Here is a 57,671-nt window from a genome sequence, read left to right as displayed (position 1 = left end):
ATACAGCTGTTTGCTGAGCAAAGCAATATCCCGCAGGGGAATGGCCGACCGCTCCACATGCTCTTTGGTAGCGCTTTTCATGAACTTCAATCCCCAGGAGATCAGCTCCCCGCTTAAACGCGGCTGCACATAAAATGGACTTTTAGCATTCAGCATCCATTTTAATCCCTGTTTTATAATACCAGGTGTGGCCAACGGTACAAAATGGCTGGGGCATACATACCCTGCATTGCCGTAGGAGCAGCCCTGCTGCATATCCGTAGTATCCAATACAGTGACCTTATATCCAGCATCCTGCAAATAGAATGCGCTGCTAAGGCCAATAATTCCGCCGCCAATGATGATAACTTCCTTAGACATATTGTTCTGCTATATTACCTGTAATCCGTATGCATACGGATCATCTTCCGGGTCAATTGTAATGGTGTTGTAGCCGTAGATCCTGGCCCAGCCTTCAATACTGGGGCGGATAGCCGGTACGCCTCCGATATTGGTTTCCTCTTCTATACGGCCAATGAATTTAGAGCCGATAATACTTTCATGAATAAACTCATCGCCTTTTTTAAGCTTGCCTTTAGCGTACCACTGCGCCATACGGGCAGAGGTGCCGGTGCCGCAGGGTGAGCGGTCTATGGCTTTATCGCCATAGAACACGGCATTACGGGCGGTGGAAGTTGGGTCTAACACCGCGCCGGTCCATAATACATGGGAGCAGCCGTTGATATGCGGATTGTCCGGGTGTACGAACGTATATTTTTCGTTAATGCGTTTCCGCATTTCGCGCGCCCAGGTAATGAGCTGTGCGGAGGAATAGTTTTCCAGTCCGGAGAAATTCTCCTGCGCATCTACAATGGCGTAGTAGTTGCCGCCGTAGGATACATCTACCTTCAGCAGGCCCAGGTCAGGGCATTCCACTTCCAGGTCCGTTGCCGCCAGGTAAGACGGCACATTGGTGAGCTTTACGCTTTTTACCTTATTGCCTTCCTGTTTATAAGTAACGGTCACCAACCCTGCCGGCGCTTCCATACGCACTACGCCGGGCGTTTTGGGCGTAATGAGCCCTTCCTCAATAGCAATGGTAATAGTGCCAATGGTACCGTGGCCACACATGGGCAGGCAACCGCTGGTTTCTATGAACAGCACTGCTACATCATTAGCCGGATCATGCGGCGGATATAAAATGCTGCCGCTCATCATATCATGCCCGCGGGGCTCAAACATCAGCCCTTTACGGATCCAGTCATATTCACGTAAAAAATGATTACGCTTCTCACTCATGTTGTTGCCTTCCAATACCGGTCCGCCGCCGGCTACCAGCCGAACGGGATTACCGCAGGTATGCGCATCAATGCAAAAAAATGTTTTCTTAGCCAAGGATGAAGTCAATTACGAATTATCAATTACGAATTACAAATTAGTATAACGGAGCTTCCAGCTTTATTTTTAAATGTGAGTGCGGTTTGTTTAATATGCCACTACATCATTATTAAATGTTCAGAAACCTTTAGTTATCCCTGAAGTATGTGGTTTCCGGTTTACGCCGCTACCCTCATTCCCAAAAATATTCAGAAGCCCTGAGTACAAAGTTGCGAGTATTGATCAAAGGTTTGCAAAAATTAACATAAAATCATGGGTATCCTGCCTGGATCAGATTAAAATGAGGGCAGCTACCGGTTAATTTATGGTAATTCGCTGGTTACCGGTTCCTGTTTTTGTACCGGTGCAGCCGCCGCTTTTTTACCCCATACGCCGTAATATACGGGTATACCCAGCAGCACCAAACCCAGTCCGGGCCAGGTATACATAGGTTTATACGCCAGCAGCGACAGGCAAATAATGGTAGCAGCCACCACATAAAACAAGGGTAATACCGGGTAACCAAAGGCTTTGTAAGGGCGGTGCAGATCCGGCCGCTTGCGGCGCAGGCGGAAAATACCGATAATGGTCAGGATGTAAAAGATCAGCACCACAAAGATCACATAATCCAGCAGCTGCCCGTATTTACCGCTTAAACACAGCAGGGAGGCCCACAAACATTGCAGCCACAGGGCTTTGGAAGGCACTGCATTCTTATTTAAGGTGGCCAGCTGTTTAAAGAACAGGCCATCATTGGCCATGGTATAGTATACCCGTGCGCCAGCCAGTATCAGCCCGTTGTTACAACCAAAGGTAGATACCATGATAAGCGCGGCAATAATATACGTTCCCATACTGCCAAAAATGTGTACGGAAGCCGCCACCCCTACCCGGTCGCTTTCTGCAAAAGCCACTTCATGTAAAGGCATTACCCCCAGGAACATCATGTTGGTAGACACGTAAATAACGGTTACCACCAGTGTGCCCAGGAACAGGCTAAGGCCAATATTCTTTTCCGGGCGTTTGATCTCTGCTGCTATGAAGGTTACGTTATGCCAGGAATCACTGCTGAACAAGGTACCCACCATACTGCCTGCAATAGCCCCCATTACCGCTAAACCGGTGTAAGGCAGCAGCCCCTCGGGCGTAAGCTTTTGCAGGGCGAAACCGGTTTGCCAGTTAGCATCCCACACTTCTTTACGGGCAGCCAGCAAAAAACCGAAAATAATAAGGCCGAACAAGGCGGCTATTTTGGTGAGCGTAAACGTAGTTTGAATGATCTTACCTTCTTTTACACCGCGTGTATTCACATACGTGAGTAATACGATCAGTAAAATGGAGGTAAGCTGCGCCGCGGTGACCTGCATAAAACCCAGGTCGGCCAGCACATTTTTCTCGCTTAAGGTAGGAAAGATATATGCGGCAAATTTGGCAAAAGCCACACCCACGGCGGCAATGGTGCCGGTTTGTATAACGGTGAAAAAGCTCCACCCATACAGGAAGCCTACCAGCGGGTTAAAGGCTTCTTTGAGATATACATACTGTCCGCCTGCCTTGGGAAACATAGCGCTTAGCTCTCCATAGCTCAGCGCGGCCGTAAGGGTTAACACACCAGCCAGCACCCACACGATGGTAAGCCAGCCTGCGGAGCTTACGTTGCGTACAATATCAGCGCTTACAATGAAGATACCGGAACCGATCATAGACCCGGCTACGATCATGGTAGCGTCCAGCAGCCCGAAAGAGCGCTTAAAAGATGTTGGTTGATCTGTTGACATGGGTGTGTATTTTGTCCATGGTCGATGGTCCATAGTCCATGGCCTACTCCATGATGGTTGATATTACATAAACCGGCAGGCGTTGTAACAGTCTACGGACAATGGTCCATGGCCGATGGTCCATAGTCCATTGCCTTGTGCGATATAACAGTTACTGCGTGTTATGTCAACGGCACGCAATTCTCAGCTTTCCATGATATACATGCATTACGCAGTAGGCTATGGACTATCGACCATGGTCCGTGGACGGCGGTAGCCTGCTACCGCGTATACTCATTATCCACCATTCGCCAAATGCCCAGCGGGTTAGCGTTTTGCAGGGCTGCAGGCAGCATGCTGTCCAGGAATCCCTGGAAACATACCGGCCGTACCCAGCGTTTAATGGCGCTGGTGCCTACGGAGGTAAAACGTGCATCGGTAGTGGCCGGGAACGGACCGCCATGCACCATGGCTGCGCATACTTCCACACCGGTAGGCGGCGCATTTAAGATCACGCGGCCGGCCAGGGTGGTTTGCAGGGCAATAACATCCGCATAGGCGGCCATATCAGCTTCTGTACCTACTGCAGTAGTAGTAAGCTGGCCTTTTACACTTTTCAGTACGGCTTTCAGCTCCTCCTTATTATCACATACTACCAGCAGTGAGGAGGGGCCGAACACTTCTTCTTTCAATACCGGGTTAGCCAGGAAATCCTTTGCGGCTACGCGGGCCAGTGCCGGGTGGGCTTCCAGCTCCGCGGGCGCTGTTACAGATTCGCTTACCAGCGCCACGCCCTGCTGCGCCAGTATTTGCTGCCGGCCTTTTACATAAGCCTGCTGAATACCGCCGTGCAGCATTTTTTGCGGGGCACATTGGGCAATGGCTTCACCCAGCAGCTGTGCAAAATTTTCCAGCGCTGCGCTGCGGATGCCCAGCAGCAGGCCGGGATTAGTACAAAATTGTCCCATCCCCAAAGTAACCGACCCGCCAAAGGTTTGCGCCAATGCAGCGGCATTTTTTTCCAGCGTATCCGGGAGGAATACCACCGGGTTAATGCTGCTCATTTCCGCAAACACCGGTATGGGGGTCTCTCTCTGATTGGCATAATCGAACAATGCTTTACCGCCTGCAAAAGAGCCGGTAAAGCCTACGCCCGTGGTTAACGGGTGTATCACCAATTGTTTTCCTATATCATTGCCCGGAGCCGCTACATGCTGTACCGTGTGCTCCGGCATATTGGTCTTTTTAATCGCTTTCTGCATAGCCTCAAATACCTTTTGGGATGTTTGGGCATGTGCCGGGTGGCCTTTGATCACCACGGTAGCACCGGCAGCCAGCGCACTGGCGGTATCGCCGCCGGCAGTGGAAAATGCAAAGGGAAAGTTGCTGGCGCCAAACACCACTACAGGGCCTACCGGTAGTAACATTTTACGTATATCCGGCCGGGGCGGCGTGCTGGCAGGGTTGGCGGTATCTATCACCGCCTCTACCCAGCTGCCTTCTTTTATAAGGCGGGCAAAAAGTTTCAGCTGATTGGTGGTACGGGTAAGCTCCCCGTTCAGGCGGGCCAGGGGCAGGTTGCTCTCCTGGTTGGCAACAGGCACCAGGGCTTCCCGCTGCCCTTCCAGCTCATCTGCAATAGCTTCCAGGAAAAGGGCTCTTACGTGGGCAGGTATTGTTTTGTAGTGTTCAAATGCAGCAGCGGCCTGCTGCAGTACGATATCTACATCTATCATGGTTTCTTGCTTTTTTAGTGAATAGTGAAAGGTGAAATTAATAAATCTCCGCTTTCACTATTCACTTTTGGCTGTTCATTATAGCGCCGTTATTATTCACTGCTCATTTTGCATGTGCCAATGCACCTATTGAAAGGTAGTCCGGCAGTTCCGGGCGATTAGCCAGGGCCGTATCTATTACGGATAATACCTGCTCCCGTTCTTTGCCAATAAGGGTGAGGCGTGGCGCTCTTACATACTCGCTACCCAGTCCGGCGCGGGTTTCAGCCAGCTTAATATATTGAACCAGTTTGGCATGCAGGTCCAGCTCCAGCAGAGGCAGGAACCAACGGTAAATTTCCAGCGCTTCCGCTACACGGCCGGCTTTCACCAGGCGGTAAATGGCTACGGTTTCTGCGGGGAACGCACATACCAGGCCGCCCACCCAGCCCACTGCGCCTAATACCATTTCTTCCAGCGCCAGGGTATCCACGCCGCAGAGTATTTTAAAGCGGTTGCCAAAACGGTTGATCATACGGGTTACGTTGGAAACGTCGCGGGTAGATTCTTTTACCGCCTGTACGTTTTTAAAGGCTGCCAGCTCTTCAAAGATGGCCAGCGTTACGTCTACCTTGTAATCTACCGGGTTATTATAGATCATGATCGGCAGATCAGTGGAGGATGCGATGGCTTTAAAGTAAGCGGCGGTTTCCCGTTCATCGCTCTTGTAGCGCATAGGGGGTAATAACATTAAACCCTTAGCGCCCCATTCCTGGGCCAGCTGGGCCAGTTTTACCGCTTCCGCCGTGGCGCCTTCCGCAATGTTCAATACCACGGGTATTTTGCCCGCGACCTTCTCTACCGAATATTTTACCAGCGTTTCTTTTTCAGCTGCTGTGAGGGTGCTGGCCTCTCCCAGGGATCCTCCCAGGATAATACCATCTATACCCGCAGCCAGCTGCGCCTTCAGGTTCTTCTCAAATAATGGAAGGTCCAATTCATCATTGGCTGTGAACTTGGTAGTGATTGCAGGAAATATCCCTTTCCATTCAATAGACATGTTACTCAAATTTTTTTCAAAAATATTTCAATCATTACATGCGCACCTACCCAATTATAATCAATTATTACCTGATATTAACCTGTTTTGGAAACGGATGGGGTAAAATTTGTAATATTGAGTGAGTCGATGGTCGATGGTCCATAGTCCATGGATTACTTCAATATATCCAATGCCGCCCGTTATGCAATTGCAGCCTGCAATCCCTGCATAATGAGGTATGCAATGGACCATCGACTATGGACCATGGACCAAAAATATCAGCCAAAATAAGGACGTATTATGAAAGTGCTACAGTTCACGATCCCCGTGCCATTAGATAAATCCATCATTGTACAGAAAGATGTACTGCCCAACTTTTACCCGCATCTGCACCGCCACCAGGAGATACAGCTTACCTGGATCCAGAAAGGTGAAGGCACACTGGTAGCGGATAACAACATGCATTCATTCCGCTCCAACGAGATCTTCTGGCTGGGCGCCAATCAACCGCATATCTTTAAAAGCGAACCTTCTTATTTTTTACCCAAGAGTAAAAAGAAGATCGTGGCCTGGATGTTCTTCTTTAACCCGAACGGCGCACTGGCAGCTTTCTTCAACCTGCCGGAAATGAAGCTGCTGAAGAATTTTGTACAGCAGCACCAGTCCGGCTTTAAGCTGCCTGCCCAGCATGTAATTGAAGTATCCAATAAAATGCTGCGTATTGCACAAAGCGCAGGCGCAGATCAATTGATGTTGTTTGTAGAGCTGTTAAAGCAGCTGAGCAGCTACCCCGATCTTGCCCCGCTGAGCGCCGGTAATAAAACGCCCATGTTCAGCGAGCATGAAGGCATACGCATTGGCAACATTTACAATTTTATTATGCAGCAGTATGATAAACCCATTACCCTGGAAGATGCTGCCAAACAGGCCCACATGACGCCCCAGGCTTTTTGCCGCTTTTTCAAGAAACACACCCTGCACACCTTTGTGTCTTTCCTGAATGAGGTACGCATCAACGAAGCCTGTAAGAAGCTTACGGACGGTGATTATGACAACATTGCCACCGTGGCTTATACCTGCGGCTTTAACAGCATTACCAATTTTAACCGGGTGTTTAAAGGTATCACCGGGCAATCGCCCAGTGAATATATGAACAGTTATTTTCAGAGTGTGGAGCACTGAGGGGCTTCTTTGTCCATGGTCCATAGCCGATGGTCCATGGCATAGCTGTGTTACAGAAATACAACAAAGAAATTCAGGTCAATGCCTCCCATAATTGCCTTTACACGCTGTATCCATCACACTGTAAAAGGCCATTGACTATGGACCATCGACCATGGACTATATAAATATCACAACCATGCCATACAAAACATTCAGCCTGTTAACCATTACATTGCTGTTACTGGGCAATGCACTTACACTGCAGGCACAGGGTACTGCGGATGATTACCGCCGCGCCAATGACTGGAGCAGCCGTATCAGGAACAAGCTCTATTATGCCCCCACCAGCTTTAACTGGATCGATAGCACACACCGCTGCTGGTACTACGAGCAAACACCGCGCGGTAAAGAGTTTATGCTGGTAGATGCAGACAAGCGCACCAAAGGCCCGGCCTTTGACCAGGTGAAGCTGGCAAACGCCCTCAGCACCCTGCTGCACCGTACTTATACGGCATATGCGCTGCCATTTAACATGATGGATTTCAGCGATAAGGAACATACGCTGGAATTTAATATAGGCGATACCGTGTGCCAGTGCAAGCTGACAGACTACAGCTGCCGGCTAAAAGAGATCAAAGGAAAAACCACACCCGACCGCTACTGGGGCGCAGAACATGATGAGCAGAACGAGCCGCCGGTGCCCTCGCCGGACAGCAACTGGGTGGCTTATATCCAAAGCTACAACGTATACATCCGCGACCGTAAAACGAAAGCGGTTTTTCAGTTAAGCTATGATGGCTCCGAAGGGGAATATTATTCCAGCTACATGGAGTGGGCCCCGGATTCAAAAAAGCTGGCCGCTGTTAAGGTGCGGGCTAATAAAAAGCATTTGCTGTACCTGATCTCATCCTCCCCAACAGACCAGCTGCAGCCAAAGCTTAGCACCCGCGATTACCTGAAGCCCGGCGATGCGCTGCCGGTAAGGGTTCCGCAGCTGTTCCTGGTAGAAAGTAAAAAACATATTCCCTTAGATGCAGCACTGTTTAACCAGCAATACAGCCTGGGCAACCTGGAATGGCGTAAGGATAGCCGCGCCTTTACCTTTGAATACAACCAGCGCGGGCACCAGGTATACCGCGTACTGGAGGCAGATGCTGCCACCGGTCAGGTTAAAATACTGGTAGAGGAAACCAGCCCCACGTTCATTGATTACAGCAGTAAAAAATACCGTTATGATGTGAATGATGGTAAAGAGATCATATGGGCATCTGAGCGCGACGGATGGAATCACCTCTATTTATACGACGGCAAAACCGGGCAGGTAAAGCATCCCATTACCAAAGGCAGCTGGGTAGTACGTTCTGTTGTAAAAGTAGATGAGCAGGCCAGGACCATCATTTTTGGCGCCAGCGGCCGGGAACAGGGCCAGGACCCTTACCTGGTGCAGTATTACAAAACGGATTTTGAAGGTAAGCACCTGCAGCCATTAACAACGGAAAATGCACAGCATGCCGCCAAATTCAGCACCGATTATAAATACTTTACAGATGCCTATTCCCGTGTAGATCTGCCGCCGGTGACCGTTTTACGCGATGCCAATGGCAAAGTAATAATGGAGCTGGAAAAGGCCGATATTACCGCCTTACAGCAAACCGGCTGGCGTGCGCCGGAAGTATTTTCCGCCAAAGGCCGCGACGGGCAAACAGATATCTGGGGTATCATCATACGCCCCTCTAACTTTGATGCCTCCCGTAAGTACCCGGTTATAGAAAATATTTATGCAGGCCCGCACAGTGCATTTGTACCTAAAGCCTTCCAGGCTGCCTACCGCGGTATGCAGGAGCTGGCGGAGCTGGGTTTTATTGTGATACAGGTAGATGGCATGGGCACCTCCAACCGCTCCAAAGCATTTCATGATGTATGCTGGAAAAACCTGAAAGATGCCGGTTTCCCCGACCGCATTCTATGGATGAAGGCCGCTGCCGGAAAATATCCCTATATGGACCTTACACGGGTAGGCATTTACGGAACCTCTGCCGGCGGGCAAAATGCCGCAGGCGCCGTATTATTTCACCCGGAGTTTTATAAAGCAGCCGTAGCCTCCTGTGGATGCCATGATAACCGCATGGACAAAATGTGGTGGAATGAGCAGTGGATGGGATACCCCATAGGCCCGCAATACGAGGAATGTTCCAATGTTACCCATGCCGCTAACCTGGAAGGTAAGCTGATGCTGATCCTGGGAGAGATGGATGATAATGTGGACCCCTCCTCTACCCTGCAGCTGGTAAATGCGCTCATTAAAAACAATAAGGATTTTGACTTTGTGATGGTACCGGGCATGGGACACTCTTCCGGCGGTGATTATGGAGAGCAGAAAAGAAGGGATTTTTTTGTAAAGAATTTGCTGCAGGTTGCCCCACCAGCCTGGGATGAGCTGAAGGTGGAGAATAAAACACTGGGCACCCGCTGAAACAATTAATAATGAAGAATTAATAATTAATAAAACAGAGCGGAAAGGATAGCGTTAAAGCAGAACGCATAGTGCAAAATGCAGGCAGCATTCAGCATTATGCGTTCTGCATTAAACAGCCCTGCCGGGCATTACCTGGCAGGGCTGTTTTAATTGGATAGTTATCTTTTAATCAATATTTACAATAGCTGCTTTAGGATAGCTAATGCTATATTTAAGCTGCTGCTTTTGCTCTGCAGCAGGGGCCAGCGACATTTTCCAGGTGAGCAGCTTAGTGCTTTCTTCCAGCTGGGCATCGCCATAGCTGATCCCGGATATTTCCATATCAGTATTAGTGCTAAGCGGCAGCTGATCCTGCAGGGTAATGCTAATGGGCACCGGTTTATTATTCTTAATGCCTAGCTGCCAGGACCGCGCTACTGTTATATTCTTGCCAATAAAACGTTTACGGCTGTAATCCTTTTCCAGGGTGCGGGTAACAGTTACCTGTTTATCGCGGCCCAGGGATATCAGCAGCGTATCCTGTGAGTTTTGCAGGTCCAGCAGGGATTTGCCCAGGTAGGTATCTTCATAAAAAATACTGGCTTCCCCATCCAGCAGGTTCAGGGATTCCCAGTCTGTAATACCGGCTACCAGGAAGGCTGCTTTGTCCAGCTTAGGCACTGCATAATATTCATAGCTGGCAGGTACTTCCACTTCTTTTACGCCCACTGTGTAAGGCTTTCCATCAGGCTCAATAGTATAAGGCACGGGTATATCATAATAAAAAGTAGTAGCTACATATTGCTCCGTAACATCCTCAACTATGCTGGACGATTGTTTGCGCAAGGCTTTTTTATTCCCCACAGCTACACCCGCTACACGGCCCTCCAATGCTTTCTCTGTGCCATAGCCAACTACCACCACTTCATCCAACGTCCTGTTGTCCGGTTGCATACTGATGCGCATAAAACCGCCATCTACCGGCACTTCCCTCTTATTAAAACCTATATAGGAAAACACCAGGGTTTGTTCCCCGCCGGATGTTTGCAGCTGAAAATTGCCCTTCTCATCTGTTACAGTACCTAACGTTTTGCCCTTTATTTGTACACTACAGCCTGTAAGCGGGTTCCCGCTGTCATCTGTTACCCGCCCGCTTATCTCGCCATTGCTGAGCATTTGCTGCGCCTGGCGGCTACGGTTCAGCTCATCATAGCTGCTGTAGCTGTGTAAGTACCAGGGGCGTAATACCGGCCGCACGCTGCTTTCGTCAGGGTTTCCTGTACTTAATTGCAGCTTAACTTTCTTCCACATTTCGCCACACTGCTGAAATACTTTGGCTTTAAAAGTAATATCCAGCGGCTGAGTAATGTCCTTTACCCGTATATCGTAAGCCGGCAGCCAGCCTGCGTTCTTTACCAGGTAGCTAACGGTGAATTTGCCAGTGGAGGCGCTTTTAGCCAATACATCCAGCACTATATCGCTGGTAGGGGTTTCTTTCAGCTGGCGCAGGCCCTGCAACTGATTAGTTGTTTGCAGCAGATCTTTTTCCAGCGTGCGGATCTGTTGTTTAATACTGAGCTGTTTATCCAGCACCTCTGTCAGGCGCTGCCGTTGCAGGTCCAGTATATCTTTTAACTCTATGGCTTTTAAAACGTTATTGGTGCCGCCAATATCCTGGTTCTTGGTAAGAATGCTTTCCTCCTGCGTGTATACCTGCAGGTTATTTTTTTCACGGTCCAGCTTGTCCTGCAGGGTCTGACGCTGTTTTTCCAGCTGATCAATTTCTTCCCGCTGCGATTGTTCCTTAATAAAATTGGGCTGATGCGATACAGATAACAACATGGTATTGGCCGGCAGCTTAGCCTGTATGCTTTTTTGATCCACGTCCGGGGAAATGCCGCTGAAAACAATCTTATTGTTGCCTGGTGTAACGGTGTACTGCATGCTGCGGGTAACCTGTGCGCCCTGCAGGAAAACGGTAACCTGGTCAACGGTGCTGGCGGAAGTGGCGGGTATTTGTGCAAAGCTCTGCTGCACGCAAAGCAGCACCGGGATAAAATAGGTATATCTCATTTTGTGGCAATTTGTTCAAGGATGCCGGGTTATTTTATTTTCCATAAACGGAAATGTTTGATGCCCCTTTCCCCTATCATAGGTATTAATAATTACTCAAAAAACTGTAATAGCAGTAAAATATTATTCCTAAATATAGTAATTGTTCGCACAAAAGCAAATGGCCCCTTAGTCCTTCACAGCCCTTATAATTTCCCTTTTACCCGGCGGACCGGCTAATTTCTCCACGGTAAAACCAATGGCCTGCAGGTCTTTCCGTACCGCACTTTTACTACAATAAGTAACCAGCACCCCTCCTGGGTACATTCGTGCCGCTACCTGCTCAAACACGGCAGCACTCCATAGTTCTGGCTGTATCTCCGGCGCAAAGGCATCAAAATAAACCAGGTGAAATAACGGTGAGGAAGCTGCCAGGTATGCAGCCAGTGATTGCTTTTTCTTTAACAGGGAAAATTGTGGATGCAGCGGTACAACTTCCTCCCAGGCCGCGCTGTGTAAGGCTTTCAGGTCATGGCCTGTGGTGGCTTTTAACAAATTATTATAATTTAAGGCCTGCATTTCCGGGGCAGATAACGGGTACAATTCTACTGCTTCATAATAAACAGGCCGTTGTTGTGCAATGGCCTCCTGTAAAGTAAGCAGCGCATTTAAACCGGTACCAAAGCCCATTTCAAATATATATAAGGGCGAATGTTGTTGCAGCAGGGGCCGCAATCCTGCATTAATATATATATGTACACTCTCCTGAATAGCGCCATAGGTACTGTGGTACGTAACATTGGTACCGGTTACGCCTATGGTATGTGATCCGTCGCCTGTAAGCTGTATATGCCGTTCCATGCTGTAAAGATAATGGCCCTAAACCATGCTACGCACAGGAATGCACGGAACAAAAACGTGGGGACATAGTCAACAAAATAAGATGTTGATTGGGTGTAGCTTCTACAAAATACATCCGTTAAAGAAATGTTACATAAAAACATTCAAACGCTGAAATGCCGTATTCTCAAAGGGATTGGGCCGTTTTAACAATTCTTTTCTGATTTTGCGCAGGGTTTTTGTCTTATTCCCTGGCAAGAAACCAAACGAAATGGTTTCAGTCAAAAAAGTTAAATCGGATCGTTAACCATAAAAATTGAAAAACGATGAAAACACAGATCTTAAAATTTGGCCTTATGGCAGGCGTTGGAGCAATAATGCTTACACAGGTAAACGCAAAGAATGGTGTTAGTGCAAAAATGTCCCGCGACACCGTAGCTGTAGCTGATACAGCAAACTTTAAAGTAGATACTGCAAATTTCGCAGTGGATACCGCAGCTTTCAAAGCAGATACTGCGAACTTTAAAGTAGATACCGCTGCTTTCGCAGTAGATACTGCTTTTGCGCTGGATACTGCAGCTGTAGCTGATACAGCTAACTTTAAAGTAGATACTGCAAATTTCGCAGTGGATACCGCAGCTTTCAAAGCAGATACTGCGAACTTTAAAGTAGATACCGCTGCTTTTGCAGTAGATACTGCAGCTTTTAAAGCAGATACTGCAAACTTTAAAATGGACACAGCTTTTGTAAAAGACACTGCTGCTTTTGCCACTCCTGACACTGCATTCTTCAAAGACACTGCTAACTTCGTAGCAGACACCGCTTTTGCTAAAGACACAGCTGCATTCAAAAAGGATACTGCTTTCTTTGCAAAAGACACCGCATCTTTTATTGTTAAGGATACTGCAGCAATGCGCCCTGACACTGCATCTTTTGTAAAAGACACTGCTTCTATGGCAAAAGATACCGCTACTATCCGTCGCGATACAGCAGTTATCCGTGATACCGTTGCTACTCAACCAGTAGATACCACCGGTAAAAAACACATAAAAAAGGAAAAGATTAAAAAAGACACTACTGCTCAGAAGTAATTAGGTAACCAACCACTAAGACACACGTAGCTAGTGTAAAATTATTCCTGGAAAAGGCAGCGATCTATCATCGCTGCCTTTTTCTATTTATATTTATGAAAACTGCCCCGCTATGAAAAATTTAGCTCCTGATATATTCCGCAAAAGACTTTTAGTAGAGGGATATTTTACCATTCCCGTAGATGAACAAACGCTGATCCATTTCTTTCAGCACTTTACCACCCAGCTTTCTATGCGCACGTATGGCGCCCCAATTGTACACACTACCAGCGGGGAAGGTAAAGCAGCCAACCAGGGTTATGATGCCTTTGTGCCGCTGATTGATTCAGGCATTTATATAGCCGTGTGGAGCCAGCAACAATTCCTGTCTGCAATTATTTATACCTGTAAAGATTTTTCTGAAGCGGAAGCATTAAGCGTGATACAAACTTATTTTGGCATAACGGAAACAGCCTCCACACTTTTCTAACCCTTGGCCAGCTTGTAATTCGGTATATTGGTGAAGAGTACACCGGCTAAGATCACCAGCAGCGCTATTATCTGCAGCAAAGAGATCTGCTCATTGGCAAAGGCCCAGCCTATCAAAATGGCCACTACCGGGTTTACATAAGTATGCGTACTTACCAATGCCGGCGGGCGAATAGTGATTAGCCAGGTAAAAGCCATATAGGCCACCAGCGATCCCATAGTGATCAGGTATAACAAACCTCCCCAGGCAGGCAGTGACACTGTAGTTATATTAAAATCAGCCCATTCCCCCGTGAACAATGCGATGAGGCCGCTAAAAAGGCCCGCAGCCAGGAGCTGCAGGCCGGTTGTCAGGGTATTGGAATGGCTGTGGTCCAATTTATATTTAGCGTACAGGGAACCTACTACCCATAGAATGGCGCCCAGCAATAATACCAGGTTGCCGGTCAGTAACATGCCGGCATCCTTTGTTTCAGACGCCGTAGCCTGGGTATAATGAAAGAACAGTACAATACCGGTGAACCCGATCACCAATCCGCCCAGCACCCATTTATTGGAAAAGTAGTTTCCCCACTCTTTTTTATCCAGCAGTAAAAAGAAAAAGGGTTCAGTAGCCATAATAATAGCCGCGTAACCTGAGTTTACATATTGCTCAGCCCAGGTTACCAGGCCCGTACCACCCACCAGCATCAGAACACCACTAATGGAAGCATTGCCTATGGTAGCAGCACCGGGTAATTTTTCACCACGCGCCAAACACCATATTAACAGTATGCTGCCTGCGATCACACCCCGGAAAGCCGTTAGCACAAAAGGCGGAAATCCCTTTAACCCGAATGCAATAGCCATATAGGTGGTACCCCATACAATATAAATAGCCAGGAAAGCCAGGATAACCAGCCATTGAGGTGAATTTTCCGATCTCATATCCGGTGGTTTGGGTTGATGCCTACAGTTTACATTACCAGTAAAACAAGTTTTACCAGTGTAAATCTATATAATTATTTATTACCGTCAAAAGCTTTTTTGCTGGTAAAAATAATGTACCTTTCCACCGGTATCTTTATGAGCAAAGAGAGAAATATTAACACCCTTCCCCTGGATGGAGGCGCACTCTGCTTCCATTTTATTAATACCGTTCATTCCTGGCGGGGCATTAACCTGCATGAGTATTTAGATAGTTATGCCACCCTGCTGCAATGGTGTAATAAGGTGAACATCCTTAACGGCAAAAGCCGTAAAGCCTTGCAGCAATATGCTGCCAAACATGCTGAAGCAGCCGATAAAGCCCTGCAAAAAATGAAACGCGTACGGGAATTGCTGTACCACTTCTTCTCCGCGGTTGCAGCACAGGAGCCACAGCAAATGCAGGAAGAGCTGCTGCATAAATTTAATACCGTGTTATCCGCCGGTTTATCGCATATCCGCTTTACTATAAAAGGCACACATCTTGAACAGGATTGGGAAGAAGATGCTGCCGATCTGCTATCGCCTTTATGGGTGGTGATGAAATCAGCGTATGATATACTCACCCTGGAAGATCGTCAGCGGATCAAGGAATGCGGGCAATGTGGCTGGATCTTCCTGGACCACACCAAGAATAACAAACGGCGCTGGTGCAGCCCGGTTACCTGTGGCAGCATGGAAAAATCGAAGAAATATTATCATAAGAAAAAGCAAGGATCAGAAGGCTAATACATATGGCACAAACAGACGTAATTATTATAGGCGCCGGCGCAGCAGGCTTAATGGCAGCCAGGGAGCTGGTAAAAGCCGGGAAGAAAGTACAGTTGCTGGAAGCCCGCGATCATATTGGCGGGCGCATCCATCAGCATACAGGCGCTGAATTTATTCATGGGGATGTTCCCCTGACACTGGGATTATTAAAAGAAGCAAACATCCCCTACCACGCCATTGAAGGCACCATGCTGCAATCATTCAAAGGGCAGCTGGTACCTGTGGAGGAACTGGAAATACCGCACTGGCCGCTTTTTGTAGCCGCACTGAAAAAGCAGGAAGAAGATCTGCCGCTGCAGGATTTCCTGGAGCTCCATTTTGCGGATGATAAATACAATGAGCTGAGAGATACCGTTATACGCTATGCCTCCGGCTATGATACCGCTGATCCGGCGGATGCCAGTACCCTGGCCATGCGGGAAGAATGGGTGTCAGAGCATGAAGCCACCCAATACCGCATCAATGGTGGGTACGATCGCCTCACCGCTTTTCTGGCAGCAGAAATTACAAAGGGTGGCGGCGCCATTCAGCTCTCATCCATTGTACAGCATATCCACTGGCAACCGGGAAAGGTGGAGGTCATTACTACAAATGAGCAACATTATACTGCGCAGCAGGTATTGATCACGGTACCGCTTAGTGTGTTACAGGCAGCGCCAACGGAGCTGGGCAGCCTGCAATACTTTCCACCGTTACCAGCGCAGCATGAAGCGGCACAGCAAATGGGTATGGGTGGCATTATTAAAATACTGCTGCAGTTCCGGGAACCCTTCTGGGAAAAGCAAACCATTAACGGCAAAAGCGGGGAAGATATAACCCTCATTTTTTCCCAGCAAACCGTGCCCACCTGGTGGACGCAATACCCCGAAACATCTACCCTGCTTACCGGCTGGCTGGGCGGCCCGCCTGTCAAAGCGCTCAAAGATGCGTCAGATACGGAGGTGCTGGAAATGGCATTTAATTCCCTCTCAGGCATTTTTAACATGCCCGCATCAACGTTACAATCTTTATTGCTTAGCGCGCAGGTCATTAACTGGACGAATGATCCGTTTACACGCGGCTCCTATTCATACCCTACTATCCATACCAAAGCAGCACTGCCCGTATTAACTACACCAGTAGCGAACACATTATTTTTTGCGGGAGAAGGATTGTATAACGGCGCGCTTATGGGAACCGTAGAAGCAGCCCTGGTAAACGGGCAGGAGGTAGTGAAGAAAATGTTAGGGATAAACAGTAAATAAAAAGGTAGTAATTACCTTACTACCTTTAGCTCTTTTGTGGTATTCATTACACTGGCATTTTTCAACTGCGCATTTAACGGGGATATCAGTTTATACGGCCGGTTAAATAACTCCTGTGATACTTTAAAATGCTCTGCGAGTTTACGGATATTTTCTTTGGAAAGCCCTCTGCGGTAATGCAGCATATCAGACACCAGGCTTTTGCCAATACCCAGCATAGCGGCCAGCTCTGTAGCTTTCAGGTTATTTTCTGCCATTAAATACTGTAATATTTCAATAGGGTTAGCATCTTTAAAAGTGCTGTGTGATTCATCCCACTTTTCTATGAGCAGGGTAAGCAGCTCTATTTCATCTGATAACTCTTTGTTTTTACGAGGACTGGCCACTAATTCCGCCAGCACATCACAGTATTCATCATACTGCTTTTCAGATTTAATTACCTTGTATTTTAACTTTTCCATAACCCTGGTTTAATAATCACTGATAATGTATTGCTTTCTGTTAGCGCATAGCTCTGTGTAGGCTGCATGTGTACCTATCCAGCACACAAACAAATGTACATGCGATGCGCCAAATACGTATTGACAGATCATGCGGTGATGGTTACCTCCAATATTAAATACCACCCGCTGACTACCATTTCCTAAAAGATCTGCGCTGCCGAAGGTATTCAATATATCTTCCGGCATATTCCAGCTTGCACCTTTTACCGTTACAATCCAAAGTTCAAAGCTACTTCTGCTATTTGCATGCCCCTTCACATATTTTTCAATAGTTTGCAGTTTGATCAAATGCACTTTCATGGGTTTCCATTTACAAATATACAATAAGTTCGCAGAATGCGTACTTTTACCAAAACTTTTTTTAGCCCACAATATTAACCACGGTGCGCTCAAAAGAAGGTTAATCCGGTGTTAAGGAAAAGATGTACTTTTCATTTGCAAACAGTTCAATAACCAACCGCATGTTGCAAACACTTTCACAGCCCTGGCCCTGGTATGTAGCCGGCCCGCTGATTGGCCTGGTAGTGCCGGTTTTACTGCTCCTGGGCAACAAACACTTTGGAATATCCGCCAACTTACGGCACCTCTGCGCCGCCTGCCTGCCGGCTAAGATCCCCTTCTTTCAATACAACTGGAAAAAGGAAAGCTGGAACCTCTTTTTTGTAGCAGGCATTATAACAGGCGCCTGGCTGGCATCCATATTACTGCATAATCCGCAGCCCATACAGGTGCACCCGGCGCTGGTGAAGGAAATGAATAGCTATAACGTTCATGACTATAACCATTTGCTGCCGGTGGATCTCTTTTCTTTTGCCAACCTGCTAACAGTACGTGGTTTTATTCTTATTGTAATAGGCGGTTTCCTGGTAGGCTTTGGAACCCGCTATGCCGGCGGCTGTACATCCGGCCACGCCATTATGGGGCTGGCTAATATGCAGGGCCCTTCCCTGGTGGCAACCTGCTGTTTTATGGCAGGTGGTTTTATAACCGCCAACTGGATCTTACCTTTCATTCTTCAATTGTAAGCAATGCCTGATTTAATCAATACTGATTTTGAAGTTCGTTCATTAGAGCGTACAGAAACCGCAACTCCCAGGCCCTGGTGGCATTTGCTCAAATACGCTGTAGCAGGTATGTTGCTGGGTATTGTATTTGTAAAGGCAGAAATTGTTTCCTGGTTCCGTATACAGGAAATGTTCCGCTTACAAAGTTTTCACATGTATGGGGTTATTGGCTCCGCGGTAGTAGTAGCAGCCATTTCTGTGTGGATCATCAAAAAGTTCAGGATTAAAACCATCAGCGGGGAAAAAATCGATTTTACACCTAAGCAATACAATAAAGGGCAGGTCATTGGCGGGCTTATTTTTGGTGCCGGCTGGGCGCTTACCGGCGCTTGTCCGGGGCCATTGTTTGCACAAATAGGTACCGGCGCTTTTGTGGTGATAGTAATGATCCTGAGCGCAATTGCAGGTACCTGGGTATATGGCTTACTAAGAGAAAAGCTGCCTCATTGATCCAAATGAACAGGATCTTTTACAACATGTGTTCCTGTACTTACTATTCAGCCTTGCAGCATACCCTGGTGATGGCTCCATAACTTTGCATACACCGTATTACGGGCCAGCAGCTGCTTATGCGTACCTTCTTCTGCCAGCGCGCCATCCTGCAGCACCACGATCTGATCGGCATTTACCACGGTACTTAACCGGTGCGCGATCACGATCACTGTTTTACCGGCATCCCTCAGCTCCTGCATAACGTTTTGTACATAAAGATCTGAAACAGGGTCCAGGGAGGAGGTAGCTTCATCCAGGATCAGTATTTCCGGATGGCGGTATAATGCACGGGCAATAGCAATACGCTGGCGCTGGCCACCGGAAAGGTTTACGCCATGTTCACCCAATAATGTATTAAAGCCATCTGGCAGTTTTTCTATAAATTCCAGGATCCCCAGCTGCTGGGAAATACGTAATACCTGCTGTATATCCGGCTCAAACTCGCCCACGGCAATATTAGCCGTAATGGGCCCCGCAAACAGATCTATCTGCTGAGGCACTACACTTACCAGGCGGCGCAGGCTTTCATGCTGAATATAGCGGATATCCGTATGCCCAATGGCAATAGTACCTTCCTTTAAAGGGTAAATATTCTGCAGCAACGACATCAGGGTAGATTTGCCGGAACCACTCTCTCCCACAATAGCTGTAATGCGTCCCTTCTGTATTTCCAGGTTAAAATGCCTGAACACCGGCACCCGGCTGCCATAGCTGAAAGTAACGTTGTTAAACACAATATTCCCGATCATACCAGGTTGCAGCTCCACCTTTTGTGCGGTTTCCTCCTGCTCCAGGTCTATGATCTCAAATAAGCGGTCAGCGGCAATAAGCGCATCCTGCATACTTTTATTAGCGGTGATAAGGCCCATAGCCGGTCCCGTAAAATACCCTACCAGCGCGTAAAAAGACAGGAGCTCTCCCGGGCTCAACTCCCGGTTTATCACAAACACAGAACCGATCCATAAAAGCGCTATCACAAAACCGCTGGTTACAACATTAGCGGCGCTGCCTATGTACAGGTTACTGATGGTAGAATGGTAAATCGTTTTCAGCAGGCGTATAAAACGGTGCTCTGTTCTCATATTGGCATATTCTTCCAGCCCAAACCGTTTAATAGTGGCTACTGAATTAAGCGACTCCACCAGCTGGCTGCCCAGTTCCGCATTATCTTCCATCAGCCTGCGCTGCAGCTTTTTATTTACGCGGTTGCTAACCTGGTATATCAGCAGGTATACCGGGATAATACCCAGCATGATCAGCGCCAGCTTCCAGTAATAGGTGAACATCAAAGCGAAAGAGAAGATGACAATAAAAACATTCACCACCAGGGTTAACGCTACATCGTTAATGAATACACGTATTTTTACTGCATCGCCAATACGGGAGGTGATCTCCCCTACCCGCATAGTATCAAAGAACTGCTGCGGCAGTTTTAATAAATGTTTATAGTAGCCTAAGATCAGCTGCGCATCCAGCTGCTGGCCGGTTTTAACGGCAAAAATGCTTTTAAGATTGCCTACAAATAATTGCAGCAGCAATATTATCAGCATTATTACGCCTAACAGGTTCAGGAGGTTACGGTTACCTTCCACCAGCACATTATCTACGATCTTTTGTACATAAATAGAAGTAGAAAGCCCGAGCACAGTATAGATCACCGCGCCAAACAACGACTGCGTTAACACAGACCGGTGAGGACGCAGCAGGTACCAGAAACGTTGCAGGTGCGATATTTTTTCATTACCCGTTTTAAAATCTTCATCCGGCATTAACAGCACCAGCACACTGGTCCATGTTTTTTTAAAATCATCGTGGCTTAGGTGGTGATACATGCCATCAATCGGGTCCATTACAACAACCTGTTTGGCGGTTACCCTATACACTACTACAAAATGCTGCAACAGGCCGTTCACTACCACATGCGCAATAGCAGGCTTGGGTATATTGTTCAGCGCTTCCAGCGGCCCTTTTACGCCTTTGGCCTGGAAGCCCAGCTTCTGCGCAGCTTCTATTACTCCTAATACATTGGTGCCTTTACGGTCGGTACCGGCATATTGCCTGATGCGGGCTACCGGTAGCTGCAAATGATAGTACGCGGCTACAGATGCCAGGCAGGCGGCGCCGCAATCACTGATATCGCGTTGCTTTACCCGGGCACTCCGTTTTAATCTGGCATCATTTGTCATGGCATCATGTTATATACTAAAAGGTTAAGTGGTCTTACGGGCGGGGTTCATCCAGTCATCGGTTTTATCATACAGTAGCTGGAACAGGCTGCGTTTGGTGAGAATGAAACGTGCCTGGAAGGTCATTCCTTTTTTCAGGTTCCCTTTTACGCCATTACGGGTATGCACCTCTGTACCGGCAAAACTGCATTTCACTCTAAACACCGGCTGGTTATTCACCAGTATAAAATCGTTGTCAATAGACTGTATCCTGCCTTCTACCAGGCCCCATTCATTATAATTAAATGCATCTACCTGGAATTTCACGGGCATGCCCACCTGCAGGTAGCCAATATCTTTGGGTGTTACATAACATTCCGCTACCAGGTTAGAGTCTGGCGAAATAATGCCCAGCAGCTCACCGGCCTGGATATAACCGCCGGCATATTTCCCGCTGAATTGCTGCAGGGTGCCGCTCACCGGGGCTTTGATCACGTTCCATTCCTTTTCCTGCTCCAGCTGCCGGGTATCTGCATGCAGGCGGCTGCTTTCTGTCTGCAAATGACTCAGCTCTTCCTGCCAGGCGCTGCGTTGCTGTTGTATGGTCAGCTGGTAGGCGGCCTGGCTTTTTACATATTCATATTGCCGGTCGGCATATTCCTTTTTGGCAATTACTTTTTCGGCAAACAGCTTTTCGTACATCTCCATATCGGCTTTTAGCTTATTCACGGTGGCCAGCTGCTCATTGAGGGTAGACTGATAACGCTGGTACTGCTGCTGGTATAAAGGAGATTGCAGGCCGCCACCACGGCCGGAGGTAAGTAAGGTGAGGTCATGGATATATTTATCGCGCTGGTCCAGCTCCCAGGTGTTTTGCTGCAGCTTGCTGTCGCTTACAGCTTCCTGCAGGCGCAGGATCTCCTGCCCTTTGAACAGTTTTTGCCCGTCCGTTACCAGTATAGCTGCAATGGTGCCGGCCACCAGGTTGCGCAGCTCATGCTTTTCTGTAATGGGACGCACCAGACCGGTAGCTTTTACCGACACATCTACCTTAATAAAAGGCAATGAGATCAATGCAATGAAAGCGGCTGCCAGTACGGTAATATATAGCAGCTGCGTTCTCACTTTAACCCTGGGCAGCCAGGTATAGGTGGAATGTTGCATAATACTTATCGGGAACAACTGGGGCATGGTATGCTTTTATGATTAAATGATCACAGGTGATGATCAGCATTTATTTCTGCCAGCAGGTCGGAGGGTGCAATGTCCAGGATGCGGGCCACTTCGCAAAGCCGGTCAATGGTCATAGGGATCTTCCCGGTTTCCAGCTTGCTATAGGCGTTCTGGGATATGTCCAGGTGAGCGGCCATGTATTCCTGGGAATATTCTTTCTTTCTGCGCAAATGCCTGATCAGGATTGCCACCTGTTGAGTGCATCTTAGTTTTCTGCCTTCCATAGTGATACTGGTTAATAGGAATCGGGATAACAGCGCTCTGCATTTCCGGGCTTCGCCATAGGACACTGTGATCTCTCATTAAGCTGCTGCTTAACAAATACCTACGGGCAAACAACCACAGCGGATTGCAGGGAAGAACAGTATTTTTAGATCTTTCAGATAAAAGGCAGGCAGGGGATCTATATTACCGGGACAGGAAAGCGCCCCGGTCCGTTTACCGGAGCAGGACGCTCTTAAATCCTTGTGTTAAATGCGTTAATTAGTGTAGAGATTAGATAATAGTACCAAGCAGCGTTTTCAGGAAAGCGCTGGTTATGCCGGATACATTGTATACGGTGCCTAACAGCTGAACAATACCCGGGGTTAGCCGGTGGGCTTTTCGGCGGCCGCTTGTAATAGTACAATTTGTAAAGAGCAGCCGTTAGATCAGGAAATTCAGCAGGCCATTCACAGTATTTCTTACACTCCCCACTGTGTTTGGCAGGTTCATTAACAAGCCTGCAGCAGTGGTTAATACATTGGTTAACAAACCACCGCCTTCTACTGTTGTTAATTCATTGAGGGACAGCTCAGTGAGGCCTTCCATTGGAAAGTTTTTCATAGCTTTTGGTTTTAACTTGGTTACTTTATGTGCCTACTCTATTCAAAGCTTTTCGGCATCTGCTTATTAAATTGAAAGTTGCATAAAATAAATATTGCAAACAAAACCCTATGGTTTTAAATAATAGCCATCAGTTTTAAAGTGGGGTAATTTATGTAGGTATAGGATTAATTATAATTTATTCGGGAATTTTCTAAACTTGCAGGCTTAAATTACTTTTACAACGTACAATTATCCTATTACATGGCGGGAACCATTTATTTTGCCAACTATCCTATACCGCTGCCTACCACTACCTTCCAGGCTTTAGTGGAACAATTACCGGTGTACCTGCAAACAAAGATCTCAAAGTTCAGGCGATGGGAAGATGCCCATGCCAGCCTGCTGGGCAAACACCTGTTACTGGCCGGGCTGAAAGCGCATGGCCGCACCGCTAACCTGCATATGCTGCGGTATACCGGGTTTGGGCGGCCTTTCCTGGAAGACAATATAGATTTCAACATTTCGCATGCCGGCCGCATGGTAGCCTGCGTGGTAAGCCCGTATGGGCGTATAGGCATTGACGTGGAGGCCATCCGCCCTATTAATATCAACGATTTTAAAGGCCAGTTTACAGATACCGAATGGGCGGCCATTAATAATGCATCCAATCCATTACACGCGTTCTATGCCCACTGGACCTGCAAGGAGGCTATCCTGAAAGCAGATGGCAGCGGCCTTAATACGGCGCTCACCAGTCTTGATGTAACCAATAAAAGCATGGTTACCCTGGAAAAGAACCAATGGTACCTGCATGAAATAAAGGCTTTCCCGGACTATGCCTGCCATGTAGCTACCGATCAGAAAGGATTACAGATCAAAGTTGAAGAGATCCGATTCTAATTAAGAATGAATAATTAACAATTAATAATCGTAGGGCATGTACTTCATTGAAAAACATGCCTCCATTATTGTTAATTCCCTATTTGACCAGCTTATTCTCAAGCGCAAAACGGATAAGAACAGCAGTATTTTTCACATCCAGTTTGGCGAGCAGACTTTTGCGGTGGGTATCTACAGTAGATGCGCTGACGAATAATTTTTCGGCTATTTCAGGGTTCGTGTAACCTTCCGCAATCAGCTGCAGCACTTCTTTTTCGCGGCGGGTTAAAGGGGGTAATTTGTTAAGGGTGTTATCATCTTCTTTGCGGGCAGCATGGCCGGCTTCAAAGCACAGGTAGGTTTTACCTTTATTTACTTCACTAATGGCTTCCAGCAGCACTTCCTTATCGGCATTCTTGATCACATAGCCGCTGGCGCCTTTGTCCATCATTTGTTTTACGTGGTGGCCATCGTTAAAGGAGCTGAGGGCCAGCACCATTACCTGGGGGTATTTTGTTTTGATCATGCCGCACAGGTCTATACCGCTCATATCCGGCAGGCCAATGTCCATCAGGATCACATCTGCTTTATTTTCTGTAAAATAGTCCAGGCAGGCCTGGCCATTGGGAGCATGTCCGGTGAGTTGAATGTCTTTTTCGGAGCCAAGCAGGAAACGTAACCCTTCTAAAACCAGGGGATGATCATCGACAATGAAAACGCGTACCATATACTGTTATGAGCTGTTTTCAAAGCTACAAAATTGTTCCCCATTTTTCCAACTAATCAGGATAGCAGCATGCATCGGTCCCAGGCTGCCGCCTGTGGATCTGCAATGGCCATCAGGGCCAGCCCGATGCCGGTAATACCTTCCAGCAGGTTATAGCTGTTCACCTTACCACTCATAGTATGGCATTTAAAACCAGCCGGCCCATCGGCCCAGGTACGGAAAGCCAGGGTTTGCTGCAGCCAGTGGTCCATGCCCCTGCGTAACAGCTCATTACCGCTACCAGCGTACATGCGGTTATAAATATGCGCCAGCCCCATGCTGCCATGGCATAAGCCGGCATCCCGCACACTACCATTTTCTGCATCGCGGTGCTGCATGGTCTGTAGCAGGATATCGCAGGCCTCCTGTTTAAAACTTTCGTTCTGCAGGCGCACACCGGCGTTCCATAGGGTAATGGCAATACCAGGATCGCCATAGCACCAGCCCAGGCGGCTTTGCGGGTTGCCAACAGGTTTATTGCCGGCCGTTACCATGGTTGGGTAACAGGACATGCCGGTGCTGATGTTTTGATTACGGGTAGTTAATAACCATTGTATACCCTTTTCCAGCAAAGACCGGGCGCGTTCCTGCGCTATACCCCTTTCATAGATCATTCCCAGTACCGCCAGTATGGCCGGCATACCATGGGCCAGGCCCAGGTTATAATGATCACCCTCCTGGTCTTTTTTCACAAAACCATCTTTCCAGCTAATGCCGGTAGCCATAGGCACAGCAGCCTTTTCCAGCCGGGTAACAACGTTTTCCAGATAAACATTTATCGCAGGTTCCGCTTCGCGCTCCAGGAAATACAAGGCAGGGCCTAAGCCTTCATGTAAAAGATCGTAGCGCATTTCACTTAGCTCCTGGTCCATATACCGGTACAGCAGCGCATCGGTTTCTTCAAAAGCATTGGCGCCTTCTTCCTTTTCAATAAAGCCCTGCTGCATTAAATGCTGTAAACACCAGCTGATACCGGCCACACCGCTGCAATGTGAATGGATCATTTCTTCCGTAGCCATTGCATGCAGGGCTTTCATTACCACCAGCTCCATTTTATGCAGGTACTCCTCCTTGCCCGTCAAGCGATGGTAATAAGCATAAAATAAGGCGCAGCCACCATAGCCGCTTAGCAGGCCGGGATCTGTTTCCTGCTCAATAAAATGATCCAGCGCGGTGCTGATATCTGCCAGTATCTTATATAGCTGTTTCATAAAAATAATGAGGGGTTAAAAACAAAACACACTCCACATGCATGAAGTGTGTTTTGCAAATGAATGCCTTAACAATTACAGGGTACGGCACTGCGCGTTAATGTCGCTGGCGCAACAAGCGTCTGCGCATACGCTTCTCTTTGTGAAATCAATTGGCAAACCGCCTTTTACCATTTGCTGATCCGCTTTAGTGAGGCTGGCTACAGTAATTTTTCCCAGGGTTAATTTCTTTTGGGATTGTTTTTTCATGACACAGAATGCTTTTGTAATCTTAAAAAGCAGTAAAAACTTTAATTGTGAGTGGTTAATGAAATAATGATAGCACAAAAGTATAGGCACCGCGGCAAGACTATCTCCCCGGAAAAGGTGATTTTATAAAACAGCAGGATAAATCTTTATTATTTAAAAAATCACCCTTTACAGGGAGCCCGCGCGCCAGCCATCCTGCTACCTTCGCGGCTGATCTTTTAACTATATGCGTTTCCCCATCTACAAACAATTAGATACTATGGACTGCGGCCCTACCTGTTTGCGCATGATCGCCAAACATTACGGACGCCATTACTCACTTGACAGTCTGCGGCAAATGAGCGACATGAGCCGCGAAGGTGTATCCCTGCTGGGCATCAGCGAAGCAGCAGAAAAGATCGGTTTCCGTACATTAGCAGCAGCGGTAAATTTTGAGCAGCTGGATAAAGAAGTTGCGTTACCCTGCATTCTGCACTGGAACCAGGATCATTATGTTGTACTGCCCCCGCAGAACTATAACAGTAATAAAGCAAGCGATAAATTATTAATTGCAGATCCCGGGCATGGGCTGGTAAAAATAGACAAGGCTGCCTTCCTGAAAAGCTGGGCCAGTAAGGAAGATGCGCAAGGTATTGTGCTGATGCTGGAACCCACCCCGCTTTTTTACCAGCATGAGGAAGATGCCGCAGCCCGTAAAGGCTTTCAGTTCCTGTTCCAGTATTTAACACCTTATCGTAAATATATAACCCAGCTGGTACTGGGCATGTTACTGGGCAGCTTACTGGCGCTGGTACTGCCCTTTCTTACCCAAAGCCTGGTTGACTATGGTGTGAATTACCAGAACATGGGTTTTATTCAGCTGGTGCTGGTATCCCAGCTGGTATTGTTTATTGGCACCACAGCAGTGGAAATGATCCGTAGCTGGATACTGCTGCATATGAACAGCCGTATCAATATGTCTATTATATCCGACTTCCTGACTAAGCTCATGCAGCTGCCTATCCGCTTTTTTGATGCAAAAATGATCGGGGACATTACGCAGCGCATCAATGATCACGGCAGAATTGAGCAGTTCCTGACCACGCAAACGCTGCATACGCTGTTCTCTTTTGTAAGCCTGCTGGTATTTTCCGTGGTGCTGGGCATTTATAGCTTAAAGATCCTGTTCATCTTCCTGGTAGGCAGTGTGCTGTCTGTTGTATGGATCGTTTTCTTTTTGCAAAAGCGTAAAGAGCTGGACTATAAACGCTTTCAGCAAATGAGTAATAACCAGAACAGCCTGTATGAATTGATCACCGGCATGCAGGAAATAAAGCTCAATAACTGTGAAACACCAAAGCGCTGGGAATGGGAACGCATCCAGGCCCGCCTGTTCCGCCTTAATATCAGCAGCCTTACGCTGGAACAGTACCAGCAAACCGGCAACCTGTTCTTTTCACAGCTGAAGAATATTCTCATCTCCTACATTGCAGCGCGCGAAGTGGTGAGCGGGCAAATGACACTGGGCATGCTGCTGGGCGTAAGCTATATGATAGGGCAAATGAACAGCCCATTGGAACAGCTGCTGGCCTTTTTCCGCTCTGCGCAGGATGCGCGTATCAGCCTGGAAAGACTGGGAGAAATTCATAACCGCGATAACGAAGAACCTGCAACTGTTACAGATACATTTACGCTGCAAACACCCCTGTTACAAAATGGCGATCTGCAGCTGGACAATCTTTCTTTCCAGTACAGCAGCGGCAGCAGCCCCTATGTGCTAAAAGATGTTAACCTCAATATTCCTGAAGGGAAGGTAACCGCTATCGTTGGCAGCAGCGGTAGCGGTAAAACCACCCTGTTAAAAATGTTGTTACGTTTTTATGAACCGGTAGCCGGCAAGCTGCTGGTGGGGCATACGGAACTATCCGGGCTCTCGCCCAAATGGTGGCGGCGCCAGTGCGGCGTAGTGATGCAGGAAGGATTTATTTTTTCAGATACCATTGCCCGTAACATTGCCGTGGGCGATGAAAAGATCAACGAGCGCAGGCTGCTGCATGCCGCACGGGTAGCCAATATTGAAAACTTTATACAGCAGCTGCCCGCAGGTTTTGCCACCAAAATAGGCAACATCGGCAATGGGTTAAGCACCGGGCAAAAACAGCGCCTGCTCATTGCCCGCGCAGTATATAAAGATCCGCAATACCTGTTCTTTGATGAAGCCACCAGCGCGCTGGATGCCAATAATGAAAAGATCATCATAGAAAACCTGCAGCAATTTTTCCAGGGTAAGACGGTGGTAGTGATCGCGCACCGCTTAAGCACGGTAAAACATGCAGACCAGATCGTAGTGCTGGAACAGGGCCGCATTGTGGAAGTGGGCAACCATCAAACCCTTACCCGCAAAAGAGGAAAATATTTTGAGCTGGTAAAGAACCAGCTGGAACTGGGAGATTAAAAACATTATTATGCCGCAGTATCAACACCATCACGAAGAAGTACAGGATATTATGAGCAAAATGCCGCACTGGATCGTGCGCCGGGGCATTACCCTGCTGTTTGCCGTTGTTATGCTGTTATTTGCCGGGGCGTATTTCATTCATTACCCGGATGTGATCACTACCCAGGTGAATATCACCTCTGCCAACCCACCTGTAAAAATAGTAGCGCAAACCAGCGGTAAGATCAGTGAGCTGTTTGTACAGAACAATGCCGCTGTGCGGGAGAATGCGCCCATTTACATCCTGGAAAATGCAGCCCGCTATAATGACATCCGCCTGCTGCAAACCTTACTGAACCAGCTGGACACTTCCTTTAACCTGGCCCCTACCCTGCGCCGGTTTAACTTTGCGCAACCTTTGCAGCTGGGCGCTTTGCAAGGCGGTTATGCTGCGCTGTACCAGGCCGTGAACCAGTACCTTTTTTTCACCGACAAACATTTTACCACGCAAAAGGTAGCACAGCTGCAATCACAGCTAACTACTCAGCACCAGCTAAATGAAGAATTACAACGCAAGGACGTAATGCTGCAGCAACAGCTGATGCTGGAACAAAAGCGCTTTAAAATAGATTCACAGCTGGCCAGGGAAAAAGTAATAGCACCGCTGGAATTAGATAACAGCAAACGCCAGCTGCTGGACAAACAAATGACTGCAGATGCTACCCGCGCCAACCTGCTGCAAAACAAGCTGCAGCAAACTGAATACTTAAAAACCATTACGGATCTGCAGCAACAATCCCTTCAGCAGGAAAATGACCTGCAGCAAAAAGTACGGGAACAGGTGAAGCAATTACAGGGACAGCTGGAAGTATGGGAGCAGCAATATTTAGTAAAAAGCCCGGTAGCCGGTAAGGTCAGCTTTTTTAAGTTCTGGAAAGCGCACCAGTTTGTAAGCAGCGGAGAAGCAGTGTTGATGATAGTGCCGCCGGTGCAGCACTATGTGGCTAAAGCTACCTTGCCGGTGTTTGGCGCCGGCAAGGTAAAAAAAGGTCAGAAAGTATTGATCAAATTATCGGCATACCCCTTCCGGGAGTTTGGCATGATCCGGGGAAATATCAGCAACGTATCTGCGGTAGCGTTAGACACTGCCTATGCTATGGATATACAGCTGGCAAATGGCCTGTTAACAACGGCCCAGCGGCAAATTCCCTCACAGCCGCAATTACCGGGTATTGCAGAAGTGCTTACCAATGATATGAGCATACTGGAAAGGCTGTTCTACTCTTTAAGGCCCAGCAGGTATTGAACGCTTTGCGGCACCTGTGTTTCCACATTGCTGCTTTCGTCTTCAATGTAATAATGCTCAATGGCTGAGCGTTTGGCAGCTTTCAATACAGCCGGAATGTTGATCTGCCCTGTGCCAAGCGCCACATCATTTTCCGGGTTGGTACCGCCGGACAGGTTACCTTCCACTCCTTTCTTCAGGTCTTTTACATGCATGGCCTTAAAGCGGTTGCCATATTTTTTCAGCAGGGCTACCGGGTCCTGGCCGGGGAAGAATACCCACAGGATATCCATTTCCAGGCTCACATAGCGGGGATTGGTTTGCTGTACAATATAATCGAACAGGGTACCTTTCTCATACGGCTGAAATTCAAAACCGTGATTGTGGTATATGAGGGTAAGGCCATACTGGTCCTTTAATATTTTACCAACGCGGTTAAATTCGGAAATGCCTTGTTTGGCCTCATCCAGCGTTAAACCGGTTTTGCTGTGCGGAAAACCGGCCACGCGTACGAATTTGGCGCCTAATGTTTTCGCATTTTTTGCTACCTGGTCGGTTTTGGTGGTCAGGTCTTCATAACTCACGCCGAAGGAGGAGCATTTAATGCCTCTTTCATCGATCCATTTACGTATATCCTGTGCCGTTTGGCCGAAAAGGTTAGAGAATTCAATATCTGTAAACCCGTTCTTCTTCACCATGTCCAGGGTGCCGGGCATATCCTTTGCAAAATCTTTACGGTAGGTGTAAGACACCACGCCGGGGTGATTCTTCAGCAGGCGTTGGCCTTTTTGAGCATTAGCGGGCTGGTAACTGGTTAGTACGGTAAGCAGTAAACAACTGAAAAGCGCTGGTTTCCTTAAGATCATAAGTGGCAATTTATCTGGTTATAGCGCTAATATAATAGTTCCGGGGCAAAGATGGTAGCTGAAAAAAGGCCGTCCTGCAAGCAGTACGGCCCCTGTGTTCCAATGTTCCACCAATCATTCGTTATATTAATACGCAGCGGTAAAACGCTGACGGATATGTTGCGGGTTTTCCAGCTCATCTGCAATTACCACGGCCAGGTCTTCTACAGACAAACGGCTGCGGTGTTCTGCATCAAATACCGGGTTATTCAGGGCAGTACGGTAAGCACCTGTGCGGCCGTGGGCGCCGGCAGGGCTCATTTCAATAGCCGGGCTAATGAACGTCCATTCCAGCTCTTTTTCCTCTTTAATGATATTGAGATAGTCCCGGGCTGCAGTAGCGCCGGGCAGGTATTCTTTCGGAAATTCAGGGGTATCTACCAGCTGTTTGCCAGGCGCTATTTCCAGGCTACCGGCGCCGCCTATGGTAATAAAACGTTTTACGCCCGATTTTTTCACTCCGCTTTGAATGGCTTTGGAACCGCTCAGGAAATCATTATACAGGTTGGGATTGGTCCAGCCGGCATTAAATGAGCTGATCACGGCATCCAGGCCGCTTACCAGCGCGGCTACTTCTGCTTCATTCGTTACATCGCCTTTTTTTACTACCAGGTTGGGATGCTCTAACGTTAATTTATCAGGATTTCTTACAATAGCGGTTACCTGGTGACCACGTTCCAGTAATTCAGGTAACAGGTGAGATCCTACGAAACCGGTTGCGCCTATGAGAGCTACTTTCATTGTAAATAATGTTTAGTGCTTAAACTGTAATTTTAAATTATACAGTTCAAAGGTAGGCATATTTGTATAAATACCAAATTATTTGCCGGAGCTTCCGGGCAATCCGGAAAAGCTATAACAGATAACAAGCCATTGGCCGGGAAAGTTCCAAAGTGAAAATCCTATCGGAAATGACCGCTCACGGGGCAATTGCGGCCTGCCAGGTATATAACACGTAAGTGGGCTTTTTACATTCTGCACCTGGTTGCCGGAAGCAGGTAACCTTTATGTAAGCAGGTAATGTTCAGGAAGAAGGAATGGTTGACCTTTATATACCACGGTTTGCTCCACAAAAAAAATTAACATAAAATAACCTGTTCGTAAGGGGTATTAATGATGAGTCATAAACAATTGTTTACAAATACTTTACATCACTCAACAACTGTGTGGGAAGATAAAATTTCATTAAAAAATTCCGGGCCGGTTAAGTCCTAAACTTATTTTATCTCGTATATAGGTACATAACATTTCGAGGTTAAGGCTACAATACTCGTTTTGTTATCATATTTTAATGACATTATCAAGCCTCCCCGGTCTTTCAAGGCCGGGGAATTGTTTTAAGGGAGCATGCAGCCAGTGGCTTTTATAATTATAAATTCTGTAAATTGAGTTGGGATAATACAATTTTAACAGCACCCCGGTATTTAATATCGTACGTCGATCATTAGCCTATCAGATATTAGGGGCTGCAACTGCTATTTAATATTACAACATTAAAAGGTACCGGAAAGGTAGTAAGGGACAATCTATGCCGTTTCAGCAAGTTTAATATAAAGTGTTTCCCTGAAAATTACCTACAAACAAACTGTTATGAAAGCGCATCAAATATGGCGTTCCATTCGCAAAACCGGCACCAAAGGAGTGGCTGATGAGGAGCTTGCGCAACGGATCATGATGGTGAACACCCTCAGCTTTTCACTCTGCTGCCTGAGTTTCCTGGTGGGCAGCGTTTATTTTATATTATCCGGGAAACTATCTATCCTTATCCCGGCAAGCATTGAATGTGTACTGGCTGCTACGGCCGTTGTGCTGAATAATTACCGGCACTATCATGCAGCAGCGCTGGTTACCTTTTTTGTTCAATGCATGGCCGCCATTTATTTTGGATTGCTTTTAGGCAATGTAATTGAGCTGCAGGCCATGGTGATCTTTTTATTCCTGATCACCTTTCTGCTTTTCAAAAAGACCAGTACCCGTGTGATCTGTCTGATCTCTGCCGTGGTGATCCTGATGATCATTGAAGGGAACTATTATTTCCATTTCGTTAACCAGGTTCCGCTGGATCTTCAGCTTACTGTTATTTTCAAAGCATTGTCCATAGCAGGCGTATTACTGGTGATTTTGGTAGTAGGCAGGCCCTATGTGCTTAGCAAGGACCGGCTGCACAAGACCAATCATTTCAAAAAGATCTTCATTTACCAGATTACACATGAATTAAGGACCCAGCTGAATGCGGTGTATTATATAGCCCAGCTGATCAAACGCGAAATAAGGCTGGATCCTCACCTGAAAAAGATCAATCCCTACATTGACCTCCTGTTCACCGTAGTAGGCAACACCCGCAATATTATCAACAATGTGCTGGACATGTCAAAGATAGAAGCGGGTAAAATGGAGGATGTGCAGGAAGAATCTTTTGAAATAGATGCCTTCTTTGAAAGGCTGATGGCCGTACATAAGGTTACCGCCAAAACCCGGAATATGCAGATCCAGCTGCAGATAGATCCTAAAATGCCGCCCGTAATTATATGCGACAGCTTTAAGCTGAGCCAGGCTATTGCCAACCTGTTAAGCAATGCCGTGAAATATGCGGACCGGAACAGCACCATATTTTTAAAGCTTCACAAAAACAACGCACAAACCTGGAGTATACAGGTGGTGAACAAAGGGCCGGGCATTGAGGCCGATAAGCTCAGCGCCATTTTTGAGCTGTTTGTAACCAATAGTCCTAACCGGTATACGGAAAGCACCGGCCTGGGACTGTTTATTGCCAGGAACATGGTGCATGCGCTGAAGGGCGAGATCCATGCAGAAAGCCAGCCCCAGGGAAATACCACCTTTACCATACAGCTTCCCCTACAACCCGGTGAGGTAGCTGATGTGCATGAAACCCAGGAGGAAGATATTGACCTGAGCCATGTACATATTATGGTAGCGGATGACAACGAAATGAACAACATCCTTTTTTCCAAATACCTGAGCATGTGCGGCTGTACTATTACCAGCGTAAATAATGGTGTGGAAGTGCTGCAAAAGCTGGAGCAGGGACACCACCTGCCGGATGTGATATTGCTGGATCATAAGATGCCGGAAATGGATGGAGAAACCACCCTGTATCACCTGAAAAAAGATCCGCGGCTGCAAAATATTCCCGTGATCGTATGTACAGGCAGCTTTGAATTCCAGGAGCTGCTGATGCAGGCCGGCGCCTGCGATATTGTTATCAAACCCATCGATCAGCCTTCTTTATTCAAGGTGATCAGCCAGCACTTACCCCATTTTAACGAGATAAGCGCCGGCTCTCACCCTGTGTAGCTATTGCGGCGCAGCCACGCCAGGGAGGCGGGTTTCCACAAAAATAGAATCTGCTGATTTATAACGCCGGGTATATACCTGCCATATCCAGGACGCCTGTACGCAGCGCTCCAAACCCTGCAGGTGCGATAACATTAGAGGCTCCTGCTGTACGGCTGTTTTAACATAATCCATTAATGCCAGGAATTCTATCAGCTGGTTACGCACAATACCGGCTGCCTGCCGGATGCCCTCTTCCAGGGTAAGCGCAGGCTGGTTACATAAGATCACCATTACCAGGTTGGAATCTGCCCCGTTACGGATCACTTCTTTTTCAAAAGAGAACAGGTCGTTCATTAACCCGCCAATAGCTGCAGTAATATCGTGCAGCCGTTCCAGTTGTTTATGAATGCCCCTTTCCGCAAGCCAGTCCCAGTCCAGGAACAGCCCTTCACTGTATTCAATAAACTTTACTACGTGATGCATGCCGGACAAATGGCAGCGGCTGTCAATGTACTCATCCACGCTGGCCAGCTTGCCTGCAGCATTCATGTTACAATCCTTATGCGCTACATAAATGTGCCAGGAATACAGGCGCAAGAACTCTTTAAACCAGGACATGGACGAGGTATCGCGGATATAGGTTAACACTTCCACATTGGCCTGTTCAATCAATGTAGCATTGGGTTCATCCATATACAGGTCTTCCCGCAGACTGTACATTCTTTTTTTCATTTGCGTGGCAGCTTCCTGTTCGGCGGGGCTCAGGTGGACAAAAATATCTCGCCCCATAGTGTCGTTCAGGTAATAATCAATGGCCAGATTTTGTACAATGGCCCGCATGCGCTCCAGGCCTGCATTGGGATACAGGAAAGTGGCGCAGCTAATGTAATGTGCGGCATTATCCAGCCAGATGCCGTACTGCTCCCCAAATGCCCGCGCCTCCTGCAGCAAGGGCTTGATCTGCGGATGCGGGCTGAATGTCTGGCAATAATCGTTTAAGTTAAACCCCTCAAAGTTGAACAGCTCCAGCAGCGAGAACCTGGGAGCAGCTCCCGTTAAATTGCTGTACGATTGTTGTACGCGCGCCAATACAGCAGCGCTGGTCTGTTGACGATTGTGTGTAAACATGACTGATTGATTTATGGTTATTGTAAATGGTTATCTCTAATGGCTACGCTCTAAATAAATGGCTATGCTCTGAATAAACTGGGATGCATCCTGGAGTTAAATCATGAATAAGTTACGCAATTTAATGACGGGTATCCTTCTTTTTGTGATTGCCCAAACTGTGGCGGGCATGCCTTTTGCGCTGCTTATCATGTAAATAGTACTGTTATGAAAATGATACCTTCCGTTATACTTTGGGGCTTGTTACCATGCGCCGTTATGGCGCAAAAGCAGCAGGACGGTTTGCCGGCGCCATATGCCACCAAATCGGTAAAAAACTTCAGCAAGGTGGTCGGTTGGGAACATGGACAGCAACCGGTTGCACCCAAAGGATTTACCGTAAGCCTGTATGCAGACGGCATGGACAACCCACGCTGGGCCTATGTAACGCCAAATGGCGATGTGCTGGTAGCAGAGGCCAATACCATTAAGAACGCTTTTATGCAGGCCGGCGCCGTAATACTGGGCGCTGCCAAGGCTGAGAATTTGAAAAAGAGCGCCAACCGTATCTCCATTTTACGGGATACTACAGGCGATGGGCACCCGGATATTAAAGAAGTGTTCCTGGAAGGGCTAAACCAGCCTTTTGGAATGCTTATTATGAATGGCTACCTGTATGTAGCCAATACAGATGCATTGCTACGTTTCCCCTATCAACCGGGACAAATGAAAATGGAATCCGAAGGCGAAAAACTGCTGGACCTGCCCGCTGAAAAACGTAACCAGCACTGGACACGTAATATTATCACTAATGCAGACAGCTCTAAGATCTATATTGCCGTAGGCTCTGTTGACAACCTGGGGGATAATGGTAAAGAGGTGAACCCGCGCAGGGCCTGCATACTGGAAGTAGACCCGGATGGCAAGAACGAGCGTGTATATGCTTCCGGCCTGCGTAACCCGGTAGGAATGGCCTGGGCGCCTGGCACCAAAACATTATGGGCAGCAGTGAATGAGCGCGATGAGCTGGGCGACAACCTGGTACCGGATTACCTGACCAGTGTAAAGGACGGCGGTTTTTACGGCTGGCCTTACTCCTACTTCGGACAGCATCCTGATCCGCGTATTGAAGCCCCCCGCCCTGACCTCGTTAAAAAAGCCATTGTACCGGATGTACCATTAGGCTCACATACTGCCTCCCTGGGACTGGCCTTTTACACTAAAAAAGCATTTCCCGCAAAATATCAAGGCGGCGCCTTTGTGGCCCAGCATGGATCCTGGAACCGTTCTGAACTGGCCGGCTATAAAGTGGTATTTGTTCCTTTTAAAAATGGCAAACCCACCGGCAAACCACAGGATTTCCTGACGGGGTTTGAAACAGATAAAGAAGGCGAAGTACATGGCCGGCCCGTAGGTGTTACGGTATTACCGGATGGCTCTATGCTGGTGACGGATGATGTGAATGATAAGATATGGCAGATAACCGCTGCTAAGTAGTTTTTAGTGCAGCCAGTTCCGCGTTAATATTTTCGCGGGCTTGCTGCTCATATTTGTTTCTAAAGGTTTCTGTACTATAAATGTGGGGCATTTGCAGAAAGTGCTGCAATACCTTGGTGCGGCCCATATTATAGGCGGTATCATTGTACGAATTATACTCCATGCGGATCTGCTGCGCATACTGCTGATATTCCTCCGGAGCGCTGCCCAGGATGGCCATGTCAAAATCCAGGAATAATAAGAGGTCGTTATCAGGGCTATTACCGTCGTGCGATTTGGTGGCACGTATATAGTTCATGATCTTCTCCGCCTGTGTTACCGGCACATTGGTCTGTTGCAGGAAACGGCCGGCTGCCAGCGCGCTTTCTTCTTCATTATCGGTTTTCATTACATCATACACCAGGTCGTGGTAAAAGATGGCAAAGCCGATGGTATCATGATCTTTTATGTCTTCCGCATATTGCTGCTGTAATAACAGCAGGTTATGAATATGCTGCAGATTATGGTAGAAACGGTTTATGGTTGAATAATGTGTAGTGAGGTGATCAAATTCCTGTAACAGCAAGGGTTCATCTGTAGTGTATTGCGCTGTTAAGTTGAGCCATTGTTCTTTTAAACCGGGAATAAGCTGCATAATGGATTAGTTTATCAGGCGTTAAATTTAGTATTTTATCTTTAACGGTAATGTTGGCAAATTGCCTGCCGTTTTTTAGCCTGATCTTGGTGGTTGTAGGGGATATTAGGGAAGTTGAAAGCATTTGACAACATTTACCTCAATTAAATATAACATGAATATGTTATATCCTCTTTCATAATTTATTTCTAATTTCATCCTATTCAAATATAACCAATAGGTATCCTCATATACTCATAATGAGCCCCAAATTTTAATCATTCCCTAATTGAAGCCTTAGTATAACCGAATTCTACCAATCATATCCAATCAACCTTAAACCACGGAAATGAAAGAAGGAAAAAAATTAGGCTTCTTAAATTTAGCAAAAAAAAGCCTAGCAGTCTTATCTGCCGCATTAACTACTCTATCACCAGCTAAAGCCGCCCCTATCAATGAAAGCGTTAATATGGATGATAATAAGAATTTAAATTATGAAGAGTATCATAAAAATGTCCTTAAGCCTAAACTTGTATTAAAGCTTAATATGGCCAATCCTGAAAAAAGTTTGGTTCTCATGCATCGTTCGCATAGTTCACATAGTTCTCACAGTTCACACTCTTCTCATAGTTCACATTACTCATCTTCTTACAGCTCCAGCGCTACCAGCTCTTATCAATCCAGTTACGCATCTCCAGGTGGGTCAAGCAAAGCATCATCAAGTAGCTCTAGTTATACACCATCAAGTCCATCAGCCTTGCCCTTGTCTGCTCCCTCAAAATCGGGAAGCTCATCCTATAATGCAAGCAGTTCATCACAATATAATAACCAATCAACAACCAATCTAAACTCCTCTACCTACAAACTTGGAGAGCGTGAATTATTCAAAGGTTGTGAAGGAAAAGACGTTGAAGAACTGCAAAAGCTGCTGATGCTTATTAAGTTTGATGTGGTGTTAACCGGTTACTTTGGCAACCAAACAGAAGCTATTGTAATCAAATTCCAGATGGCAAACAATTTAGATGCAAATGGCCGGGTTGATGCTAAAACACTGAACGCTATCAAAAGAAAACAACATGAACTTTCACATAAATGATCATCAATTATGTTTATTAATTGATGGGAGGCAGTATAATGAAAAAGTGCTGTACAAATGCTTTTATTGGTATAGCAATAACTATTCTGTCGACATCGACATTGAAACCGGCCCTTTTTATAAGATAACACTTCAGGCAACTAAAGAGAGCGATTCACTCTCATGGAACCACCTCATCGAAAAAATAAAAAAGGACCTTATTGATTTTAAACTGCGAGACATTATAAGCCAGGAAACACAAACGATAAGAGAGCTCATTGTAGCAAAAGCATTTGCTTATTACGAGATACAGGAAACACCACAAACAAATATTTCAGACCCGGTTGGATTTAACCCGGAAAATGTATTAGAATGCTAACAGACAGCCTTCCTAATGAAAACGCCACAAGAAAATTTAAAGAATTCGAATATTTTGGCTCAAAATCTGATTTCTCATACTATCTCCTGCCGTTTAGATTTCACAATATCAATGAACAAAGAGAGATTTTGGTAAACGAGATAGGAGATTTTTTAATTGTGCCAACAGGGACAGCTGAGCTAATTATCGAAAGAAAAATAAATCCAATAGCCTATCCCGAATTGTATGGGGATCTTATAGCAAACTTTTTTATTTCGGAACAGCCCATTCCCTCTTTAATTGACGTATTAGCCACACGTTACCGCACTAAAAAATCGTTTCTCGATTATTTTACTTCACTGCACATATTCGTAATCAGTCTTCGCTGTGAGCATACCTGTCATTATTGCCAGGTATCCAGGGTTACTTCAGACAAAAGCCGGTATGATATGAGCAAGGAGCATATTGATGCAGGCATAGAAATGATGATGCAGTCCCCTAACCCTCATGTAACAATGGAATTTCAGGGAGGAGAGGCATTATTAGCCTTTGACAACATCATATATGCAGTAGAAAAAGCCAAAGAAGCGGCTATAATGAGAAAGAAAACGGTTTCCTATGTAATTTGTACCAACCTTGCCCCGTTAACTGAGGAAATGCTCATTTATTTCAAGGAGAATAACATTTTAATATCGACTTCCCTGGATGGACCAGATTTTATCCATAATAAAAACAGGCACAAACCACATAGCAATAGCTATCAATATGCAGTTAATGGCATTATAAAGTGCCGGGAAGAACTGGGAGCTGAAAATGTTTCTGCCCTACTAACAACCACAAATTTATCACTTCAATACCCCGAAGAAATAGTAGATGAATATGTTAGGTTGGGTTTTAAAAACATGTTCCTAAGGCCTATTAGTCCTTATGGTTTTGCAACCCGCAACGAAGGAAAAAATAAATATGTAACTCAGGAATTTTTAGAATTCTATAAAAAGGCGCTTAAAAAAATTATTCAATATAACCTTGACGGGCATTTTATACGTGAAGATTATGCAAGCATTATACTTAAAAAGATGCTAACGCCCTTCCCAGTTGGTTATGTTGATTTGCAATCTCCTGCTGGTTTAATAAATAGTGTAATTGTTTTTAACTATGACGGTGAAATATATGCTACCGATGAATCAAGAATGCTTGCTGAAATGAAAGATTTCACGTTTAAACTTGGAACATTAGGTATAAATACTTATGAGGAAGTTTTCTATGGCAAAAAATCACTCGAATTATCAGAGGCTTTCTTAAATGAATCCTTACCTGGCTGCTCTGACTGCGCCTTTCAATCCTATTGTGGAGCGGATCCTGTATTCAATTATACTACTCAGGGCGATATTTATGGTCATAGGCCAACTAGCTCTTTCTGCCAAAGAAACATGGAGATTATGAGGCATCTTATTGAGCTAATGGATAGTGATAAAAAAATAGAAAAAATATTCAGAACCTGGATAACTGGCAAAAACTAATGCAATTAAAAACCAAAGGAAAACCTCACAATATTTTCTATCCTGTTGTTGGCAGGGTAACCAAAGACCATACCGCAAATGCAGAAATACTCCTTATAGAAGGTGAGATCCCAACTGATGCTATAACCAGATTTTCTTTAGTACTTACCACACTTGACATTGATAAGGCAATAGACAAACCATCCGTTTATGCAATTCCTGGTTTTGAACACCTTTCTGAAGGGGATATTGTGCTGGTAAATACGAGTGGCATGATTAATACCTTATATCGTGTAAATTCAAATCATAATTTTCTTTTATTTACAGAAAGGTGCAATAGCAATTGTTTGATGTGCTCACAGCCTCCCAAAAACAGAGATGACACCTCTTACTTTTTCGATACTTACAAACAGCTTATACCTCTCATCCCGAAAAATTGCTTTGAATTAGGTATTACCGGAGGTGAACCAACATTGCTCGGTGAACGTTTTTTTCAATTATTGGAACTACTGGCCTCCAATTTACCGGAAACTGAAATTCACTGCCTCACTAATGGAAGAACTTTTGCATGGCCGCATATTACGAATAGACTGGGTGAGCTTTCATACAATAGGTTAATGCTGGGTATACCTATTTATTCCGACTATTACCAGTTACATGATTATGTTGTTCAGGCCAAAGGCGCTTTTGACCAGACGATTCAGGGATTATATAACTTAGCCAAAAATAATATCAGGGTTGAATTGAGAATTGTACTACACAAACAGACCATTCCGCGACTCGCCCAATTGGCAAAATTTATTTATAAAAACCTTCCGTTTGCTGAACATATTACCTTTATGGGACTTGAATACCAGGGTTATACCCCCCATAATATTGATAAACTTTGGATTGATCCTGTTGATTATTCAGATATACTTTCCGAGGCCATAAATTATTTGTCGGATTACGGAATGAATGTATCCATTTATAATTCTCAACTTTGTACCACGCCTAAAAACATATGGCAATTTGCAAGGAAGTCGATTTCTGATTGGAAAAATATATATTTGGATGAGTGCAATAAATGCGCTGTATTGAATGAATGTGGAGGCTTATTCCAGTCAAATGCTGCTAAACATAGTGCTTATATAAAAGCTATTATGCAGGAATAATAGATTGTCTAATCAATTCCGTCCATCACTTCACTACCGGCCATCCTCCTGCATCCCAACCCAATTCTTTTACCTGCAGTTTTGACCGGCCTTTGTCACTCGCATCATAACCATGATAGATGATATAATCCTTCCCATCCCAGTTACACACCGCATTGTGCCCCACTCCATACCATTGCGCATTGCCTTGTAATACTAAGCTACCGCCGCCTTGCGTCATAGGTACATTGTCTTTATCAATATAAGGGCCGGTTATTTTTTCACTACGCCCTACCATCATCTTATACGTACTGGCCTGGCCGCGACAACAATAATCAAAGGAAACAAAGAGGTAATAATATTTATCTTTTTTGTAGATAAAAGGCGCTTCTATAGCCGCATCGCCTGCTATGGTATCCGGAATATTTGCGCTGCGGGTGCGGGCCGCAAGGGTATACCATTGTTCCGGAATAGCCACTGCCGTTAGGCTGTCTGTTAGCTTCACCAGCTTAATACCATTCCAAAAAGAGCCGAAGGCCAGCCAGGGAACATTGTTTTCATCATATGCCAGGTTGGGATCAATGGCATTCCATAGATCGCGGCCGGGAACGGATTGGATCACCTTTCCGTGATCTGTCCATTTAAAATCCGGGGCAGTTGGGTCTAATGTTTTATTAGTAGCCAGGCCTATGCAGGAAGTATTTTTACCGAATGCAGATACGACGTAATACAAATAATATAATCCGTTATGATAGCTGATATCCGGCGCCCAGATATGCCCGCGGAATTTCGGTACTGCGGCCACGGCCCATGCAGGAGGTGTGTTAAAACCAGGCGGCTCTTTTTGCCATTGCTGCCGGTCTGCTGATGACCATACCGTGATACCATTGCCAGTACAGAATAAGTAGTACCGGCTCCCCTGCCGGATCATAACCGGGTCATGAGCGGGAATGGGGGATTGTGCCAGGAGGGAACAATTTCCTGACAGGGCTATTATTATGATGATGTATTTAAACCATTGCATTTCCAGGCATTCGAATGAGGTTCGGCCAAAAGGCATTTCCAGTTATGTTCCTACATGCAAAGCATTTCTCAAGTATGCGTCCACACTGTTTACTTATTCGTAGGCTCCAGCAGGTCCCACAAATTACCGTACAAGTCCTGGAAAACGGCCACCTTTCCATAGGCTTCAGTTACCGGCTCCCGTACAAAAGTGACACCTTTTTCCTTCATCTGCCGGTAATCCCGTTCCAGGTCATCCGTGTACAGGAACAGGAATACCCGTCCGCCGGTTTGGTTGCCGATACGGCTTTCCTGAGCTTCATCGGCCGCCTTGGCCAGCAGTAAACAGCAGCCGTTTGATCCGGGTGGCGCTACCCGCACCCAGCGTTTGGTATCGCTTAGAACAGTATCTTCTACTAAAGTGAAGCTCAATTGACGGGTATAAAAGGCTATGGCTTCATCATAATCTTTTACTACCAGGGTTAAATGGGCGATATGTTGTTGCATGATGATAAAGTTAACCGTCTTTTTCGCAATTTTGCACTGTTTAAAAATATAGCAATGGCATATATAATGGTTGATATTGAGAGCGATGGTCCTATTCCAGGTGATTATTCTATGATCTGTTTTGGCGCCGTAAAGGTGGAGGAAGGTTTAGAACAGTCCTTTTATGGCGAGCTGGCGCCTATATCCGACAAATTTATACCGGAGGCGCTGGCCGTATCCGGGTTTACGCGCGAGCAAACCCTGGGATTTAATGATCCTCTGCAGGTAATGAGTGATTTTCAACAATGGATCAATACCGTCTGTAAAACCGACCGGCCCATTTTTATCAGCGACAACAATGGTTTTGACTGGATGTTTATCTGCTGGTACTTTCATCATTTCCTGGGGAAAAATCCTTTTGGATTCAGCTCTCAGAACCTCGGCAGTTTGTATAAAGGCATGGAAAAAGATACTTTCAAGAACTTTAAACACATGCGGGTTACCAGACATTCACACAATCCCGTGGATGATGCAAGAGGAAATGCTGAAGCCTTGTTAAGGATGAAGAAGGAGTTTGGATTGAAGATTAAGTTTTAATTATTCTGATTATAGCCAGGTCGTCTGTAGGTTTAACCCCGATATTATGTTCCAGAAACTTCAACTTCATATTCAACATTTCCTCATGCTCTATTTTGCTGGTATCATTAAGCATATATTGTACTGGATCTATATCACCTAAATTTGCCTTTTGTTCTATACTTTTAAAGGACATTATTCCGTCTGTAGCCACGCTGATATCTTTTATTCCGCTGAACTTAATTTTTTGTTGCTGCTTATCATACCATTCCTCAAAATTTTCTGATAAGTGGTATCCAACGTAATCGGGTTTATTATCCTGATCAAATTCTGTTATTGCTCCATTAATACATATTACCCCATCTCCAATTACAAGTATCACTCCCTGTTCGTCCTTAAGGTTTGCTATTAAGATTGTGAGTGTTGACAACATTTCATTCTTCTCTAACAGCAGCTCATTTTTAATATTTTTAAGTGACTCAAAGAGTTCCTTTAGTATTACTTTCAACTGTTCTTCCAACGACAACTCAAGAAATGGCAACTGGTAAAATTCTTCATAGTTTTTTGCCTTTACTATTTTCCGTAGCAATTTCCCGATAAGGGTAGCTATGAAATAACTATCCTTCCCCATCGTACAGCCGTCCATAACGGCACACAATAATTTGTCCGTGCCAATTGGCTCATAAAAAAGGTAATCTTCACAATTGTTTAAATGGTATTCTCCTATTTGGAGCACTGAGTAGACATTCATGCGGAATGTAAAAGTACAAATTTCTTTTATTTTCCAATAAACCGCCACTCATCGCACTTTACCCCTTCACCCCAAACTCATAAACTGTTGTTGTTTCATACACCTCCCCCGGCTCCAGCACCGTATCCGGGAACTCCGCATGATTCGGGCTATCCGGAAATGCCTGCGTTTCCAGTGCCACCGCACCATGCTGTACATACACCTTACCCTGCTGCCCAACAATACTTCCATCCCAATAATTGGCCGTATACACCTGCATACCCGGTTGGTCCGTGAATACCTTCAAATACCTGCCTGTATGCGGATCCTCTAATATCGCCACAGGTCCGGGACCCTGGTTCAATACATAGTTATGATCAAAACCCTTATCCTGCAGAAAATCATTAATACGCTTGCCGATGCGCGTAGGTACGGAAAAATCCGCTCCAGTGCCGGCCAGCGGCAATATACGGCCGGTAGGTACATTTTGCGCATTCTTCTCTGTGTAATGAGCAGCATTCACCTGCAGCACATGATCTGTGATCAGTGGCTGTTCAAAACCGCTCAGGTTAAAATAACTATGGTTGGTAAAATTTACAGGCGTTCGTTTATCCGTAACCGCAGTATACGTGATCACCAGCTGGTTCTGCTGGTTCAACACATATTGTACTTTGGCCTGCAGGTTGCCCGGGTAACCTTCTTCCCCGTCTTTGCTGGTATATTCCAGTACTACGCCGGCTTGCTCCCCTTCGCGGATCAGGGAATCCAGCGTCCACACCTTAGTGTGAAACCCATTAAAGCCTCCGTGCAGGTGGTTGGTATCGTTATTTACAGTAAGCTGAATAGGTTGCCCGTCCAGCAAAAAACGGCCACCGGCAATACGGTTGGCATAACGGCCTACCACGCAGCCAAAATACCAGGGATTATTTGCATAATCCGCAGGCTGTTCAAAGCCAGCCACAATGTTCTTCATTACACCATTCCGGTCAGGCGTATAAATGGACATTAACGTGCAGCCCAGGTTGGTGATATGTATGGTTATGCTTTCATTCTGTAACGTAATTAAATGCAAAGGAGCGCCATGCAGCGTGCCACACTGCTTGCTGGTTAAGCCTACTGTTGTTGATTGCCGGGTATTCAAGCTTCCTGTTTTATGGTCAGTCATGTACAGGCACCAGCTTCACCAACAGGGCGTCCTTCACCGGTACTGTCAGTGAAATGGATGCCTGTCCGCGGGTTACCTGGCCTAATGACCGGCCGGTTAACAAATCCGTTATAGTATAGGCATGGGTGTTATCCAGGCCTATATCTTTTATATTGAATGTTTCTTTAAAATCCTTTTGGGTAGCAAAGTTAAAAGCGGCCAGCATAGCAGTATCGCTTTTTAAATAAAAGCTCAGCTGCTGGTCCAGGGTTTCACCGTCTGCCATACGCTGTGGGGTGAACACCTTTGGCTGACTAAAGAAAGCGCATATTTCCGGATTATTCAAGTACCGCTGCGCTCTTTCTGCAGCTATCTTGTCGCGGAAGTCGGAGCCATCGCCTAAAATGCTGCCCATTACCATCATGGCGTACAGCCGTACTTTAATTTCCTGCTCCGTGAGGTCGGGATTTTTCTGGAAGTGCTTCATGATGGCTACATCCAGGTTGGTGTAAGGCCATAAGGTGCCCTGCATCCACCACAGGTGCGATCCGCTGGCCAGTGACGATTCCGTGCTGCCCCAGCCCGGAAATCCCGGCTGGTCGTCCCGCAAATGGGAATACACATCCGTGGATACAAACCGTGTATGTGCATACTGGTGAGGGAACATAGGCGATATCGCCATGGTAATAAAAATGTCCGGGCCCATAATAGAATCCACCAACCCCTTCAGCATTCTCATGCCCTGGTCGTATGCCTGCATGCCGGTTCGCACATGCTTGTCATACCGGGTGGTGGATTCTAATGAACCTGCGGTTAAAAAATCTATCTTAATAAAAGATGCATTTATGGCTTTAGCTTTTTTCAATTGCCCGATGATGTATTCCCGTACAGCCGGGTGCGTGGGGTCAATGGCAAATGCGCCCCAGTCGCCATCTTTGTAGGCTATGGGCTGATGGTTCTTATCTTTCAGCACTACATCGCGCAGCAGTACTTCCGTGCCATTCAGCTTGGTTTGATCCATGGAATTTTTCCAGGTCCATACGGCAAAGGGGATAAAATAGAAACCCAGCTGCTGGTTCTTCTTTTTACCATATTTACCTAAAGAGGCCAGCAGGTCGGTCGTATAAATGCTTTGATCGTAGGAATCAATGCTTAATACCGGCTTCGCGTACTTGTTGAAATTATTCAGTGTGTAAATGAAGTCTGAAATTTTGGCTACACCGGGCGGCATCATTACTTTCTCATATCCCAACACTCCTTCTACCCCAAAGCTGTTCCAGTAAAACGGTGCATAACCCTGCCAATCAAGGCGGCCGGCCTGCAGCACATTCACCTTGCCATATCCTACAAAATCTTTACGGGTATCCTCCGTTGCAGCTAAATATATAACAGGTGAATACACCGTTTCGCCTTGCATAGTTCCATGCAGGGTATGGTCATGCGTACCATCCAAACCGCCATAGGCTGCTGGTAAGGCCTTATTATCTTCCGTGGCAGCGCCGCCATAAATGTTAAAAGTATCCAGCACACCTTTTTCAGCATCGGTTTTATACGTGATCCCTGTCTTCCAGAAATCATGTGTAATACTGCCGGTTACCAGGCCGGCGAAGGTATTGTTATCATACAAAGAGGCAAACTCGTAGCTGATACCCCGCACCGGTTTAGCTGCATCGGCGGGCCAGGATTGGGCCAGCACTTTTACCCAGTTGTCGTTATCAAAGGGGACGTCCAGGATGCGCGGCTCAGTACCGGGAATAGTTACACGCCCTTTTTGTGCGGCTGAAACGCTGAGCGGCGATATATTACGTGTTTCCGGCAAAGCCTTCGCTGCTTTACCGGAAATTGCTTCTACACTGATCAATAAAAATGGCTGATTCTCATAGAGGATGATATGCTGGATCAGGCTCAAAGGCTGCTTATCATCCGCATGTACCAGACGCAGGCTGATGCCTTTTCCCAGCGTGCCTTGTACCACATCAGTCGTGGCCGTATGGCTGCTGAAATCAGCAGTACCCAGGTAACCGGCATACACATCCTCCACATAAGCAGTAGTGTTCTGCAGCTGCACACCGTTCTGAAAATAATAGCTTACTTTCCCGGAAGCATGGTTCACCACTACCTTTGCCTGCGCATTGGAAAGCACCAGGCTATCTTTACTATCCTGCACCTGTTGCGCTGATAGCTGCCGAGCAAACAATAAACCAATGATTGATAATAATTGTCTTTTACACATACACTCATCTTAGTAAAACAAAGTGTGAAAGGATACCTTTCACACTTCAAGTTTAATAGCCCGGGTTCTGATCTGACAGCTTCAACGACTGGTTATTTTCAAACTCGCGGGTAGGTATAGGGTACAATAAATGTTTCTCTGTGACGTTGGGAGCAGCATCTATATTATGTGCTTTTACCTCTGTAAGCAAGGTACCGGTACGTTTCAGATCAAACCATCTCCATCCTTCAAAACCCAGTTCCCGCATACGTTCCATCATCAGCTCCTTACGCAGCTGGTCTTGTGTAAGCGTGGCGCCGTGGGCAATTTCATAGTTCTGTAAACCGGCACGGTTGCGGATCCTGTTCAGGTTCTGCATGGCTACTGCAGTATTACCCAGCTCATTCTGCGCTTCTGCATACATAAGTATTACATCAGCCAGGCGCAGGTAGTACAGGTTGCGGGATGATTGGCCACCGCTTACCGATACACCTTTCGTAATATCAAATTTCTTGATGTGCGGCTTACCTACATCTGACCACCAGGAATAATCTACCGGGTTGCCATCCTTATCAAAGAACAGGGTGCGGAAAGTAGCGTCCTTACGTTTATCGCCGTCTTCAAAACTATTAAAGAAATAATCCGTAGGTATGATCACATGGCCGCCGGCGCCAGGCAGCTCCGGTGAGTTGATCTGCCAGCAGCCCAGGTTGTTAGCCAGGTTGCTTGTGTTATTGTTTTCGTTAGAGAACTGCACTTCAAACAGCGATTCAATATTATTTTCGTTCGCTTCCACAAACAGGTCGGCATAATTGGCCATGAGCGTGGTATTGGATGCCGTTAACAGCGGTTCAAGCGTGGTTTTGGCATTGTTCCAGTCTTTACGCGTCAGGTACACTTTGCCCAGTAAACCCGCAGCTGCTTCTTTAGTGGCGCGGCCAGTATTTCCTTCACCGCCTTTGGCTGCCAGGTTGGCCATAGCAAATTGCAGATCAGATACGATCAGCTTATATACCTCGTCCTCACTGCTGCGGGGCAGGCCACCTTTCTGGTCAGCAACAGTGCTCACTTCCTCTGTAGGCATAGGCACTGCGCCATATGCCTGCACCAGGTAAAAGTAGAACAGCGCGCGCATAAACCTGGCTTCACCCAAAGCCTGGTTCTTGGTGGCATCACTGATGGCTACCCCGGGAATACTGCGGATGGCAATATTGGCATTGGTAATGCCCCTGTAACAATCTATCCAAAAGCCCTGCACCACATCATTCTGTGCGGTCATGAGCGTTGAATAGGTATTTACGGCGCAGAAGTTCTGCCAGTACGTGCCCCATGTGGGTACGAACAAAGTGGTTTTGCCTTCATCGGTGCCTACCATTCCCACAATTACATAATCAGAACGCTTCAGCTCCAGCAGTTGCCTGTAAATGCCTACTATGCCGGATTTCACGCCTGCTTCATCTTTATACAGCTCTTCCGGTGAAATAAACACTTCCGGTTTTATATCCAGCTGTTTGGAACAACCGGCCAGCAGCATCCCGGTCATTATGAAGATCAGCGAGATCTTGCTTACATTGGAATATTTACGTGCAAATAACATGTGATTTCAGTTTTTAGATTATAAACCCAGGTTTACGCCAAGCAAAAAGGTGCGGTATCTTGGATAGATATCAGCCCTTACACTGGGATCCATATTACCATTAATCTCCGGGTCAATACCACGGTAGCTGGTGAACAGGAACGGCTCCATTACCTGTACGTATGCACGCAGTGAACGTACCTTGATCCTGCTTAGCAGGTCCGGTGAAAAATCGTAAGACATAGTAATATCCCGGATGCGGATGAAATCGCCCTTCTCCGTTGCATAGCTGGAAGAGCCCTGCGGCAGCATGCGTAATGAGCTGCCGAATGCATTCGGCCGCGGCACATCCGTGTTGGTATTGGTGGGCGTCCAGTATTTCAGCCCTTCTTTCACTATTACGTTACGGCCGCCCCCCAGGTACAGGTAGTCTGTATAGGCTTTATCATACACATCATGCCCATACATGTAAGTAGCAAACACGGTCATGGACACACGTTTGTAGCGGAAGTAGTTCCATACACCGCCCCAGCCTTTAGGCGTGGTGCGGCCTACAATAGTGCGGTCATAAGGGTTTATAACCCCATCGTTATTAATATCCTTTACCTTAATATCACCCGGACGGCCGGAAGGGTTCAGCTTAAAATCATCACCCTGCTGGTATAAACCATCATATACATAATCTACTATCAGGCTGTTGGGCGCTTCACCTACTTTAAGGGTGGGGCTCAAAGAATCCCGGCCAGGCAGTAAAGCAGTGATCTTGGATTTATACTTAGACCAGTTCAGGTTCACCTGCCAGTCGAAGTTGGGCGTTTTTACCGGGTACAGCTTCAGGCCAATGTCTACCCCACGGGTATTCATGGCTGCTACGTTGATCATCTTATTACTAAAACCCTGTGAAGGCGCTAAAGCCTGATCCAGCAGCAGGTTGCGGATATCTTTGTTATAGAAGTCAAAGGTGAGCTGCACACGCGAGCTATGCAGGGCCAGATCAAAACCGGCGTTGAACTGGCGCTGGCTTTCCCATTTCAGCGCGCTGTTACCGGCGTTGCCGCCTAACTGGTAGCCGGTGGATTGTGTGCTGCCGTTAAAGGGATAAGCTGCAGCATCCATGCGGGTATAAATGCGGTCATAGCCAATATCCTGGTTACCTACTACGCCATAGCTTACACGGATCTTGGCATCATTCACGAACGACTTCATTTTAAAACCAATGAAAGGCTCGTCTATCAATCGCCAGGCGCCGCTTACAGAGGGGAAGAAACCATGACGGTTCTCGGCCCCGAAGTTAGATGAACCATCGTAACGCGCGGTTACGTTAAAAATGTAACGGTCTTTAAATTTATAGATCACGCGGCCCAGGAAAGAGTTGATCACCCGGTTCCAGTAATCGCTGGAAATATTATCCCGCCTGGCGGCCAAGCTCATATTCTTATACGTCAGCTCATCTGTGGGGAAACCGGAGGCCTGCTCAAAGTTATATTCCTGCCTTCTTTTTTGCGTGGTATAACCGCCCAGTATGTTCAGGGAGTGATTTTCTGATGGATTGTAATCGTAGGTCAGGGTGTTTTCCCATACCCAGTCGCGGTAACCGAAGTTCTGCACTTTGGCAACACCCAGTGGCGCATAACCATCATATGTATTACGTGGGTAGTATTCAAAACGCTGGTTCTTGTATACATCCAATCCCAGGTTGGACCGGAAGTTCAGGCCAGCGATCACTTTATATTCCAGGAACAGGTTTCCGATGAAACGATCGTCCACGCTGTGATTAATAGCATCTTTGGCCAATGCCACCGGGTTATCTGCACTAATACGGCCACTGCTGGGATCCACTTCTACCAGGGGTTTACCGGTTGAGTCATAGATGGGCCGCAGGGGGCTCATGGTCACTGCATTGTAATAGACATTTTTACTTACCCCATCCGTTTCTATATGAGAGATGTTGGTGTTTAGTCCCATGGTAAGCTTATCTGTTACAGATGATTCCATGTTGCCTTTTACGGAATAACGTTTCATGTTAGAGCCGATGATAATACCACCCTGGTTCAGGTAGTTGCCGCTCAGGTACACTTTGTTACGGCCAATGCCGTTGGAAATGCTGAGCGTGTGGCTTTGTATAGGCGCCACCTGCGTAATAGCATCTACCCAGTTATAGGATTTACCGGCCGCAAGGCTTTGCAGCTCCCGGGGGCTGAACACCACGGAATCTGTTTTAGGATCGTTCAGCGGCCATGCTACCGGATCTTCGTCGCTCAGGGCTACTCTTCGAAGGTTGGCATAATCCTTTGCATCAATAAAATCGTAGGCGCGTGATATTTTCTGGATGCCATAGTAGCCGTTATAGTCTACTGAAGCGCGGCCTGCCTTTGCTTTTTTGGTAGTAATGATCACCACGCCGGCAGCGGCCCTGGCGCCGTAAATAGCAGCGGCAGAAGCATCTTTCAGCACATCTATGGATTCAATATCGTATGGGTTGATCTCGCGGATATCGCCGGTCATGATCACACCATCCACCACATAGGTAGGGCCTGAGCCTTCCGTTAAAGAGTTGATACCCCGGATCTTTATATTAGTACCACCACCCGGCTCAAAGCCGCCGTTGGTTACCTGCACCCCCGGCACCCTGGATTGCAGTGCGCTGTTGATGTTAGTGACGGGCATCTCGCTCAGCTCTTTACCGGAAATGCTGGCAACAGCGCTGGTAAGGTCCTTTTTCTGTTGCTGGCCGTAACCGATCACTACTACTTCACTGAGGCCTGAGATGTCTGTTTCCATAGTAACCGTGATGCCGGTATCTGCCGGAGAAACATTCACGGTATGGCTTTTGTAGCCTACATAGCTGAATAACAGCGTTGATCTACCGGTAACGGCCATACTGAAATTACCGTCGGCATCTGATTTCTGGGATGCTTTTTTGTTGGCCGTGTTGGTAATTGTTACAAATGGAAGCGGTTTTTTAGAGGTGGCGTCCAGCACCCTCCCATGAAGCTGATTGGTTTGTGCCTGTACCCGAACCTGCATTCCGAGGCACACGAATAGCAGTAAAAGGTAAAAGGATGTAATATTTTTCATAACCAGAATTTTAAGCACGACGAGCGGTTGCTGCCCGGCATAGATTGTCCCATAGTGGATTTGAGCCAAAATTCGTGATTGGGAATAACACTAAGAATAGTGATTTTTGCGGTAATGATGGATTTTTATACGGTTTTCCGGAAATTGGTAACTTATTATATTTGCGCATGAAAGAAAAAGTGGCGAGAAAACGGGAAGGCTTTGAAGGCCAACGCCTCATTGTTTTGCCAAAGAAGATCAGAACAGATTTTCTGACTAAAGATCCGATCACCCGGCAAGTCTACATTACTGATATTGGCTACTATCCAAAGGCCAAAGGGCACTATATGAAGCGCTCTGCCGGCATTGGACAGCACATTATCATATATTGTGTGGAGGGTAGCGGATGGCTGGAAATTAACCGTAAACGGGTAGATATTTCCCCTTCCCAGTTCATTACCATTCCTGCCAATACTCCGCATACCTACTCCGCCAATGAAGACGATCCATGGACTATTTACTGGATACACTTCAAAGGCGACCTGGCAGCATATATTGTAGACCTCATCCTGCAGCACGCCAAAAACTACAAGCCTTATTTACCGTATAGTGATAGCCGTATTAAGCTGTTTGAAGATATTTACAGCAACCTGGAACGCGGTTATACAGCAGATAATTTGCGGTACGTGAATATGATCTTTTATCATTTTCTTTCTTCTTTATTATACGAAGACAAATTCAACTTCATTAAACATACGGATGAAAAAGATGTGATAGCCGCTACGCTGGACCTGATGCAGCAAAAGATCCATACCCGTATTACGCTGAATGAGTTTGCAGAGTTTGCGAATTTATCGGTGTCTTATTTCTCTACTATTTTCCGGGAAAGGACGGGCTATGCACCGGTGGAGTATTTTAATCATTTAAAAGTACAGAAGGCCTGCCAGTATTTATTGCTGCCGGATATTACTATTAAAGAAGTAGCGGAGAGTTTGGGTATGGATGATCCGTATTATTTTTCGAGGATGTTTTCGAAATTGATGGGGGTATCGCCGAAGGAGTACAGGAGGAGGAATAGGCCGGAGGGGATGTGAAAATAGAAAATGTATTAAAAACGGAAATCTTATGGCAAAAAAATTCAAAGTGGGTGATGTTGTAAGCTGGAACTCTGAAGCAGGAAGGGTTTCAGGTACAATAATCAAAGTGCACACAAAAGACTTCGATTATAAAGGCTATACACATCACGCCACCAAAGACGATCCGCAATATGAGATCAAAAGCAGTAAATCTGACCATATTGCGGCTCATAAAGGATCTGCGCTTACCAAAGTGCATAAATAAGGCTATAATAGGCCCAATTTCTTCTCTCCATTCATCATGTAAGCTCCCCTTATATTTGCTCCAATTGGGATTAGAATTTACAAATTTCATAAGGGTTCAAAAGGTCATAGTTCAGATGTATTCCAGCGGTGGGACAAAGCCGAGTGCCTGGTGGGGCCTCGAACAGTTGTAGTCCTGCTGCCATTCTTCTGCCATCAGCCTGACCTCTTGTAAGGTGAAGAAATGGTAAGCATCTAAAAGTTCCCTTCTCAAAGAGCCATTATTTCGTTCAATAAAAGCGTTTTGTACCGGCTTGCCGGGTTGGATGTACAATAGCTGAATGTGCTTGTCCTCGCACCATTGCTGAAGCTTGTCGCTTATAAACTCTGGTCCATTGTCAACTCTGATCCGCTGAGGCTTACCGCGCATTTCCAGGAGCCGTTCCAACACCCTGATAACCCGCAAGCTGGGTAGGGATGTATCTACTTCGATCCAAAGGGATTCCCTGGTATAGTCGTCAATAATATTCAACAGCCGGAACCGTCTACCATCCACCAGGCTGTCCGACATAAAATCCATGCTCTTCTTTATAGCGTCATTCTCCAGAGTGAGATTGGCCACAATTCGCTTGAGCCGGTTGTTTTCCTCCTCTAGCTCCTTCATCCGTTTGACCTCATTGGCCTCCATTCCACCATATTTTGCCTTCCAATTGTAAATACTGGCTTCGCTGACTCCATGCTCTCGCGACAGATCCTTGATGGACATGCCTGCTTCCTGCTGTTTAAGGATGGAGATAATCTGGGTTTCTGTGAATCGTACTTTTTTCATAATTGTGCCATTTAAGTTAGAGATTTTTCTCTAACCCTACTGGACCAATTTTTGGGAACCTTACAATCAAACTCCTATACCCCCCAATTCTGCACAGCTTGTCAATCAAGCCACTGAAACAAGAATTGTGTTTTAGAATGGCTAATATTAGTTTGTATTTTTTTTAAATGTCGTTGAAAGATGCTGTCGTTATAAAGTTGCAAAGTGGTCTGGAATGCCTGGTTCAGTTTAATTGTAATCAGTGGTTAAGTTTAGTCCGGATCATACAATTCGTCGAATCCAGAACCGAAGTACAACATAATTACCGCTGCTGATTGTTTCGATATCAATCACCACTATTATAATATCATTGTTGTGGCAGGTTATAAACTAAATTATTGATACAATTTCAGAATCACTCTTACTTTCATTTATTAAGTATTCCGTCAATTCTTGTTTCTTTTGTTTAAGCCTCGGCAAAAAATTCTTTAAAAACGGCTGTATTTCCTCAATGGCAAGCCTTTGGCGATACCCATCAGCCTTCTTCTTATTAGCTTTTGAAGAAATTTCCATCTTATCACTCCTTCGGTAGATATCAAACTGTTTCCCAAAATATTTATTTGCATTACTCGTTTCATTTGATTTAAGTATAAAATAGAATGCTTCAAAAACATTATCAAGCGTAAGAAAGTTGTCGATAATTTTCTCGTATTTCGTTTCCTGTAAGTTTGTTTCTTGTATATATTTTTCAAAATAAGGGATAAGTGCATATTTAATTACATTTTTCTCATCCAATTCTGATAAGAGGAGATGGAAATTATCTCTTGTTGTTTGCCGAAATATTTTTCTGTCGGTAAGGAAGTCTATAATTTTTTTATAAACGATTTTCTTATTATCATCATTTAACGAAAAAATATAAATGGCTGCAAAGTACTCTTGCAGTGAACGATGTGGAAAAGCATAATCAGTTCCTTCCTTATTTAGTATGCCAATAGCAACTTGGAAATCATTTATAAGTTTGTTATTGTCAAATGCTATGCTCTTTTTTTTCTCTTTAATAAATTTAAATTTCCCTTCTAAATAGATATTACTAAAAATGAATTTTTCATCGAAATATGAAATGAATGAAAATAACTTTAAGACATCAACAATTTGTTCTTTAGACAGTCCACTCTGTTTTTCTCTTACAAAAGCTAATTTTGACATACTGTCATGAACTGAAAACAATGCATCAAATACCTGGCTGTAAAATTCACTTCTTTTCTGTGGTATATTTGAATATGACTGAAACGTCAATATAAACATCGATAATAAAAGAGGATTGCTTAAGAAGCTTTTGTATGATATGTTTTCTTTACTGTTTACAGCCTCGATTATTTTATCGCAAAGTTCTTCTTCTTCTCCGGGAATTTGCTTTTTAATAAAATTATTTATATCCCTGTCTGATAATTCACAAACTTCAAAATTGTGAAATAGTGGCAGTAAATCAATTTCAGTGTACGGTCTAGAAGTTAACAGGTAAAAGTTCTTATTATATAGTTTTACCAAGTCATCTATTTCTTTTGTTATTTTTTCTTTCTTTAAAGAGTTTATTTCATCGTATCCATCTAGAAAAAAAACAAAATCTCCGGAGTTCATTAAACGTTCTATAATTCTATCGTTTGTAGCCAGTCTGTTTAGCTTAAAAATTCGGCTTTTAATAAATTCAATAACAGAACCCTCGTAGTCGTTTAAATATCGCAACTCTACCTTAATAGGAATTTTAAAATTTGTGTCAATTGAATTTAAAAATAAGTACTTCACAATTGTACTTTTTCCGCTTCCTGCACTCCCTATAAGAGTAATGAATTGTTTCTTTGTAAATAGACTTCTGATTGAGTTAGTTGGTATTCTTTTAGAATTATCTCGTGTGTCTATACTTCTTTGCCTCCTGTCACATGTAGTTATAAAAAGTGGTTGATAAAAATCTTTTAGGTTTTTCGGTTGAACTCTGTGCAGAAGGGTTTTGGTACAATAGTTTCTGTTGTACTCTTCAATCTGATACTCTAGAATATTATTATTTATAACTTGCTTAACCTCTTCTCCAAATTCTCTTAAAAGTCCTTCAAATAGTGATTTCAGTTTATTGCCTACAACCGATGTAACTAAAGTCAAAATTTCCATATTTTAGAAAGTTAAGGCGCTTATTTAGTTAAGTGCTTTTCGCTTGCTGCTAACTCAAAAATAGACACAATTTAAGCATCGTCCTCTTGAATGCACATTACAAATTTTCAGTTTTTCCACACTCATAAAGAAAATGACGTCCCTTGTAAGAACCTACATTCTTTATTAATTGAAATTGATATGTAAATGCCATTTTTCATCTGTACCGTTACCTATTCTTTGATAATAAATTATCCCCTGAAACATATCTGTTGCAAGCCTTATCCTGTCAATCAGATCAAGGTGTATGTTTCCGATAGCATCCTGCATTAGAATTTCACGAGCAGTGGGAATAAAGATATACGGTAAGGCTGATGGTTGGTCAAAGTTAATATAGGGCATGGTTTGCTCTATATTTTCAAACTTTAGTTCACTTCGCGTTGCCTCTAAACCGAAAGAATTCCGGGTTCTTATATTATTAAAAATCTGATCATATAAATTATCTTCTAGTCTCATTTTAGTGTTATTCATTATTATCATTTTTACTATAGACAAATTCCCTTCATTAAAACCTTGTTGTTACGAACCGAAAGGTTTGCCGGGAATTGCCTCCCAGGTATAATCATTAATATTATCAAAGGTTACAGCGAACGCCCGTTCAAGGCCTGGACCTTCGTACAGTCCCACTTTGGCGCATGCTGTCTTTAAATCGGCAATTGCTTGCTGGGGCGTACTGCTTTCATGGTACAATGCTGTATTAGGTAGGTAGATGAGAGTCGTCTGCCATTTCAGCACCTTAGAATATCCCATCTGTATCATCGCAGTTTTTATAACTTCATGTTTTTCCACTAAATCATAAGTAATAAGTATTCCCATCGTATGTTTTAATTTCAAAATTAAATCTTCACTGGCCTTTACGCCTCATGTATTAGGAACTAAACACTTTACAGGGAATGAGCGGGAAGGGAAATACCTATTTATATTGTCGCGGTCGGTATATATCTTCGTGCTGCTGTATTAGTAGTTCCGTTCAATCTCAAAGGGAACAACGTCCCGGAGATATGAAAATCCCGTTGCTGTCCCCCTCCAGTGCTTTTTAGATCAAGCCTATTCGTTCCATAAAATTATAGCTAAGTCAAAATTT

The 57,671-nt window shown here is 45.7% G+C and carries 52 protein-coding genes (1 of these 52 only partly in view); 20 read left to right on the top strand and 32 right to left on the bottom strand.

The window, feature by feature from the left end; all coding sequences use genetic code 11:
* The 5 genes from BMZ54_RS26485 to BMZ54_RS26465 form a co-directional block, all read right to left on the bottom strand.
* Positions 1-360 carry the 5' portion of an NAD(P)/FAD-dependent oxidoreductase gene (locus tag BMZ54_RS26485; protein WP_089919191.1) on the bottom strand. The gene continues 891 nt to the left of window position 1, outside the view, so 360 of the gene's 1,251 nt are visible here — the first part of the coding sequence; the start codon lies at positions 358-360; its stop codon lies beyond the left edge, outside the window.
* A 9-nt stretch (positions 361-369) separates the two neighbouring features.
* Positions 370-1,374 carry a 4-hydroxyproline epimerase gene (locus BMZ54_RS26480; protein WP_089919189.1) on the bottom strand — a complete coding sequence of 335 codons (1,005 nt, stop codon included), beginning with the start codon at positions 1,372-1,374 and terminating at the stop codon, positions 370-372.
* Between the two features lie 305 nt (positions 1,375-1,679).
* A complete protein-coding gene (locus tag BMZ54_RS26475) occupies positions 1,680-3,134 on the bottom strand; it encodes an APC family permease (protein ID WP_089919187.1) in 1,455 nt (484 codons plus the stop codon).
* Positions 3,135-3,394: 260 nt separating this feature from the next.
* On the bottom strand, positions 3,395-4,849 hold the full coding sequence (locus tag BMZ54_RS26470) for an aldehyde dehydrogenase (NADP(+)) (RefSeq protein ID WP_238386699.1): 1,455 nt from the start codon (positions 4,847-4,849) through the stop codon (positions 3,395-3,397).
* A 103-nt stretch (positions 4,850-4,952) separates the two neighbouring features.
* Positions 4,953-5,888: a dihydrodipicolinate synthase family protein gene (locus tag BMZ54_RS26465; RefSeq protein ID WP_089919185.1), complete on the bottom strand. Its 936-nt coding sequence runs from the start codon at positions 5,886-5,888 to the stop codon at positions 4,953-4,955.
* Between the two features lie 282 nt (positions 5,889-6,170).
* Between BMZ54_RS26465 and BMZ54_RS26460 the strand changes: the two genes are divergently transcribed.
* Positions 6,171-7,052 carry an AraC family transcriptional regulator gene (locus tag BMZ54_RS26460; protein ID WP_089919182.1) on the top strand — a complete coding sequence of 294 codons (882 nt, stop codon included), beginning with the start codon at positions 6,171-6,173 and terminating at the stop codon, positions 7,050-7,052.
* Between the two features lie 178 nt (positions 7,053-7,230).
* Complete coding sequence (locus BMZ54_RS26455; protein WP_089919510.1) at positions 7,231-9,507, top strand: S9 family peptidase; 2,277 nt, start codon at positions 7,231-7,233, stop codon at positions 9,505-9,507.
* Positions 9,508-9,675: 168 nt separating this feature from the next.
* On the opposite strand, the gene BMZ54_RS26450 is transcribed toward BMZ54_RS26455, so the two are convergent.
* Both BMZ54_RS26450 and mnmD read right to left on the bottom strand, forming a co-directional pair.
* Positions 9,676-11,562: a DUF4139 domain-containing protein gene (locus tag BMZ54_RS26450; RefSeq protein WP_089919180.1), complete on the bottom strand. Its 1,887-nt coding sequence runs from the start codon at positions 11,560-11,562 to the stop codon at positions 9,676-9,678.
* Positions 11,563-11,730: 168 nt separating this feature from the next.
* Positions 11,731-12,402 (bottom strand): tRNA (5-methylaminomethyl-2-thiouridine)(34)-methyltransferase MnmC2, encoded by a 672-nt coding sequence (mnmD, locus tag BMZ54_RS26445; protein WP_089919178.1) that lies wholly within the window; start codon positions 12,400-12,402, stop codon positions 11,731-11,733.
* Between the two features lie 305 nt (positions 12,403-12,707).
* Here mnmD and BMZ54_RS26440 point away from each other — a divergent pair, with 305 nt between their 5' ends.
* Complete coding sequence (locus BMZ54_RS26440; protein WP_089919176.1) at positions 12,708-13,472, top strand: hypothetical protein; 765 nt, start codon at positions 12,708-12,710, stop codon at positions 13,470-13,472.
* 112 nt (positions 13,473-13,584) lie between these two features.
* Positions 13,585-13,941, top strand: coding sequence for an S-adenosylmethionine decarboxylase (locus tag BMZ54_RS26435; RefSeq protein ID WP_089919175.1), 357 nt, complete (start codon positions 13,585-13,587; stop codon positions 13,939-13,941).
* Here the strand turns inward: BMZ54_RS26435 and BMZ54_RS26430 are convergent.
* The gene (locus BMZ54_RS26430; protein ID WP_089919172.1) at positions 13,938-14,867 is read right to left on the bottom strand and encodes an EamA family transporter; all 930 of its coding nucleotides are present in this window, start codon (positions 14,865-14,867) and stop codon (positions 13,938-13,940) included. The genes BMZ54_RS26435 and BMZ54_RS26430 overlap by 4 nt on opposite strands.
* A 138-nt stretch (positions 14,868-15,005) precedes the next feature.
* Here BMZ54_RS26430 and BMZ54_RS26425 point away from each other — a divergent pair, with 138 nt between their 5' ends.
* Together BMZ54_RS26425 and BMZ54_RS26420 are read left to right on the top strand one after the other, a co-directional pair.
* Entirely contained in the window at positions 15,006-15,635 is a 630-nt protein-coding gene (locus BMZ54_RS26425; protein WP_162277678.1) for a CGNR zinc finger domain-containing protein, read from the top strand.
* Between the two features lie 5 nt (positions 15,636-15,640).
* Positions 15,641-16,921, top strand: coding sequence for a flavin monoamine oxidase family protein (locus BMZ54_RS26420; RefSeq protein WP_089919168.1), 1,281 nt, complete (start codon positions 15,641-15,643; stop codon positions 16,919-16,921).
* Positions 16,922-16,932: 11 nt separating this feature from the next.
* Here the strand turns inward: BMZ54_RS26420 and BMZ54_RS26415 are convergent, their stop codons facing one another.
* Entirely contained in the window at positions 16,933-17,382 is a 450-nt protein-coding gene (locus BMZ54_RS26415; RefSeq protein ID WP_089919166.1) for a helix-turn-helix domain-containing protein, read from the bottom strand.
* Between the two features lie 9 nt (positions 17,383-17,391).
* Positions 17,392-17,724, bottom strand: a complete 333-nt coding sequence (locus BMZ54_RS26410; RefSeq protein ID WP_089919165.1) for a type II toxin-antitoxin system HigB family toxin — start codon at positions 17,722-17,724, stop codon at positions 17,392-17,394.
* 161 nt (positions 17,725-17,885) lie between these two features.
* On the opposite strand from BMZ54_RS26410, the gene BMZ54_RS26405 reads away from it, so the two are divergent.
* On the top strand, positions 17,886-18,449 hold the full coding sequence (locus tag BMZ54_RS26405) for a YeeE/YedE family protein (protein WP_089919508.1): 564 nt from the start codon (positions 17,886-17,888) through the stop codon (positions 18,447-18,449).
* A 3-nt stretch (positions 18,450-18,452) separates the two neighbouring features.
* Positions 18,453-18,938: a DUF6691 family protein gene (locus BMZ54_RS26400; RefSeq protein ID WP_089919164.1), complete on the top strand. Its 486-nt coding sequence runs from the start codon at positions 18,453-18,455 to the stop codon at positions 18,936-18,938.
* Positions 18,939-18,985: 47 nt separating this feature from the next.
* Here BMZ54_RS26400 and BMZ54_RS26395 read toward each other — a convergent pair whose 3' ends face one another.
* The 4 genes from BMZ54_RS26395 to BMZ54_RS26380 all read right to left on the bottom strand — a co-directional run bounded on the left by BMZ54_RS26395 (position 18,986) and on the right by BMZ54_RS26380 (position 23,203).
* Positions 18,986-21,166: a peptidase domain-containing ABC transporter gene (locus tag BMZ54_RS26395; RefSeq protein WP_089919162.1), complete on the bottom strand. Its 2,181-nt coding sequence runs from the start codon at positions 21,164-21,166 to the stop codon at positions 18,986-18,988.
* A 24-nt stretch (positions 21,167-21,190) separates the two neighbouring features.
* Positions 21,191-22,336: an HlyD family secretion protein gene (locus tag BMZ54_RS26390; RefSeq protein WP_089919160.1), complete on the bottom strand. Its 1,146-nt coding sequence runs from the start codon at positions 22,334-22,336 to the stop codon at positions 21,191-21,193.
* Positions 22,337-22,359: 23 nt separating this feature from the next.
* Complete coding sequence (locus BMZ54_RS26385; protein WP_089919158.1) at positions 22,360-22,602, bottom strand: helix-turn-helix domain-containing protein; 243 nt, start codon at positions 22,600-22,602, stop codon at positions 22,360-22,362.
* 421 nt (positions 22,603-23,023) lie between these two features.
* Positions 23,024-23,203 (bottom strand): hypothetical protein, encoded by a 180-nt coding sequence (locus tag BMZ54_RS26380; protein WP_089919157.1) that lies wholly within the window; start codon positions 23,201-23,203, stop codon positions 23,024-23,026.
* Between the two features lie 243 nt (positions 23,204-23,446).
* On the opposite strand from BMZ54_RS26380, the gene BMZ54_RS26375 reads away from it, so the two are divergent.
* Positions 23,447-24,085, top strand: coding sequence for a 4'-phosphopantetheinyl transferase family protein (locus BMZ54_RS26375; RefSeq protein ID WP_089919155.1), 639 nt, complete (start codon positions 23,447-23,449; stop codon positions 24,083-24,085).
* Between the two features lie 79 nt (positions 24,086-24,164).
* Here BMZ54_RS26375 and BMZ54_RS26370 read toward each other — a convergent pair whose 3' ends face one another.
* From BMZ54_RS26370 to BMZ54_RS33005, 3 genes are all read right to left on the bottom strand, one after another.
* Positions 24,165-24,791, bottom strand: coding sequence for a response regulator (locus tag BMZ54_RS26370; protein ID WP_089919154.1), 627 nt, complete (start codon positions 24,789-24,791; stop codon positions 24,165-24,167).
* Between the two features lie 56 nt (positions 24,792-24,847).
* Positions 24,848-26,041 (bottom strand): lanthionine synthetase C family protein, encoded by a 1,194-nt coding sequence (locus BMZ54_RS26365; protein ID WP_089919152.1) that lies wholly within the window; start codon positions 26,039-26,041, stop codon positions 24,848-24,850.
* Positions 26,042-26,116: 75 nt separating this feature from the next.
* A complete protein-coding gene (locus BMZ54_RS33005) occupies positions 26,117-26,290 on the bottom strand; it encodes a class I lanthipeptide (protein WP_156093028.1) in 174 nt (57 codons plus the stop codon).
* A gap of 226 nt (positions 26,291-26,516) precedes the next feature.
* Between BMZ54_RS33005 and BMZ54_RS26360 the strand changes: the two genes are divergently transcribed.
* Positions 26,517-28,724, top strand: coding sequence for a peptidase domain-containing ABC transporter (locus tag BMZ54_RS26360; RefSeq protein ID WP_089919151.1), 2,208 nt, complete (start codon positions 26,517-26,519; stop codon positions 28,722-28,724).
* Between the two features lie 10 nt (positions 28,725-28,734).
* Entirely contained in the window at positions 28,735-30,012 is a 1,278-nt protein-coding gene (locus tag BMZ54_RS26355; protein ID WP_089919149.1) for an HlyD family secretion protein, read from the top strand.
* Here BMZ54_RS26355 and BMZ54_RS26350 read toward each other — a convergent pair.
* On the bottom strand, positions 29,985-30,857 hold the full coding sequence (locus BMZ54_RS26350) for a sugar phosphate isomerase/epimerase family protein (protein ID WP_089919147.1): 873 nt from the start codon (positions 30,855-30,857) through the stop codon (positions 29,985-29,987). The two genes, BMZ54_RS26355 and BMZ54_RS26350, sit on opposite strands and share 28 nt — an antisense overlap.
* A gap of 126 nt (positions 30,858-30,983) precedes the next feature.
* Complete coding sequence (locus BMZ54_RS26345) at positions 30,984-31,637, bottom strand: NAD(P)-dependent oxidoreductase (RefSeq protein ID WP_089919145.1); 654 nt, start codon at positions 31,635-31,637, stop codon at positions 30,984-30,986.
* 849 nt (positions 31,638-32,486) lie between these two features.
* Between BMZ54_RS26345 and BMZ54_RS26340 the strand changes: the two genes are divergently transcribed.
* Positions 32,487-34,211, top strand: coding sequence for a hybrid sensor histidine kinase/response regulator (locus BMZ54_RS26340; protein ID WP_089919143.1), 1,725 nt, complete (start codon positions 32,487-32,489; stop codon positions 34,209-34,211).
* Here the strand turns inward: BMZ54_RS26340 and BMZ54_RS26335 are convergent, their stop codons facing one another.
* Entirely contained in the window at positions 34,212-35,321 is a 1,110-nt protein-coding gene (locus BMZ54_RS26335; RefSeq protein WP_089919140.1) for a terpene synthase family protein, read from the bottom strand.
* 207 nt (positions 35,322-35,528) lie between these two features.
* Between BMZ54_RS26335 and BMZ54_RS26330 the strand changes: the two genes are divergently transcribed.
* Positions 35,529-36,797: a PQQ-dependent sugar dehydrogenase gene (locus tag BMZ54_RS26330; RefSeq protein ID WP_089919138.1), complete on the top strand. Its 1,269-nt coding sequence runs from the start codon at positions 35,529-35,531 to the stop codon at positions 36,795-36,797.
* Here BMZ54_RS26330 and BMZ54_RS26325 read toward each other — a convergent pair.
* Positions 36,790-37,431 (bottom strand): HD domain-containing protein, encoded by a 642-nt coding sequence (locus BMZ54_RS26325; RefSeq protein WP_089919136.1) that lies wholly within the window; start codon positions 37,429-37,431, stop codon positions 36,790-36,792. The genes BMZ54_RS26330 and BMZ54_RS26325 overlap by 8 nt on opposite strands.
* 328 nt (positions 37,432-37,759) lie before the next feature.
* Between BMZ54_RS26325 and BMZ54_RS26320 the strand changes: the two genes are divergently transcribed.
* The 4 genes from BMZ54_RS26320 to hxsC are packed head-to-tail and all read left to right on the top strand — an operon-like array spanning position 37,760 to position 41,496.
* Positions 37,760-38,506, top strand: a complete 747-nt coding sequence (locus BMZ54_RS26320; RefSeq protein ID WP_089919134.1) for a peptidoglycan-binding domain-containing protein — start codon at positions 37,760-37,762, stop codon at positions 38,504-38,506.
* On the top strand, positions 38,487-38,864 hold the full coding sequence (gene hxsD, locus BMZ54_RS26315; protein ID WP_089919132.1) for a His-Xaa-Ser system protein HxsD: 378 nt from the start codon (positions 38,487-38,489) through the stop codon (positions 38,862-38,864). Before BMZ54_RS26320 ends, hxsD begins: the two co-directional genes overlap by 20 nt.
* Positions 38,858-40,363: a His-Xaa-Ser system radical SAM maturase HxsB gene (gene hxsB, locus BMZ54_RS26310; RefSeq protein WP_089919130.1), complete on the top strand. Its 1,506-nt coding sequence runs from the start codon at positions 38,858-38,860 to the stop codon at positions 40,361-40,363. The genes hxsD and hxsB overlap by 7 nt, the downstream gene beginning before the upstream one ends.
* Positions 40,363-41,496 carry a His-Xaa-Ser system radical SAM maturase HxsC gene (hxsC, locus tag BMZ54_RS26305; protein ID WP_089919128.1) on the top strand — a complete coding sequence of 378 codons (1,134 nt, stop codon included), beginning with the start codon at positions 40,363-40,365 and terminating at the stop codon, positions 41,494-41,496. Before hxsB ends, hxsC begins: the two co-directional genes overlap by 1 nt.
* Before the next feature lie 25 nt (positions 41,497-41,521).
* Here the strand turns inward: hxsC and BMZ54_RS26300 are convergent, their stop codons facing one another.
* Together BMZ54_RS26300 and BMZ54_RS26295 are read right to left on the bottom strand one after the other, a co-directional pair.
* Complete coding sequence (locus BMZ54_RS26300; protein WP_238386698.1) at positions 41,522-42,535, bottom strand: arabinan endo-1,5-alpha-L-arabinosidase; 1,014 nt, start codon at positions 42,533-42,535, stop codon at positions 41,522-41,524.
* Between the two features lie 53 nt (positions 42,536-42,588).
* Positions 42,589-42,984: a VOC family protein gene (locus BMZ54_RS26295; RefSeq protein ID WP_089919126.1), complete on the bottom strand. Its 396-nt coding sequence runs from the start codon at positions 42,982-42,984 to the stop codon at positions 42,589-42,591.
* 54 nt (positions 42,985-43,038) lie between these two features.
* Here BMZ54_RS26295 and BMZ54_RS26290 point away from each other — a divergent pair, with 54 nt between their 5' ends.
* Complete coding sequence (locus BMZ54_RS26290; RefSeq protein ID WP_089919505.1) at positions 43,039-43,560, top strand: exonuclease; 522 nt, start codon at positions 43,039-43,041, stop codon at positions 43,558-43,560.
* Here BMZ54_RS26290 and BMZ54_RS26285 read toward each other — a convergent pair.
* The 5 genes from BMZ54_RS26285 to BMZ54_RS26265 are packed head-to-tail and all read right to left on the bottom strand — an operon-like array spanning position 43,550 to position 52,279.
* Positions 43,550-44,338: a protein phosphatase 2C domain-containing protein gene (locus BMZ54_RS26285; RefSeq protein WP_143081140.1), complete on the bottom strand. Its 789-nt coding sequence runs from the start codon at positions 44,336-44,338 to the stop codon at positions 43,550-43,552. The two genes, BMZ54_RS26290 and BMZ54_RS26285, sit on opposite strands and share 11 nt — an antisense overlap.
* 10 nt (positions 44,339-44,348) lie before the next feature.
* Positions 44,349-45,410, bottom strand: a complete 1,062-nt coding sequence (locus BMZ54_RS26280; protein WP_238386697.1) for an aldose epimerase family protein — start codon at positions 45,408-45,410, stop codon at positions 44,349-44,351.
* Between the two features lie 16 nt (positions 45,411-45,426).
* The gene (locus BMZ54_RS26275; RefSeq protein ID WP_089919121.1) at positions 45,427-47,646 is read right to left on the bottom strand and encodes an alpha-galactosidase; all 2,220 of its coding nucleotides are present in this window, start codon (positions 47,644-47,646) and stop codon (positions 45,427-45,429) included.
* A gap of 52 nt (positions 47,647-47,698) precedes the next feature.
* Positions 47,699-49,222 carry a RagB/SusD family nutrient uptake outer membrane protein gene (locus BMZ54_RS26270; protein WP_089919119.1) on the bottom strand — a complete coding sequence of 508 codons (1,524 nt, stop codon included), beginning with the start codon at positions 49,220-49,222 and terminating at the stop codon, positions 47,699-47,701.
* An 18-nt stretch (positions 49,223-49,240) separates the two neighbouring features.
* The gene (locus BMZ54_RS26265) at positions 49,241-52,279 is read right to left on the bottom strand and encodes a SusC/RagA family TonB-linked outer membrane protein (RefSeq protein ID WP_089919118.1); all 3,039 of its coding nucleotides are present in this window, start codon (positions 52,277-52,279) and stop codon (positions 49,241-49,243) included.
* A 167-nt stretch (positions 52,280-52,446) separates the two neighbouring features.
* Here BMZ54_RS26265 and BMZ54_RS26260 point away from each other — a divergent pair, with 167 nt between their 5' ends.
* Positions 52,447-53,352, top strand: a complete 906-nt coding sequence (locus tag BMZ54_RS26260) for an AraC family transcriptional regulator (protein ID WP_089919503.1) — start codon at positions 52,447-52,449, stop codon at positions 53,350-53,352.
* 31 nt (positions 53,353-53,383) lie between these two features.
* Positions 53,384-53,599 (top strand): hypervirulence associated TUDOR domain-containing protein, encoded by a 216-nt coding sequence (locus tag BMZ54_RS26255; protein ID WP_089919116.1) that lies wholly within the window; start codon positions 53,384-53,386, stop codon positions 53,597-53,599.
* 111 nt (positions 53,600-53,710) lie between these two features.
* Here BMZ54_RS26255 and BMZ54_RS26250 read toward each other — a convergent pair whose 3' ends face one another.
* From BMZ54_RS26250 to BMZ54_RS26235, 4 genes are all read right to left on the bottom strand, one after another.
* Positions 53,711-54,406, bottom strand: a complete 696-nt coding sequence (locus BMZ54_RS26250; RefSeq protein WP_089919114.1) for an integrase core domain-containing protein — start codon at positions 54,404-54,406, stop codon at positions 53,711-53,713.
* 369 nt (positions 54,407-54,775) lie between these two features.
* Entirely contained in the window at positions 54,776-56,548 is a 1,773-nt protein-coding gene (locus tag BMZ54_RS26245; protein WP_089919112.1) for an NACHT domain-containing protein, read from the bottom strand.
* Positions 56,549-56,713: 165 nt separating this feature from the next.
* Positions 56,714-57,058, bottom strand: a complete 345-nt coding sequence (locus BMZ54_RS26240) for a hypothetical protein (RefSeq protein WP_089919109.1) — start codon at positions 57,056-57,058, stop codon at positions 56,714-56,716.
* Between the two features lie 48 nt (positions 57,059-57,106).
* Positions 57,107-57,421: a hypothetical protein gene (locus BMZ54_RS26235; protein ID WP_143081139.1), complete on the bottom strand. Its 315-nt coding sequence runs from the start codon at positions 57,419-57,421 to the stop codon at positions 57,107-57,109.
* Positions 57,422-57,671 lie beyond the last annotated feature (250 nt).

This window comes from Chitinophaga rupis, assembly GCF_900109685.1.
GTDB lineage: Bacteria > Bacteroidota > Bacteroidia > Chitinophagales > Chitinophagaceae > Chitinophaga > Chitinophaga rupis.
This window is presented reverse-complemented; position numbering and strand designations above follow the sequence as displayed.

Bases quoted from the DNA above. Each gene is read 5' to 3' on its own strand.
- BMZ54_RS26475 (WP_089919187.1), bottom strand. From the start codon at position 3,134: ATGTCAACAGATCAACCAACATCTTTTAAGCGCTCTTTCGGGCTGCTG.
- BMZ54_RS26470 (WP_238386699.1), bottom strand. From the start codon at position 4,849: ATGATAGATGTAGATATCGTACTGCAGCAGGCCGCTGCTGCATTTGAA.
- BMZ54_RS26465 (WP_089919185.1), bottom strand. From the start codon at position 5,888: ATGTCTATTGAATGGAAAGGGATATTTCCTGCAATCACTACCAAGTTC.
- BMZ54_RS26460 (WP_089919182.1), top strand. From the start codon at position 6,171: ATGAAAGTGCTACAGTTCACGATCCCCGTGCCATTAGATAAATCCATC.
- BMZ54_RS26455 (WP_089919510.1), top strand. From the start codon at position 7,231: ATGCCATACAAAACATTCAGCCTGTTAACCATTACATTGCTGTTACTG.
- BMZ54_RS26450 (WP_089919180.1), bottom strand. From the start codon at position 11,562: ATGAGATATACCTATTTTATCCCGGTGCTGCTTTGCGTGCAGCAGAGC.
- mnmD (WP_089919178.1), bottom strand. From the start codon at position 12,402: ATGGAACGGCATATACAGCTTACAGGCGACGGATCACATACCATAGGC.
- BMZ54_RS26440 (WP_089919176.1), top strand. From the start codon at position 12,708: ATGAAAACACAGATCTTAAAATTTGGCCTTATGGCAGGCGTTGGAGCA.
- BMZ54_RS26435 (WP_089919175.1), top strand. From the start codon at position 13,585: ATGAAAAATTTAGCTCCTGATATATTCCGCAAAAGACTTTTAGTAGAG.
- BMZ54_RS26430 (WP_089919172.1), bottom strand. From the start codon at position 14,867: ATGAGATCGGAAAATTCACCTCAATGGCTGGTTATCCTGGCTTTCCTG.
- BMZ54_RS26425 (WP_162277678.1), top strand. From the start codon at position 15,006: ATGAGCAAAGAGAGAAATATTAACACCCTTCCCCTGGATGGAGGCGCA.
- BMZ54_RS26420 (WP_089919168.1), top strand. From the start codon at position 15,641: ATGGCACAAACAGACGTAATTATTATAGGCGCCGGCGCAGCAGGCTTA.
- BMZ54_RS26415 (WP_089919166.1), bottom strand. From the start codon at position 17,382: ATGGAAAAGTTAAAATACAAGGTAATTAAATCTGAAAAGCAGTATGAT.
- BMZ54_RS26410 (WP_089919165.1), bottom strand. From the start codon at position 17,724: ATGAAAGTGCATTTGATCAAACTGCAAACTATTGAAAAATATGTGAAG.
- BMZ54_RS26405 (WP_089919508.1), top strand. From the start codon at position 17,886: ATGTTGCAAACACTTTCACAGCCCTGGCCCTGGTATGTAGCCGGCCCG.
- BMZ54_RS26400 (WP_089919164.1), top strand. From the start codon at position 18,453: ATGCCTGATTTAATCAATACTGATTTTGAAGTTCGTTCATTAGAGCGT.
- BMZ54_RS26395 (WP_089919162.1), bottom strand. From the start codon at position 21,166: ATGACAAATGATGCCAGATTAAAACGGAGTGCCCGGGTAAAGCAACGC.
- BMZ54_RS26390 (WP_089919160.1), bottom strand. From the start codon at position 22,336: ATGCCCCAGTTGTTCCCGATAAGTATTATGCAACATTCCACCTATACC.
- BMZ54_RS26385 (WP_089919158.1), bottom strand. From the start codon at position 22,602: ATGGAAGGCAGAAAACTAAGATGCACTCAACAGGTGGCAATCCTGATC.
- BMZ54_RS26380 (WP_089919157.1), bottom strand. From the start codon at position 23,203: ATGAAAAACTTTCCAATGGAAGGCCTCACTGAGCTGTCCCTCAATGAA.
- BMZ54_RS26375 (WP_089919155.1), top strand. From the start codon at position 23,447: ATGGCGGGAACCATTTATTTTGCCAACTATCCTATACCGCTGCCTACC.
- BMZ54_RS26370 (WP_089919154.1), bottom strand. From the start codon at position 24,791: ATGGTACGCGTTTTCATTGTCGATGATCATCCCCTGGTTTTAGAAGGG.
- BMZ54_RS26365 (WP_089919152.1), bottom strand. From the start codon at position 26,041: ATGAAACAGCTATATAAGATACTGGCAGATATCAGCACCGCGCTGGAT.
- BMZ54_RS33005 (WP_156093028.1), bottom strand. From the start codon at position 26,290: ATGAAAAAACAATCCCAAAAGAAATTAACCCTGGGAAAAATTACTGTA.
- BMZ54_RS26360 (WP_089919151.1), top strand. From the start codon at position 26,517: ATGCGTTTCCCCATCTACAAACAATTAGATACTATGGACTGCGGCCCT.
- BMZ54_RS26355 (WP_089919149.1), top strand. From the start codon at position 28,735: ATGCCGCAGTATCAACACCATCACGAAGAAGTACAGGATATTATGAGC.
- BMZ54_RS26350 (WP_089919147.1), bottom strand. From the start codon at position 30,857: ATGATCTTAAGGAAACCAGCGCTTTTCAGTTGTTTACTGCTTACCGTA.
- BMZ54_RS26345 (WP_089919145.1), bottom strand. From the start codon at position 31,637: ATGAAAGTAGCTCTCATAGGCGCAACCGGTTTCGTAGGATCTCACCTG.
- BMZ54_RS26340 (WP_089919143.1), top strand. From the start codon at position 32,487: ATGAAAGCGCATCAAATATGGCGTTCCATTCGCAAAACCGGCACCAAA.
- BMZ54_RS26335 (WP_089919140.1), bottom strand. From the start codon at position 35,321: ATGTTTACACACAATCGTCAACAGACCAGCGCTGCTGTATTGGCGCGC.
- BMZ54_RS26330 (WP_089919138.1), top strand. From the start codon at position 35,529: ATGAAAATGATACCTTCCGTTATACTTTGGGGCTTGTTACCATGCGCC.
- BMZ54_RS26325 (WP_089919136.1), bottom strand. From the start codon at position 37,431: ATGCAGCTTATTCCCGGTTTAAAAGAACAATGGCTCAACTTAACAGCG.
- BMZ54_RS26320 (WP_089919134.1), top strand. From the start codon at position 37,760: ATGAAAGAAGGAAAAAAATTAGGCTTCTTAAATTTAGCAAAAAAAAGC.
- hxsD (WP_089919132.1), top strand. From the start codon at position 38,487: ATGAACTTTCACATAAATGATCATCAATTATGTTTATTAATTGATGGG.
- hxsB (WP_089919130.1), top strand. From the start codon at position 38,858: ATGCTAACAGACAGCCTTCCTAATGAAAACGCCACAAGAAAATTTAAA.
- hxsC (WP_089919128.1), top strand. From the start codon at position 40,363: ATGCAATTAAAAACCAAAGGAAAACCTCACAATATTTTCTATCCTGTT.
- BMZ54_RS26300 (WP_238386698.1), bottom strand. From the start codon at position 42,535: ATGCCTTTTGGCCGAACCTCATTCGAATGCCTGGAAATGCAATGGTTT.
- BMZ54_RS26295 (WP_089919126.1), bottom strand. From the start codon at position 42,984: ATGCAACAACATATCGCCCATTTAACCCTGGTAGTAAAAGATTATGAT.
- BMZ54_RS26290 (WP_089919505.1), top strand. From the start codon at position 43,039: ATGGCATATATAATGGTTGATATTGAGAGCGATGGTCCTATTCCAGGT.
- BMZ54_RS26275 (WP_089919121.1), bottom strand. From the start codon at position 47,646: ATGTGTAAAAGACAATTATTATCAATCATTGGTTTATTGTTTGCTCGG.
- BMZ54_RS26270 (WP_089919119.1), bottom strand. From the start codon at position 49,222: ATGTTATTTGCACGTAAATATTCCAATGTAAGCAAGATCTCGCTGATC.
- BMZ54_RS26265 (WP_089919118.1), bottom strand. From the start codon at position 52,279: ATGAAAAATATTACATCCTTTTACCTTTTACTGCTATTCGTGTGCCTC.
- BMZ54_RS26260 (WP_089919503.1), top strand. From the start codon at position 52,447: ATGAAAGAAAAAGTGGCGAGAAAACGGGAAGGCTTTGAAGGCCAACGC.
- BMZ54_RS26255 (WP_089919116.1), top strand. From the start codon at position 53,384: ATGGCAAAAAAATTCAAAGTGGGTGATGTTGTAAGCTGGAACTCTGAA.
- BMZ54_RS26250 (WP_089919114.1), bottom strand. From the start codon at position 54,406: ATGAAAAAAGTACGATTCACAGAAACCCAGATTATCTCCATCCTTAAA.
- BMZ54_RS26245 (WP_089919112.1), bottom strand. From the start codon at position 56,548: ATGGAAATTTTGACTTTAGTTACATCGGTTGTAGGCAATAAACTGAAA.
- BMZ54_RS26240 (WP_089919109.1), bottom strand. From the start codon at position 57,058: ATGAATAACACTAAAATGAGACTAGAAGATAATTTATATGATCAGATT.